The sequence below is a fragment of the Mesorhizobium sp. M6A.T.Ce.TU.002.03.1.1 genome, assembly GCF_003997275.1.
Lineage (GTDB): Bacteria > Pseudomonadota > Alphaproteobacteria > Rhizobiales > Rhizobiaceae > Mesorhizobium > Mesorhizobium mediterraneum.
Genome location: NZ_RZTI01000008.1, coordinates 1 through 54,434, shown reverse-complemented (window position 1 = coordinate 54,434; position 54,434 = coordinate 1). Strand labels below are relative to the sequence as shown.

The following is a 54,434-nucleotide window of genomic DNA, read 5'->3' as shown; positions in this document are numbered from 1 at the left end:
AACTACAGCTTCTCGGCGACTGGGCCTTCATCCGCAGCCGCATCGACATGACCGGGACCCCGCCGAATGGCGAGCCGGTCCATCGATCGGGATATGCGCTGACGCTCCTGCGCAAGGAGGCGGATGGTGCATGGCGGCTGGCCCGCGATGCGAACCTGCTGACCGTGCAAGGCTAGAGCCGGTCTCCGGCATCTCGGCCCCGGAGGCGCGCCAGGGGAAGCGATAAGATGGCAAAGATGCGATGCAGGTCGCCCTGAACAGCGTTCTCCTCCTCCACCTGATCACACCGGCAAGAGGGCGTTCGGCTTGACATCGGCGATGGAGGCGAAAGTGTGCGTTTCGCGCACGCCGGGCAGTGGCAGGATGACCCGCTGCAGGAAATCCTGGAACACCGCCATATCGGCGATCCGCGCCTTGACCAGATAATCGAAACCGCCAACCACCATATGGCACTCCAGAACCTCCGGAGCTTTCGCCACGGCTTCGGCGAAGCGGTCAAAGACATGCGGCGCCGTGTGGTCAAGCCGGACCTCGATGAACACCAGCGTTCCCCGGCCGACCTTGCGCGGATCGAGCACGGCCCTGACCGCGGTGATGAACCCGTCGCGGAACAGCCGCTTCACCCGCTGGCTGGTTCCGGTCGGCGAGAGCCCGACACGCCCGGCAAGATCAAGCGTCGTCCGGCGCCCGTCCTCCTGCAGCAGTCGGAGCAGGCTGCGGTCTATCTGGTCGAGATCGCCCATCTCACAATCCACGCTATCTCAGGGATTTATATGCTAATTTCACGCAGAGATGTCAAAATAAACGTATTTCATCACATAAAATCCCGCAATAGCCTGCGCTTCCCTCACCCACTCAAAGCGAACGTGGTGAGCCAATTCGACGAACACAGGGAGTGCAGGATGACCAAGGAAGCGTTCAGCCCAGCCGGCAAGAGTGCGGCGGAAATCAGCAAGGGAGCGACCGAGATCCTGGTGCTGAGCGAAACCGACGTGATGGAATGCATCGACCTCAGCCAGCTTCTCGACGTTCTGGAAGACGGCTTCAAGGCGCTGTCACAAGGCAAGGTCGTCAATCCACCCCGACCACAACTCGACATCCCCGGGGCCGGCTACAGCCTCGCCATGCCGGCCTGGATGGAGGGCATGAACCTGACCGTCAAGATCGTCAATGTCTTCGAAGGCAATTTGGCCAAGAACTTGCCCAGCCACCTCGCCACCATCAGCCTGTTCGATCCGCTGTCCGGCCTGCCGGTCTGCATCATGGACGGCACCTTCATAACAGCGGTGCGAACCTCCGGCTCCGCCGTGCTGTCGGTGCGCGCGCTTGCCCGCCGGGACGCCAGGATAGCGACCGTGGTCGGCGCCGGCGTGCAGGCCAACCAGCACCTGCATCTGTTGCCGCTGGTGCGCGACTTTGCCGAAATCCGTGTCGCTTCAAAGAGCTTCGACGATGCGGCAGCGCTTGCCCGGCTGCATCCGTCGGTGGTGGCGGTCGCCGACCTCGAGGCGGCGGTGCGCGGTTCCGATGTGGTCTGCCTGGCGACCCATTCCTACGAGCCGGTGATCGACGCAAGCTGGGTTCGGCCGGGCACGCACGTCTCGTCGGTCGGGGTGGCACCACCCGGCGGTGAAATGCCGATCGAGCTCATCGGCAAATCCAGTCTTTTTGTCGAAACCCAGGATGCATTCAAGCCGACCCCGGTCGGCTCTTGCGAGCTTGCCGGCTTCGATCCGGATTTCGGCACCGAGCTTGGCGCCATGCTGATCGACCGCGCGCCGGGCCGCGTTTCGGATCAACAGATCACCACCTACAAGGCGATGGGCATTGCGATGGAAGACATGGTCGCCGCCGACCTCGCCTATCGTTGCGCCAGGCGTCTGCGCAAGGGAAAGCTCATCGTGCTGTAGGCGCGTGCCGCGAGCCAGGCGGGATCGACGTTGCTGACAATGGCGCTCAGGCCGGCTCGCGCTTCAGCGCCTGCGCCATGCAGTGGATGCCGCCGCCGGTCTTCGAGATCTCGCTCATGTTGATGGCCGCCACCTCGAAGCCGCGCGCCTTGAGCTGACCGATCAGCGTCTGGCTGGAGGTCGGCGCGATCACCCTGTCCTTGCCCAGCGACATGAAGTTGCAGCCGAGCGCCATCGTGTCCTGAAACGGCACGTCGATGATCTCGTGGCCCTTGCCCTTCAGCCAGTCGACGATGCCCGGCTCCGTGCAGGCGAGGCAGACGGCGGTCAGTTTTTCGGCGATCGGCACCACCATCAGGTCGATATGGACATAATATTCGTCGATGAAGGCGATGCGGGTTTCCCAGCCCTCCTTGTCGAACCAGGCCTGGACCTGGCGCGCGCCCTCTTCCTGCGTGCGGGCGCCGCCGCAGCCGATCAGCACCACGCCGTCCTCGATGACGTTGAAGTCGCCGCCCTCGAAGGTGCCCGCGGTGACCATGTCGTAGATCGGAATGCCGAGCTTCTCATAGGTACGGATCGCCGCATAGTTCTCGCCGCGCCGCCACCAGTTGGCCATCGCGGTGATGATGACGCCGTACGGGGTCATGACGCTGGAATCGCGCGAATAAACCTGCATCGGCAGTTCCGGCGTCGGCTCGTGCCAGTGGATGTTGACGCCGAAATGTTCGTAGGCGGCGACCAGGTCCTTGTGCTGCGCCTGCGCGATCTGGACGTTGCACGGCGCCTCGCGCAGATGCTTGCGCGACAGCGAGCTGGTCGACAGATGGCGCAGGAAATTCGGCGAGCCGAGCAGCACGTCGGTCAGCACATCGGTCTCGTTGGCGAAGCCCCAGCCGGTCAGCGGCTTGGTGCCGCCGGCCGGATTGCGGCGCTGCAACGAAAACGGTTCTGCTACGATGCGGTCATGAACGGTCATAGGGTTCTCCTGGCTTGGGTGATCACGCGGCTTGCGGGTTGCTTGGTATCCACCAGTCCCGTCCGCGCGGGGTGGTGACATATTCCGGCCAGCGGAAATGGATCGGCGGCTCATAGTCGCAGAGCGGCGCCAGCCATTTGCTGCCGCCGATGCCGCCACCGGTGCGGGCGACGAATTCGTCCATCGCGGCATCGCGGGCGGCCTTGTCCTCCAGCAGGCGAAGTGCTGCCAGCGCAATCGTCTTCGACGCGCAGGTGACCATCGGATCGATCGTCGCGGAAATGCCGCCCAGCGCGTTCATCGCCCAGGACGGATAGGCGCGGCCATTCTCGGAACGCAGCGCCGGGCGGGCAACGTAGAACCGCGCCGTCGGCGTGTGCCACGACATGTCGGTGTAATCGTCGGAGGTCGAATTGAGCTGCGACGGCGGCAAGTCGCGGCGCAGGATCGCTTCTGCATCCTGCGGCGCAATCAGCTGCTCCAGCTCGGCGCTGAACGGCTCGTCGGTCGCCGTGCCGCCGGCATTGACCTGGATTTCGCGGGCGATCGCCTTGGCCGCCTCGTCCCAGCGCGGTGGCCCGACGGTCGACAGCGCCTCATAGGCGATGCCTGACATTGCGTGATTGGCCAGCCCCGGCCGCGACTTCGACACCCAGTGCCGCTCATGGCGGCAGCCGCTCATCTTAGCGGCGGCTTCCGCATTGCGGTCGAGCACGGCGGTCACCTGCTCAGCCATCGCCAAGGTCGGCACGCGGATCATGTATTGGATCTCGGCCAGCCCCGCCGGCAGATTGTCGGCGGTCGCCTGTCCTGCCGTCAGGATCGCCTCGCTGATCGACCAGCCGCCCTGATGCGGCAGCATGGAATCGCGCAGCGCCTTGGACGCCATGTACATCATCATGAGCGCGTCATTGGCGCCGGGAGCCCTGATCGCCGAATGCGCCTGCGGGATCGGCGCGCCATCGCTTGCGCGAACCCAATTTTCGGGTTCGTCGCACACAAAGCGGTAGATCATCGCATAGGCCGCGCCGCAATGCGTGTCCCAGCGCGCCGTGTTGCAGAGCGGCAGCATGTAAAAGGGATGGAAGGAGATCATGCCGGCGAGGCCATCGTAGTAGCCCTTCGCGGCATGGATCGGCTTCGATCCCCGCACCTTCTCCGCCGGCTCGCCGGTAAAGCGCAGCGTGCCCGATATGCCGTGGCGCTGCATTGTTGCCTTTGTCGCCAGCAGCCCGCCAAGACTGGCAACGCCGAGGCCCGAATGCGGATCAGTGTGGCCGCCGGCCTGTTCGCCGAGGCCCGGGCGCGGACGCCTCACTGTCGTCGCATCCTGGCAATTGTCCGGCACCGCGTCGTACTCGGCATACATCCCGATGGTCGGCCCGGCGCCGTTGGTCCAGTGGGCGCAGAAGGCGGTGGGCATGCCGCCGGAGCCTTCCTCTACCGAAAAACCTTCGTGCTTCAACTGCTCGACATACCAGGCGGCCGACTGGTATTCGCGCCAGGCGGTCTCGCCGAAATCGAAGATGGTCCGCGTCCACGCCGACAGTGACGGCTGGATGTCGTCCAGACAGGCAAGCGCGGTCGCTTGGGCTGAGGTGGTCACCGGTTCCTCCATCGGTCAAAGAAAGCAGTGAAGCGCCTCGCCAAAAAGTGATATGTTTTCCCGGCTCATGCAAATTCGGTTCACCTCTTGAGAATTCCATCGACGCAGGCGCTGCGCGCGCTCGACAGTTTTGCCCGCCACGGCAGCGTCTGGCGCGCCGCTGACGAACTGCATCTGACCCGCAGCGCGGTCAGCCACCAATTGCGCCTGCTCGAACGCGATCTCGGCTTCGACCTGCTCGAGCGCATCGGCAAGGGCGTGGCGCTCACCTCGCGCGGCCAGCGCTACGCCAGCGACGTGCGCAAGGCGCTAACGGTGCTGGGCGATGCGGTGACGCGCCATGCCGGCACCGGCGTCGGCGGCTCGTTCAGCGTCAGTTGCACCCCGGGCTTCGCCTCGCTGTTCCTGTGCACTCACATTGGCGAATTCCGGCAGATGTACCCCGATGTCGCGCTGCGCATTCTGACGCCGCGGCGGCTGGACGATGTCAGCAATGCCGAGGCCGACGCCTTTATCGCCTTCGGCGTCGGCAACTGGCCGAACCGCGCGGTCGAGCTGTTGTGCGAGATCTCGTTCACGCCGCTGTGCAGCCCGACGCTGCTCAACAAGATCGGCGGCTTTTCCAAGCCCGCCGACGTGCTGCGCGCCAATCTCCTGCATCTCGGCGACACCGAGGACTGGGCGCGCTGGCTGGCGCTGTCGAAGGTCGAGAATCCCGACATCGAGGGCGGCATCTTCTTTTCCGACATGAACCTGGTTTTCTCGGCGGCGATCGCCGGCCAGGGCATCGCCATGGGCGACGAGCTGACCAGCCGCCGGGCGCTGAGCGAAGGCCGGCTGGTGCGCCCGTTCGACATCGCGATCAAATCACCGCGGTCGTATTTTCTCGTGTCAGAGCATGCGAAGGCCGGGCATCCGGTGCTGAATGTTTTTAGTGGATGGTTGCGGTCGAAGCTGTCGGAGAACCAGCGTTAATCTCCCCCCTTGAGGGGGAGACGGCCGCGAAGCGGCCAGAGGGGGTTGGTCCGACTGGGCTCGGCCCGATCTGCTTTCAAAGAAAGAGGAAGTCGCCACTCCACGCGCAGCGACCCCCTCTGTCGCCTTCGGCGACATCTCCCCCTCGAGGGGGGGAGATTAGCTGCATAGATGAATCAAATTTGCCGGTCAGGCGAAAACTATTCGGTTGCGGTAAGCCGCCGCCCTGCCTACGATTTCAATCAGCATTGAGGACAAAGGCAGGATGCAGCAACCCGGCCGGGCCGCAGAGATCAAGGCAATCGGGATCGGCAAGAGCTTCGGCTCATTCCGTGCGCTGGACGATCTGACGCTCGATATCGGCCGCGGTGAGTTCCTGACCCTGCTCGGTCCGTCAGGCTCGGGCAAGACCACCTTCCTGATGATCCTTGCCGGCTTCATTCAGCCCACCGACGGCCGCCTTTACAGCGACGGCGTCGACATCACCGAGCGACCGGCCGAGCAGCGCGCCGCCGGCATGGTGTTCCAGGGCTACGCGCTGTTCCCACATATGAGTGTCGAGGCCAACATCGCCTTCCCGCTCAAGGTGCGCAAGAAATCGTCGGCCGAGATCAAGCGACGCGTCAGTGAGATGATCGAGCGCGTCGGGCTGAAGGGCCACGAGAAGAAACTGCCGTCGCAATTGTCCGGCGGTCAGCAGCAGCGCGTGGCGCTGGCACGCGCCCTGGTATTCGAGCCGGGCGTGCTTTTGCTCGACGAGCCGTTCTCAGCGCTCGACAAGGGCCTGCGCGGCCAGATGCAGGCCGAGATGAAGCGGCTGCACCAGGAGACGGGCACCACCTTCGTCTTCGTCACCCACGACCAGAGCGAGGCGCTGGCGCTGTCGTCGCGCGTCGCCATCTTCAACCACGGCAAATTGCTGCAGGTCGGCGCGCCGGACGAGGTCTACGACCGGCCGGCCAACCGTTTCGTCGCCGAGTTCCTCGGCGAGATCAACATGCTGCCGCTGAAGGGCGTGCGCAACGCCGACAATGGCGCCACCGGCCTGTGCGAAGACCGCACCATCAACCTGCGCGGCAATGCCAACGCGGTCGGCAGCAACGCCATCCTGGCGATCCGGCCAGAATATATGTCGATCGCGCCCGAAGCGGCAGCGGGCGAGAACGGCATCGCCGCCACCGCGGTCGCCTCGACCTATCTTGGCGCTGCGACGCGGCTCGATCTGACGACACGCCAGGGCGCCAAGGTGACGGTCTCCGTGCCGAACGAGGTTGCCGCCTCGGCGCTCAGCAAGGGCAATTCCGTGTGGCTGACATGGCCGGCGGAAAAGGGTTTCCTCCTTCCGGACGGAGGACAATGACGATCGGCGTGGCGAAGCTGAAATTCGCCAAGCCTACTTTCGGGAAATATCAACGACAAAAAAAGGGGAACTGACATGACAAATGAAACCAAGAAACATTCCATCGAGACGCTGTCCGCCAGGGCGGCGCGCGGCGAAATCTCGCGTCGGCAGTTCACGCAGCTGGCTGCACTCGTGCTGGCCGGCACGCCGATGCTGCTGCGCTCGACCGGTGCCTTCGCGCAAGCCAAGCAACTGGTGCTGGTCAACTGGGGCGGCGACGCCATCACCGCCTATGACGCCGCCTATGGCCAGGCCTTCACCAAGGAGACCGGCATCACCGTCAAGATGGACGGCTCCGGCCCGACCGAGGGCGCGATCGCCGCGCAGTTCAAGAGCGGCGCTCCGACCTGGGACCTGGTCGACGTCGATCCGTTCTCGGCCATCACACTGGGCAGCCAAGGCATGCTCGAGCCGATCGACTATTCGATCGTCGACAAGAAGAAGATGCGCGAGGGGTTCGGCTGGGAGCACGCCGCCTCGACCTATTTCTTCTCCTATGTCATCGCCTATGATTCCGAGAAATTCGGCAGCCAGGCACCAACCGGCATGGCCGATTTCTTCGACGTGGCGAAATTCCCCGGCAAGCGCTCGCTCTACAAATGGGGCGTGTCGAGCTGGGAAGCCGCATTGCTTGCCGATGGCATCGCGCCGGCCTCGCTCTACCCGCTCGACCTCAAGCGCGCGCATGACAAGATCGCCGCCTTCAAGGAGAATGTCGTGGCCTATTGGGGCGGCGGCGCCGAAAGCCAGAGCGTGCTGCTCGACGGCGAGGCCTCGATGGCGATCGTCTGGTCGACGCGCGCCTCGCTGATCGAGCAGGATTCCGGCGGCAAGATCAAGTTCATATGGGACCAGGGCCTGATCTCGCCCGGCGCGCTCGCCGTGCTTAAGGGCAACCCCGGCGGCAAGGACGCGGCGATGAAGTTCATCGCCAGCGCCCAGGACCCGCAAAAGCAGCTCATTATGTTCGACAAGCTCGGTCAGGGTCCGGCCAATCCGGCCGCCGACGCGCTGATCCCCGCCGACAAGAAGCGCATCAACCCGGTCGATCCGGAAAACATGAAGAAGCAGATCGCGCTCGACATGGAGTGGTACGCCAAGAACTACGGGGCCGCGCTCGACGAGTACACGAAGATCATCTCCGCCTGATAGGCCTGGGGAAACCGGGCCGAGATGAAAGCATACTTCTCCGACAGGATGGGCGCGGCGCTATTGATGGCGCCGCTGCTCCTATTCCTTGGCGCCGCCTATGCCTGGCCATTCTTCGGCGTCGTGAACTGGAGCTTCACGCTGCCCGAGCCGGGGCTCGGCCAGTATGGCACGCTGCTTAGCGACCCGCTGGTGCAGTCGGTATTTGTCCGCACGCTGCGCATCGCGGCGATCGTCACGATTGTTTCGGTTGCCGCCGCCTACGCCATCACCGTGGTGTGGGTGCGCGGCACGCCGGCGCAGCGCGTGGTCGCCGAGTTCTGCATACTGGTGCCGTTCTGGATCTCGGTGCTGACGCGCGCCTTCGGCTGGGTGGCGCTGCTTTCCAATCGCGGCCTGTTCAACACGTGGCTGCAGGCGATCGGCTTCATCTCAGAACCGCTGACGCTGGTGCGCAACGAGTTCGGCGTCATCGTCGGCATGACGCATTTCCTCATTCCCTTCGCTGTGTTTCCGCTGGCGTCTTCCATGCGCGGCCTCGACGACCGCGTGCTGCTGGCGGCGCGCGGGCTCGGCTCCAGCCGCATGCGCACCTTCTGGTCGGTTTTCGTGCCGATGACCCGCTCCGGCATCATCGGCTCGGCGCTGATCGTCTTCGTCTTTTCACTCGGCTTCTTCGTGACGCCGGCGATCCTCGGCGGCGGCCGCAGCGTGATGATCGCCGAGCTGATCTATCTCCGCATCTTCCAGAGCCCGGACTGGGGCCTGGGTGCTGCGATCAGCGTCGTGCTGGTGCTGTTCGTCGGCGCGCTGATGGCGCTGCTGTTCCGCTATGTCAGACCGAAGCAGCTGATCTGATGCCCACTTACCGCCCCGGCCCCGTCTCGCTGATCCTCGCCGGCCTGGTTGCGCTGTTCCTGCTGTTGCCGCTGCTTGCCGTCATACCGGTGTCGCTGACGCCGACCCGCATGCTGGCGATGCCGTCGGGCGAATTGTCGCTGCGCCACTACCGGGCGCTGATCGAGGATCCGCGCTGGATCAACTCGATCCTGCTCTCGATCAGGATCGGCGTCGTCAGCAGCGCTTTCTCCACCGTGCTGGCGCTCTGCTTCAGCCTTGGTGTGTGGATGTTCCAGCCGCGCTTCACCGCCGCACTCGTCGGCTTCGTGCTGCTGCCGATGGTGGTGCCGCCGGTGGTCTCGGCAATAACGCTCTACTTTCTTTTGACCTCGATTTCCGGCGTCAGCTCGTTCTTCGGCTATGACACCTGGCTCGGTGTCGCCATGGCGCATGCGGTGATGACGGTGCCCTTCGCCACGGTGCTGATCCTGGTGTCGCTAAGCCAGCTCGACCGGCGTATCGACCTTGCCGCACGCGGCCTCGGCGCCACGGTGTGGGAGCGCGCCACCCGCATCATCATGCCCAATATCAAGTTCGGCATCATCACCGCAGCCCTGCTGTCCTTCGTGCTCTCATGGGAAGAGATCGGCGTCACCCTGTTCATCACCTCGGTCAACGCCATCACGCTGCCAAGGCTGATGTGGATGGGCCTGCGCGACAACATCGACCCGGCGATCGCAGCACTCTCGGTGATCCTGATCATCATCACGGTGCTGGTGCTTGTGGTGCGCAGTGTTGTGGTCAGGCTGCGCGGGGCGCCTTAGACAAAACTCACCGAGACGCGGCCAAACCTGCCTAAATCGCCGGTGACTTTGTCACCGGCCTCGACGCTTATCGGCGTCACACAGGTGCCGGTTATCACCATCTGTCCCGGCTGGAGTGCTATGCCCAGGCCCGACAGTTCATTGACGATCCATGTGAGCGCAATCCGAGGATCGCCCAATACAGCTGCCCCCGTTCCGTTATGCTGCGATTTTCCAGAAACGAAAGCGACCACCGGGTGCTTCGCGAGATCCACGTCGCGCCAATCGTCTTCTGCAGCTTGGCCGATGACGAACAGGTTGGCACAGGCGTTGTCCGCTATGAGCTGCGGCGCCCCGACTGCGCAGAAATCGTCGTATCGTGAGTCCGGTATTTCGATCGCGGGGTGCAAGGCCGCTACGGCATCCATCACCTCAGCGATTTCATAGGGTGCTGGACGAGGCGGCAGTTGGCGGCCGAAACGGAAAGCGAATTCGATCTCGGCCACGCGCATCTTGCTCGTCGCCAGGGAAATGGCCCCACCGACCTCAATCTCTTTTTCAGCCAGGAGACGCCCGGCCATCGGGCCGTCGACGTTGATGTGCCTTTGTCCGGCCAGACTGGTTGCGGCAATCTTCCAACCGAAAAGCGGAGCCGCCGAACGATCCATCACATGCGACTGGATAGCGTAACCTTCGATCCGCGTTTGTGGCCGTAACTCCTGGGGTATGGCGTCGAGACGGGTGCCCTTCTCCCAATGGCTCACCAACAACTGGGACGCGGCCCTGGCCTTTTCTGGATCGAGCATCGTCAGCTCCGGAAATCAAAGAAGACGCCTCACTACCCGTCGCTTCGTGGATCAGGAGCCGGCAAGGAACATTCTGCTAGTGGACCCGTCCACACATGGGGCAAGGATAGATGACCAGGAATCGCGAGTCCACATTCACGCTCCGCATACCAGGCATCATAGCCGGCCTGCCCCTGTCAGATCGCAGTGCCGTCGCCGATTGTCTTTCCGAGATGGAACAGCGGGCGACGTCTCCATCACCGGGTTCACGCCGTGGTGATTGGTGACAAGGAAACCTTGTGCCATCGGATGCGTTTTAGGGTGTTCGACAGCAGGGGCTTCACCATGAATCAAGGATGGTTTTCCAGGCCGGTGTCAGTTTCGGTCGGCATTGCCGGCGCGACCCGACACATCTTGAACGCACAGCAGGCAGTAGAACTACTGGCGGGCCATTGGCGGGATGCGGGCAGTCTGCAACACAGCTCAGCGCTGCGCGCATGCCGCCGGGCCATGAGCGGCGATGTTTCAGCCGAAATCGCCAGGGATGCGTTTGTCGGAGCCGCGCGGGAGGCGCATGTTCTGGTCGAGTGAGCCGCCGAACAGAGCCGGATAGTTGGCGGCTATATCAAGGCAAGCTATCCCATGGCGTGGCGGATAGTCTTGGACAGACGGCTGAGGAATGCCGGCCTGGACGATGCGTCAAGCTTCCACGATAGGACCGCCGTCGCCATTTTCCGCGGCAACACCCCGACCGACAGGAACCACGCGGCAAGCACGGCGCGCCGGCGCAGGGACGCTGTCATTTCGAGGCTGGCGACGGCGCCGGCCGCCCCAAGCGCCAGCCGGGAATCGTCGGCCACGGGGTGCTGGCGCCTGTCTGCGCACAGCGACGCCAGCCGCTCTTCCAGGTGGACCGGATCGTGGCGGACAGCCTCCGACGGCACGATGGTCAGGCCGATCTCGGAGGCCTGGTCCGACAACGCCTGCATGCGGCGGAAATCGTGGATTACCCTCCAGCGCGCCCGCTCGGCGAGCTTTTCACCGAAGACCGAATGGTTGGCGCCGTGGATCCGGTATGCGCCGACGCATTCCTCGATGGACTGGACGTGCCCATACATGGGCGCCAGCGTTGCAAGATAGCCGTCGGCGCCCTGACGGAACTCCGGCTCCGGAATCGGCATGATCGATTCCAGGGTTGCGCGGTCAAAGGCCAGCCCGCTGGTCACGGTTGTTTGATAGCGGCCCTTGTGCAGCAGTTTCGGCATGACGTCGCCGCTGTCGAAGGGCAATTCGGGCGGCGGAAAGACGTCCTTGATGCGTTGCCGCTCGTCGACGATATGCAGCCTGGACTGCACCTGGGCCGTTGCCGCATCCCAGGTGTCGACGATCGTGGAAACGGCGGTCGGATAGAGGTAGTCGTCGGCGTCGAGGAAGAGGACGATCTTGCCGGAGCTTGCCGCAAAGCCGGTGTTGAATGCCGCCGCATGCCCGCCATTTTGCGCTCGCGGACACGCGACGATCTCGTCGCGGTATGATTCTATGATTGTCGTGGAATTGTCCTGCGATGCATCGTCGACGACGATGACTTCGACGTCCGCGTAGTCCTGCTCCAGGGCGCTGTCGATGCTGCGTTTGAGGAAACGCGCGTAATTGTAGTTCGGGATGATGATGGATACCGGAGTCCTCGGTGCAGACTGCATCGCGTTTGACCTCGCATCTTGCTTTGGTTTCGGCAAAGCCCGCTCACGGGCCGCCCCCCTCTTCAAGCGCGACGAGTTCCTGAGAGGAAAGCCTGCGCCTTCCGTCAGGAGACGGGTCACGTCTCTTGCGACTTCGTATTGAGGCCGCCATTGCCTTCGAGGCTGCCGCCTTGGTCAAGGTTGCGGTTGGCGGCAGCAAAAGCTCCGACGGTTTCGGCCGGTCGCAACCGAGCCCGACGGAAATGTCTCGCCTTCGGTCGCGATCAGGTCGGGATCGAAGTGGACGAGCGCCTTGAAGGCATGGCGGATACTGGCCTTCAAATGCGGCTGGGACAAGCCCCGCGCCAAGAACAAGGCTCACAAGCCTGTTACATTGAGGCAGGCGCGCAGCGGCGTGGCCTATGGATAATCGCAGATGTTGGAGATGGGCAGCGGCTAGCCCGAAGCCGGCGGCGAGCCGGCTCCGGGCCTTGCGTGCTGATAGCCTGAACGATCAGGCGGGCTGCAGCCCGGGCAGCGACAGGTCGGCTTCCTCGGGCAAGTCGCCGGCCATTGCGGCAGCGAACTTGGTCTGGTCGAGTTCCCCTTCCCAGCGCGCCACGACCACGGTCGCCACCGCGTTGCCGACGAAGTTGGTCAGCGCCCGGCACTCCGACATGAAGCGGTCGACGCCGAGGATCAGCGCCATGCCGGCAACCGGCACGGTGGGAACCACCGAAAGCGTCGCGGCCAGCGTGATGAAGCCGGCGCCGGTGATGCCGGCGGCACCCTTGGAGCTCAGCATGGCGACGGCGAGCAGCAGGATCTGGTCGCCGAAGGTGAGCGGCGTGTCGGTCGCCTGAGCGATGAACAGCGCGGCCAGCGTCATGTAGATGTTGGTGCCGTCGAGGTTGAAGGAATAGCCGGTCGGGATGACCAGCCCGACCACCGAGCGGTTGCAGCCGGCACGCTCCATCTTGGCCATCAGGCCCGGTAGTGCCGCTTCCGAGGACGAGGTGCCGAGAACCAGCAGCAGCTCCTCCTTGATGTAGCGGATCAGCGCCAGGACCGAGAAGCCGTTGTAGCGGGCAACTGCGCCAAGCACCACCAGCACGAACAGCAGCGCGGTGAGGTAGAATGTGCCGATCAGCATGGCGAGGTTGGCGATCGAGCCGATGCCGTATTTGCCGATGGTGAAGGCCATGGCGCCGAAGGCGCCGATCGGCGCGGCCTTCATCAGGATGGCGACGAGGCGGAAGATCGGCGTGGTCAGCGCCTGCAGGAAATCGACGACCGGACGGCCGCGATCGCCGACCATGGCCAAGGCAACGCCGAACAGCACCGAGAAGAACAGCACCTGCAGGATGTCGCCCTTTGCGAAAGCGCCGGTGATCGTATCGGGAATGATGTTCATCAGGAAGCCGACGATGGTGGTGTCATGCGCCTTCTCGGCGTAGCCCGTCACCTTCGTGGCGTCGAGCGTGGCCGGATTGATGTGCATGCCGGCGCCGGGCTGGACGACATTGGAGACGACGAGACCGACGACAAGCGCCAGCGTCGAGAACACCAGGAAATAGATCATCGCCTTGCCGGCGACGCGGCCGACCTTCTGCAGGTCGGAAACGCCGGCGATGCCGGTCGCCACCGTCAGGAAGATCACCGGCGCGATCACCATCTTCACCAGCTTGATGAAGGCGTCACCGAACGGTTTCATCGCCTCACCGGTTTCGGGATAGAAGTGGCCGAGAAGCACGCCGGCGGCGATCGCCGCCAGCACCTGCACATAGAGATGCCGGTAGAAGGGAAGTTTGCCGCGCGGCTCGGCGGCAGCGAATGCTGTCTGCATGACGTCCTCCATTGTGCTCCGATCGAAAGCTCGACCTCCCGGAGCAATTGCATTGACCACCCCCAGCAGCCTCACGACCGCTGAATTCGTGTTTGCAACTGCCGTGCCAAGTGCGCGGAAAAGAGCCTACCGTTTGATTTTATTGAATATTCTCGGACCCAAGGTTTCGTCTCGCGCACAGAAAGTGCGGATATTCGCGTAGCCGAATTGTGCTTTGTGCGAAATCATGCACAAATGTGTGATGCTGCAACGCCCCGCCGCCGCCTTGCCGTCGACGCCCGAGCAACTCGGCAGGCGGGCGCGCCGTGCTTGGCTGCTGTTTGCGGCCATCGCCCTTGCGATCGCCACGGCCGCACTTCACGGCGCCGGCCTTTATGGCCGCGCCACTGAGCTCGGGGCACTGGCGGCGCAGGGCCGCACCGATGCCAATCTGAAGATCGCGCTGCTGCGCGCCGTGCTGGAAAGCCCGCGCGCCCTGCCCCTGCTTTTGTCGGAAGACCAGCAGGTGCGCGATGCGCTGGCGCAGAAAAGCATTGCGGCGGTCGATGTGCTGAACCGCAAGCTCGACGGGCTGGTCTCCGGCACCAAGGCTTCGGTGCTCTATGTCATCGGCACCGACGGGCTGGCGATCGCCTCCAGCAACTGGCGAGAGCCGATCAGCTTCGTCGGCAACGACTACCGGTTCCGCGATTATTTCTCCGGCGCGATGCAGGCCGGAACTGCCGAATATTTCGCGCTCGGCAATGTCAGCAAACGCCCCGGCCTCTACATCTCGCGCCGCGTCGGCGACGCTGCCGCCCCGCTCGGCGTCGTCGTTGTCAAGGCGGAATTCGATCAGCTCGAGGCCGACTGGCACGAGGCAAACCGCCCGGCCTATGTCAGCGACGAGGAGGGCGTCGTCCTGATCACCAGCGTGCCGTCCTGGCGCTTCATGACGGCGACGCCGCTGGCCGGGCCTGATCTTGCCGCCATTCAGAACAGCCAGCAGTTCGGCGACGCACCGCTGATGCCGCTGCCGATCACGCGCGCCCAGGCACTCAGCCCGGACGTCTCGATCGTCCACGCGGTGACGCCCGGCGGCAGCGACGCGGAATATCTCAGGCTTTCCACACCGGTCCCTTCGACCCCCTGGCGGCTCGATTATCTCGTTCCGGCTGAAGCGCCGATCGCCGCCGCGGTCCGTGAAATGCGGCTCCTTGCACTCGGCGTCGTTGTCCCGTTGCTCGGCCTTGCTGCGTATCTGTTGTGGCGTCGGCAGTCGGGACAAATGCGGATCGCCGCCGAACAGGCGGCGCGCACCGAGCTCGAACGCCGCGTCGTCGAACGGACCGAGGATCTGAGCCGCGCCCGCGACCGGCTGCAGGCCGAGATATCAGGTCACCGCAGCACCGAAGCCAAGCTGCAGGTGGTGCAGCAGGATCTCGTCCAGGCGAACCGCCTCGCCATCCTCGGCCAGGTTGCCGCGGGCGTCGCGCATGAGATCAACCAGCCGGTTGCCACCATACGCGCCTATGCCGACAACGCCCGCACCTTCCTCGACCGCAAGCAGACAGCGCCGGCCGAGGAAAACCTCGGCGCCATAGCCGCGCTGACCGAACGCATCGGCACCATCACCGAAGAATTGAAGGCCTTTGCCCGCAAGGGCCGCACCGCCGCCGAACCTGTCGAATTGCGCGACGTCATCGAAGGCGCCGTCGTGCTCTTGAAAAGCCGCTTTGCCGGCCGGCTCGACGCACTGGCCATCGACCTGCCGCCGCCTGCCCTCAAGGTCATGGGCAACCGGGTCAGGCTCGAACAGGTGCTGATCAACCTCTTCCAGAACGCGCTGGAGGCGCTGGAGGGCCGCGACGACGCAAAGGTGCGGGTTTCGGTCGAGGAGACGGCGGACGGCGTGACGGTCGGCGTGTCCGACAACGGACCGGGCATTCCGCCCGCAATCCTTAGATCGCTGTTCACGCCATTCAACACATCCAAGGAAAAAGGCCTCGGCCTTGGCCTCGTCATCTCGAAGGATATCGTCGCCGATTATGGCGGACGCATCGAGGTTTCGAGCGACGACAGCGGCACCCGCTTCACCATCCATCTCTTGAAAGCAGCGTAATGGCCAAGGCGGCATGACCAACGACAACGCAGCGCCGGTCATCCTGATCGATGACGACAGCGATCTCTTGAGGGCCACCGCGCAGACGCTGGAGCTTGCCGGCTTTTCGGTATCGGCTTTTTCGGTGGCGGCCGAGGCGCTGGCCAGGCTCGACGCCGGTTTTGCCGGCGTGGTGGTGTCGGATATTAGGATGCCGGAGATCGACGGCTTGCTGCTTTTCGACCGCGTCCTGCGGCTGGACGCGGACATTCCGGTCATCCTGGTCACCGGGCATGGCGACATCGCCATGGCGGTCAAGGCGATCAAGGACGGCGCCTACGACTTCATCACAAAACCCTTCGCCGCCGACCGGCTGGTGCAGAGCGTGCGCCGCGCGGCGGAAAAGCGCCGCCTGGTGATGGAAAACCGCGCCTTGCGCGAGGCGGCCGGAGAAGCGCAGGACGGCTTGCCGCTGATCGGCCAGACGCCGGCGATGGAAAGGCTGCGCCGCACGCTGCGCCAGATCGCCGACACCGATGTCGACGTGCTGGTGACCGGCGAGACCGGCTCCGGCAAGGAGGTGGTGGCGAGCCTTCTGCATCGCTGGAGCCGCCGCGCCAGGGGCAATTTTGTTGCGCTGAATTGCGGCACGCTGCCCGAGACGGTCATCGAGAGCGAATTGTTCGGCCACGAGGCCGGCGCCTTCACCGGCGCGCAGAAGAAGCGGATCGGCCGCATCGAGCACGCCAGCGGCGGCACGCTGTTCCTCGACGAGATCGAAAGCATGCCGGTCTCGACACAGGTGCAGATGCTGCGCGTGCTGGAAATGCGCGAGGTCACCCCGCTCGGCACCAATGAGTTGCGGCCAGTGGATTTGCGCGTGGTTGCGGCCGCCAAGGTCGATCTCGGCGATCCGCGCCAGCGCGGAACGTTCCGCGAGGACCTCTACTACCGGCTCAACGTTGTGACGATCTCCATTCCGCCGCTGCGCGAGCGCCGCGACGACGTCGCCCTGCTGTTCTTCTATTTCGCCGAGCGCGCCGCCGCCCGCTTCCGGCGCCCGGTGCCGACTGTCCCGGCCGCGGTGCACCGCCATCTCAGGGAGCATGACTGGCCGGGCAATGTGCGCGAGCTCGCGCATTTCGCCGAGCGGCTTGTGCTTGGATTGGAGGAAGACGCTGCGACGCCATCCCCTGCCCCAGCTGAGCCGGATGCCGCCATGAAGCTGCCGGAGCGGTTGGAGCGCTACGAGGCCGACATCATTCGCGAGACGCTTGGCCGCAACGAGGGCGACGTCAGGCGCACGATCGAAGCGCTGGGGATTCCGCGCAAGACCTTCTACGACAAGCTCCAGCGCCACGGCATCGTGCGCAGCGAGTTTTCCAGATAAAGGTCGCCCAGCGCGGCGGCTTCGATTGCCTCAGGCCTTCTTGCGGTAAGCTTCGAGTTCCGGATCGAGGTCGACGCTCACCGCATTGGTGAACACGGTCGTCGCCACCATGATGCCGGCGAAAGCGACCAGGTTGACGAGCAGCGGCTCATCGTAGCGGGCTTTCAGTTCGGCCCAGATCTCATCGGGAATGGCATTGGCGTCGGTCGCGATGGCCTTGCCGAAGGCAATTAGCAGCGCTTCATCGGCTGTCGGCTCGATGCTGTCGGGATCGAGCCCCATATCGATCAGCGCGCGGCGAAAAAAGGTCACCGGCACCTCGGCCCGGCACGCCGCGGAAATCGTCAGCGAAAACAGCCAGATGGCGCGATCGTCGAGATCCGGTCGCAGCAGGTCGCGCAAGGTGAACCACTCGGCATAGATGCGATGGGCGGCCGGCGAATGCAGCAGGGTGCGCTTCATATTCGTCATCCTGCCGCGCAAGCGCAGTTCCTCGTCGTGCGCCGCACGGAATTCAGGCGAGGCGGCGTCATAGTCGATCGGGGAAATGCGTGCCATGGGCGGCCTCGGAGGATGCGTGAAATTGGGCAATCAGGATGCGATCAGCCGGCGAGCATGGTGACAAGCTCGGGCGTCTCACGCAGCGTGTTGCTGACCGTGCAGATCGTTTCGGCGTCCTCGACGATCCGCCTTTTCGTGGCCTCGTCGAGATCGCCCGATATATCGAGCGTGATGGTGAAGCGGCCGATGCGGGAAACATCGCCCTCCGCCTTTTCGCCGCTCACATCGGCGCGGACCTCGCCGAGGCTGGCAGCGACACCCATGCGCGTGGCAGCGATCCGGGCGCTCAGCACCATGCAGGCGGCCACGGAGGCATAGAGAAGGTCGAGCGGATTGAAGCCCGGCGCGCTGGCACCGGTCACGACGTCGACCATGCCGCCGGTCGGCGTGGTGACGACGGGCAAGCTGCCCGGCGACAGCACGGCAACCGCGCCGGTCGGTCGGGTCCTGACCTTGAGCTCACTCATTCGCAAATATCCTTTCGGCCGGCCGGGCATGGGGCCGGATACCGCAGCATTCGCCAACGATCGTCAAGCTAGCCGGTCCCAGCAGTGCTGCTTGAGTTCCCAATATGCGTCAAATACCCATATCTCGCCTGCCAACAAGATCGTGACTGAACAAGGATGATAGAGGCACATCCTGCCGGATTGCTTTGGGTCAGGCCGCATCCGTCTGTCAGGAGGCGCGCCGAACCCGATTCCAGATTTCGGGGGCGTGCGCTAGACTGGTTGCATCCGCAACCAGGCCGCCGCCTCCATGATTGTCCAGACCTGCATCAATGGCGCACGCAACGCCGACTTCCACCCTCAACTGCCGCTTGACGCGGACGCCATGGCGCGAGACGGCGCGACCTGCGTGGCCGCCGGTGCGGCCGAGCTGCATGTCCATGCGCGCGGGCTCGATGGCCGCGAAAGCCTCGCGCCTGAGGCTATGGACCCGACCATGCTGGCGCTGCGCCGCGCCTGCCCAGGAACGCTGATCGGCGTATCGACCGGCGCCTGGATCGAGAACGACGATGAGCGCACGCTGGCGGCGATCGCCGGCTGGACCGAGTTGCCCGACTATGCCTCCGTCAATCTGAGCGAGAAGGCCGCGCCCGAGGTCATGCAGAGACTGCGCCAGCGCGGCATCGGCATCGAGGCCGGGCTCGCCTCCGTCGCTGACGCCGAGCGCCTGGTCCGCCTCGACCATGGCAGCCAGGTGCTGCGCATCCTGATCGAGATATCGGAGCAGGAACTGGACGTGGCACAGGAGGTCAGCGACGGTATCGCGGCGGTGCTCGACCGCGCCGGGCTGCGTCGCGCCATCTTGCTGCACGGCGCCGACGCCACGGTGTGGCCGTTCGTGCGCAGGGCGGCGGAGCGGAACTGGTCGACGCGTGTCGGGCTGGAAGACGGCAAGGCGCTTCCGGACGGCACTACGGCATCAGGCAACGCCGCACTGACGGCCGCGGCGGTGGCGATCTTCCGGGCCGGTCGCTGATTCATCCCATAGGTTTCGGGCGCCTTGCCCGATTTTTTCGGGACCTTGCGTCAGGCCACGTCCCGCAAAGTCGAACGCGGCGTCGCCGACTTGGCGGTGGCGCCGGCACGGTCCTCGTGAAGCGCGAAACCTGCGGCGCCCGGGTCGCCCAGTTCGGAGCGGAGCTGCATGCTCGGGATGTGATAGTCCCCGCCATTCTGCTGCCGATAGGGAATCGGCCGGGTTGTCTCGAGCGTCCGCATCCTTTCGCGCAGGCGCTCCGCGACAGGCTCGAAATCGGCCTCCCCGAAACGATCCACTCTGTAGACCACGAACGGCGGAAGCACGTCGTAGCCCGGATAATAGAGAATCCCGTGATTGATCGGGAACAGCAGGTCGTCGATCGGGCCGTTGACGCCGCGGGCGGAGTAATGCTCTTCCCAGCCGCCAGTGGTCACGATCAGCATCGCGCGCTTGCCGGCGAGCGTTCCCTCACCAAAGCGGTCACCCCACCGCTTGTCGCTATGCTCGCCGACGCCATAGGCGAAGCCGTAGGCGTACACCCGATCGACCCAGCCCTTGAGGATCGCCGGCATGGCGTACCACCACAGCGGGAACTGGAGGATCAGCGTGTCGGCCCACAGCAGCTTGTCGATCTCCGCCTTAACGTCATCGGTCAGAGTGTTGGTCGCAAAAGCTTTTTTGGAGGCCCCAGCCGGCAGGAAGCGTGCTTCGGGCGGCCACGACGGAAAATCGGCACGGTCCACCTCGGATTTCCAGCCATCGGCATATAGGTCCGATATGCGCACCTCGTGGCCCTTGGCCTCGAGTTCCCTGATGGCGACGTCACGCAGTGCGCCGTTGAGCGAACGCGGTTCAGGATGAGCAAAAACAAGCAGGACTTTCATGGGTCAACTCCGAAGAAGGACAATGAACGCGAAAGGTAGCCAGCCCCGGGCTAATCCGCTATGTCTAGATAATGCATAAGATTATGCCGAATAATGGATAGATCCGATGTGACCCTCGAGCGCATGCGCACCTTCGTTCGCGTCGCCGAGCGCGGCAGCCTCTCGGCGGTGGCGCGCGAGCTCGGAGTTGGGCAGTCGACGGTCACACGGCATCTGCGCGAGCTCGAGGAGGCCATCGGCGTGCCCTTGCTCAGCAGGACCACCCGGCGTGTCACGATGACCGATGAAGGCAGCCGTTACTATGCCGACAGCATCCAGATCCTGCGCCTCGTTGAGCAAGCCGGCGATGAAGCGCGGGGCACGCGTGGCGCGTCGGCCGGCACGATCCGGATATCCTGCACGGCGGCACTCGGGGTCTTGCACATCAGCCGGCTGATCTTCGCCTTTCAGGACCGCTATCCCGACATCGGCATCGATCTCAGCCTCACCGACGAACGCATCGACCTTGTGCGGGAGGGCGTCGACATCGCGCTTCGCCTCGGTCCGCTCACCGACAGCTCGATGAAACTACGGGCGCTCGGGCAGTCCCGGCGTCTGCTGGTGGCCGCGCCAGCCTATCTGGCGGCGCGGGGCAGACCGGCTGGCCCGCAGGATCTGCCTGGTCATGAAGGCATCCGGATGTCGAACATCGCGGGAAGCGACACGCTCGCCCTGCAGGGGCCGGAGGGCGAACGCCATGCGGTGCCTTTTGGCGGCCGATTTCGGGTCGACCATGGACTTGCCGCGCGCGAGGCCCTCATCGCCGGACGCGGTATCGCGCCCGCCCATCACTGGCTTGTCGACGATCTTCTGGGGGCCGGCCGGCTGGAAGTGGTCTTGCCGGACTACGCCCCGCCTCCCGTACCGCTGAGCATGCTGATCGTCCCGGAGCGCGCGGGCATTGCCCGGGTCCGGCTGCTGGTCGACTTTCTCGCCGAGCGGATCGGCGGCATTCCCGGTATCCAGAAGCCGCGTTAATGCCCTCGGTCGGCTGCGGCACTGGCAGAACCCCCGACTTCCGGGATACCGGCCTCGTCAAGGCCGCCACCAAAACGGCGCTCAACGTTGCGCCGCGACAATCAGCATCATCGGCCGCTCCAACTCGTCGGCAAGATCAGGAGCCTGCGCGACCTGATCGGCCGTTGGGCGCCATTCCTCGACCCGGCGTATGGTGAAACCCGCTTCGATCAGCGCGTTCAGCGTCGTTGCGAGCATGCGATGCTGCTTGAGCACGCCCTTGGCGAGCCAGTCGGTGGTACGCGGACCTTCCACGCTATAGCGATTGACCGGCCACGTCTTGCGGCCGTCGACATCGACCGACCAGCCTGGGTGAGACGGTGCCATGTAGATCGGGTGCTCGATGGTGAAGACGAAGTGCGCGCCTGGAAGGAGCGCATCATGCACTGTCTTCACCAGCCGGTCGAAATCCTCGATGTAGTGGAAGGCAAGCGAGCTGTAGGCGAAGTCGAACGATGCCTGGGGCAGTTCGAGGCGGTCGAGGTCGGCGATGACATAGTCGACATCCGGGTCGCTGGTGTCGGCTCTGGCCCGTTCTATCATGTTGCGGGAAAGGTCCAGCCCAAGGACATGCCTTGCGCCATGCGCCTTTGCCCAGCGGGCAAACCAGCCAAACCCACAACCGAGATCGACAATGCGCTTACCGTCGAGATCGGGAAGCAGTGCGCGTATTGCCGGCCATTCGGGTGCGCCGTCCAAGCCGTGAACCGAGCGTGCCATCTGCCTGTAGCCGGCGAAGAATTCAGGCCTGTCATAGATATTCTGTGCCATTGAGCTTCCGTTTCGGGGCTTGGAGGACCTTTGGTTCAGGTTGAGGCTTAGTGCCGATGGGCGAGACACAGCAAGGGGAAGCCCGTGCCTCGGTAATGTCCACCTGGGCTGCCCGGCTTTGCAAGTTTCCTGCCATCCTGCCTTGTTGACAAGCGGTTGAACGCACTTGCAGTTTCGAAAAATAGTCCCTAGGCTATTTTCATATCAGAAAGAAAACTTCTTCGATAATTCCATTTTATGAAAGCCTAGGCGTTTGCGGGAACATCTCGATCAGACCGACCGGCGACTGGTCAAGCTGCTGTCGCAGGATGCGCAGCTTGGCGTCAATCGCCTCGCCGAGAAGATGGCCGTCTCCGTCCCGACCGTGCGCATGCGGCTGCGCAACCTCTTGGACCGCAACCTGCTCAAGATCGTCGGGCTGCTCAACCTGACGGAGCGCCCCGAGCTGATCTCGGCCATCGTCGGCATCAATGCGCAGGGCCGCGGCCGGGCGCGGGAACTGGCGCAGCGTATCTGCGAGCTGCCTTTCGTGAATTCGGCCTCGGTGGTCACCGGACGCTTCGACATCATCGTCGACGTGACGGTGGCCGGCGATGTCGCCGATCTCTACCGCGTCACCAGCGAGCTGATCCCCGGCGCAGGCGAGCCGGGCGAAGTCGTGCGCAGCGAGACCTTCGTCGTCATGGCCTCCTGCAACAAATGGGTCAGCCTGCCGGAAGGCTGCTGGTCGGACGAGAACAAGCGCGACGAAACTGGCCGAAAGGAAATGCCATGAAGATCGCGGTTCTCGGCGGCCTCGGCCTGCAAGGCCGGGCGGCGATCGCCGATCTCGTCGCCAGCGCTGGTGTCGAAGAAGTCGTCTGCATTGATACCGCGCCGGATGGGGCAGCCCGACTTGGCGGCCTGACCAACCTTGACCGCGTGCGCTTCGTCGTGCCCGAAGGCGCGATCGGTCCAGTATTGGCGGAGGTGCTGGTGGGTGTCGACGCCGCCATCGACCTGTTGCCGCAGCCGCTGATGCGCGAGGCGGTGCAGGCGGCGATCGCGACGCGCACGCCGCTGGTCACCACCAATTACGGCAAGACGATCGCCGACCTTGCCCCGGCGGCACAAAAGGCCGGCGTCTCGATCATGACCGAATGCGGGCTCGACCCCGGCATCGACCTCGTGCTCTACGCGCGCACCGCAAAGCAGTTCGACGCCATCACCGCGATCGATTCCTATTGCGGTGGCATCCCCGAGCCGAAGGCGATGGCCAAGCCGCTATGCTACAAGGTGAGCTGGAACTTCGACATGGTTCTGATGAGCCAGAACCGCGACAGCGTGGTGGTCGAGGACGGCCAACGGGTCGAGGTGCCGGCCGGCCGCCAGCACGACAATCCTTTCATCCATCAGATCGAGGTCGAAGGACTGGGCAGCCTAGAAGCCTTCCCCAATGGCGACGCGCCGCATTATGCCGGCATGCTTGCCGCCGCCAAGGGGTTGCAGCGCTCCGGCCGCTATTCGCTGCGCTGGCCGGGCTGGTCGGCGTTCTGGGCGCCGCTGAAGGAGCTTGGCTTCCTCTCCGAAGACAAGGTGCCCGGCGTCGGCGCCAGCCCACGCGAATTTCTTGGCCGGCTGCTCGGGCCGCAACTGCAATATGGCGCCGACGAAAAGGACCTTTGCGTGATGCGCAACGTCTTTACCGGCAGTGAAGGCGGCCGCCGCAAGACGGTGACATCGGACCTGATCATCGAACGCGATCTCGTCTCCGGCCTGTTCGGCATGAGCCTCGGCGTCGGCTATCCCGCAAGCATCGTGGCGCAGATGCTGGCGCGGGGCGAGATCACCGAGCCCGGCCTGCTCAACCCGCTGCTGCATGTGCCTGACGGCCGCTTCCTCGACGAATTGGCTCGGCGCGGTATACGGGTATCCGAAACGATCGACTGGGACTGAAGGATTTTCGAACGGTGGCCGCCGCCGGCAACGGCGCTGCCGCTCAAAAAGCACCCCAAGGGGTGGAACAACAAAGTGGAACAACAACGACAACAAGGAGGAATGCCCAATGAAGATTGCCAAGCTTTTCATAGCAGGCCTTGCGCTCGCCGGCCTCACTGCCGCAGCCAGCGCCGGAACGCTCGACGAGATCACCAAGCGCGGCGAGTTGCGCGTCGCCGTGCAGACGCAGGGACCGCCCTTCTCGCTCGTCGGTGCTGCCGGCGAACGCACCGGCAGTTCGGTCGAGCTCGCCGAGCTGATGGCCAAGGAGATGGGCGTCAAGATCACCTTCCTTGACTTCGACTGGGATGGGCTGATCCCGGCACTTTTGTCGGGCAAGGCCGATCTTCTGGTCGCCGACATGACGCCGACGCTGGCGCGTGGCATGAAGGTCGCCTTCACCAAACCTTACATGTATACGGGCAGCACCGTCTTCACCAAGGCTGACAGCAAGTTCAAGACCACCGAGGACTGCAAGGCCAAGGGCACCAAGATCGCCGTGCTGCTCGGCGCCACCGGCGAGAAGGAAGCCAAGAACGCCTTCCCTGATGCCGACATCAAGAGCTACAAGGGCGGCGGTCCGCTGCTGCTCGACGCCGTCAACAACGGCCAAGCCGATTGCGGCGTCAATGACGTCTCGGCGGTGAAAGGCCAGTCGACCGCCTATCCGGCCGGCAGCTTCACCATCATGCCGGACCTGCTGTCGAAGGAACCGCTTGCCTTCGCCACCCGCTATGACGAGCCGGACCTGCTGGTCTGGATGAACCTGTTCCTCGACCAGGTCAGCGTCGACGGCCGCCTGCAGAAGAACCTCGACTACTGGGTCAATTCCGAAGATTGGAAGAAAGACCACTAAGCAGCGATAGATCCGAGCGGTTTCGCGCGCGCCCCGGCGCCGCGAAGCCGCCCGGAATCCGTTTCGCCCGGGGGAAATCCGTCCAGCGATGCTCGAAAACTTCAGCTTCCGCACCATCGTCGAATATCTGCCCTTGTTCGGGCAGGGCCTCGTCACGACCGTGTGGCTGTCTGTCCTCTCCTTTGCCGGGGCACTCGCCGTCGGCATTGGGCTCGCCGCCATGAACCTGCAGCGCGGGCGGCTGTTCCGAATCCCGGCCAAAGCCTATATCGACGCGGTGCGCGCCACCCCCTTGCTGGCGCAGCTCTACTTCCTCTATTTCGGCCTGCCGCGGCTCGGCATCATCCTGCCTGAGCTCGTCGTCGGCATCCTCGCTCTGTCGCTGAACAGCGGCGCCTATGTCGCCGAGATCATCCGCGCCGGCATCCTGTCGATCCCGCGCGGTCAGGTCGAGGCCGGCGTCGCTTCGGGGATGACCTATGTCCAGCGCATGCGCCTGGTCATCCTGCCGCAGGCGTTCAAGGTGACGATCCCGCCGCTGCTCGGACAGGCGATCGTTCTGGTCAAGGATTCCGCACTGCTGTCGCTGATCGCGGTCGCCGAGCTGACGCGCGCCGGACAATTGCTCGCCTCCGACCGCTTCATGCCGGCGGAGGGCTTTATCACCATCGCCGCCTTCTACCTCCTGCTCTATTACGGGCTGAAGGGACTGGCGGCGCTGTCCGGGCGCTGGCTCGGCCTAGCGGGGGCACGGACATGATCTGGCAGCAGCTGCAAAGCATCGCCGGCAGCTATCCCCTCGCCCTGCGCGGCCTCGGCATGACCGTGATGCTGTCGCTGATCAGCCTGGTGCTGGGCACGCTGATCGGCTTTGGCCTCGGCATCCTGCGGACCGGCGGCAACCGGCTGATCAGCGGGGCGATCGGCGCCTGGGTCGACCTGATCCGCGGCACGCCGTTCCTGGTGCAGATCTTCCTGATCTTCTTCATCCTGCCGGAACTCGGCATCGAGCTCGACGCCTTCACCGCCGGCATCATCGCGCTGACCAATCTGGCCGCCTGCTTCATCTGCGAGATCGTCGTCGCCGGCATCCGCTCGGTGCCGACCGGCCAGGTCGAGGCGGCGCTGGCGTCCGGCCTGTCGCGCTGGCAGCGCATGCGCCAGGTGGTGCTGCCGCAGGCGATGCGCATCGTGCTGCCGCCGCTGGTCGGGCAGTATGTGCTGCTGATCAAGGATTCTTCGGTCGTTTCAGCCATCGGGCTCACCGACCTCACCCGCGTCGGCTGGCTGGTGGTGCAGCGTGTGCCGAATGGCCTCCTGGTCTTCTTCCTCGTCGGCCTCGGCTATTTCATCGTTTGCTATCCGCTGATCATGCTGGCCCGCCGGCTGGAGCAGCGCATGGGTGCGGCCCATGGCGAGGTGCAGTTATGACGTCGAACCGCAGCAAAAATGGTACCGGCATGATCGAGTTTCGCGGCGTCAACAAATGGTTCGGCACGCTCAATGTGCTGAGGGATATCACGCTCAGCGTCGAGCCGCGCGAAGTGGTCGTCGTCTGCGGCCCGAGCGGCTCGGGCAAGAGCACGCTGATCCGTTGCATCAACGGGCTGGAGACGATCCGCGACGGCGACCTGGTGGTCGACGGACAGCGTCTCGGCGACCCCGCCACCAACATGACGCGGCTGCGCACCGAGATCGGCTTCGTCTTCCAGTCGTTCAACCTTTATCCCCACAAGACGGCGCTTGAGAATGTGACGCTGGCGCCGATCCATGTGCGCAAGATTCCGCGCGCTGAAGCCGAGAAGGCCGGGCGCGAGCTGCTTGCCAAGGTCGGCCTTGCCGACAAGGTCAACGCCTATCCGGCGCAACTCTCCGGCGGTCAGCAGCAGCGTGTGGCGATCGCCCGCTGCCTCGGCATGCGCCCCAAGATCATGCTGTTTGACGAGCCGACCTCGGCGCTCGACCCCGAGATGATCTCGGAAGTGCTCGACGTCATGGTCGCGGTCGCCGAGGAAGGCATGACGATGATGGTGGTGACCCACGAGATGGGCTTTGCCCGCAAGGTCGCCCAGCGCGTGGTGTTCATGGATGCCGGCGCCATCGTCGAGAGCGGCACGCCCGACGAGTTCTTCTCGCACCCCAAGACCGACCGCAGCCGCGCCTTCCTGAGCAAGATCCTGCGGCATTAGGATTGCCGGAAACGAAGATCGTCGCCTGAAGCCTTGCAAAGCTATTTCACCTTGATGACAACCTTGCCCTTGGCGCGGCCCTGCTCGATGTAGGCCAAGGCCTGATTGGTCTGCTCAAACGGGAAGACCCGATCTATGACCGGGCGGATGATGCCCGACTCGACGAGAGACGTGATTTTGGTCAACTGCTCGCCATTGGCCGCCATGAACAGGAACGAATATCGGACATCTGCGCGTTTGGCCCGCCGCCTGATGCCGGCGCTCAAAACGCGCATGACCAAGTTCAGCACCACGTTCAGACCCTTCTCCCTGGCAAACGCAGCGTCGGGCGGACCGGAGATCGAAACGGCGAGACCACCCGGCTTCAACACACGCAGCGACTTTTCGAGGGTCTTGTTGTCCTGGCTGTTCAGGACGACGTCGTAGCCCGAAAGGACTTTCTCGAAGTCATCCTTCTTGTAGTCGATGATGACATCGGCGCCCAGATTCCTGACCATATCCGTGTTGGACGCGCTGGTTGTCGTGGCGACCGTCGCGCCGAGGTGCTTTGCCAATTGAATGGCGAATGTTCCCACTCCGCCGGAACCAGCCTGAATGAAGACCTTCTGTCCTTTCTTCAGCTTCGCCCTTTCAACCAGCGCCTGCCAAGCGGTTAGCCCCACCAGGGGAATGGACGCAGCCTCTTCCATGCTGAGGTTCTTCGGCTTCAGGGCCACGTCCGCATCATTAATGGCGATGTGCTCGGCGAAAGTCCCGACCCGACCGTCGCGTGGTCGCGCATAGACCTCGTCGCCCGGTTTGAACTGTCGGACTTTCGAGCCGACGCGAATGACCGTTCCGGCCACGTCATGGCCTGCAACGAAGGGCCGGCGATATGGCAGAATGAGTTTGAATTCTCCGTCCCTGATCTTGGAGTCCAGCAGATTGAGGCTGGCGGCATGGATCTGCACCAGCACGTCATTCTCCCCTACTTCCGGCTCCGGAACCTCTCCAAGCCGCAGGGGAGCGTTCTTTGCGTATCGATCGACGATGAAGGCCTTCATTGTTGCTTTCCCAAATTGAGGAGACCCGGAGCGACGTGTCCCTATTGCATTACGATCATTTAGTGATAATATGACCGTAATGCAATAGCTGATCGAAGGAGAAAAAACATGCGTTACGAGAAGGGCAGGAAAGACGCATCGCGGCAGCGGATTATGGATGTTGCGACCGAACGGTTTCGTTCCGACGGCATCGCTGCATCAGGTATCGCCGGCATCATGGGCGAAGCGGGGCTGACCAATGGAGCTTTCTATCCCCATTTTCCGTCCAAGGCGGCGCTTGTGCGCGAGAGTGTGGCGGCGGCCCTGGAGGTTCAGGCGACCCAGATTCAAGAGCTGTTGGCCGCCGGCGGCTTGTCAATGGCCATTGACACGTATCTGTCGGCGGAACACCGGGACAATCCCGGCAAAGGTTGCGCTTCAGCCGCGCTGTTACCCGAAATTGCGCGTGAGCCGGCCGATACGCGCCAAGTCTACGCCGAACACCTGCTGAAGCTCGTACGCCAGGTGGCGGCCGAACTCACGCCCGACGCCCGCGATCCCGAAGATGTCGCGTTCGGCGTCTTTGCGACCCTGATCGGCACGCTTGAGCTGTCGCGCGCGGTGAACGGGACCGAACTGTCCGATCGCATTCTTGAGGCTGGCTCGGTGGCGGCGAAGGCGCTGCTCCAGCCCCGCGAGAACGACAAGCCACAAGAAAGGAAACCATCATGAACGTGCATCAGCTATCGCGACCTGCCGCGATCATCAAACACAGGGACGTGCCGACGAAAACGGTCGACGTCGGCGGTACGAAATTCGCCTACCGGGAACTCGGGCCCACAACCGGGGTACCGGTGATCTTTCTTACCCATCTGAGTGCGGTTCTCGACAATTGGGATCCCCGGGTGGTCGATGGCATTGCCGCAAAACGGCGAGTTATTACCTTCGATAACCGTGGTGTTGGCGCATCAGGCGGCTCCACTCCCAACACGGTGGAGGCGATGGCCCGCGACGCGATCGCCTTCATCCGGGCCCTCGGTTTCGAGCAGGTCGATCTTCTCGGCCTATCTCTTGGCGGCTTCATCGCCCAGGCGATTGTTCAGCTGGAACCTGGTCTGGTTCGCAAGATCATCCTCGCCGGAACCGGCCCAGCCGGGGGTGCCGGCATCGACAGGGTGACGTTCGTCACCATCTTCGACATGATCCGCGCCGCGCTGACCATCAAGGATCCAAAGAACTACCTCTTCTTCACCCAAAGCCCCAACGGCAAGAGGGCGGCGCGCGCGTTTCTGCAGCGATTGAAGGAACGGACCAATGACCGCGACAAACCCATCGCGCTCGGCGCCTTCAACCAGCAGCTCAAGGCAGTCCGTGCCTTTGGCCAGGAGCGCCCTGCCGACCTATCGCGTATCCGGCACCCGGTCCTCGTGGTGAATGGCGATCACGACAGAATGGTGCCCACCAGCAATTCCGTCGACCTGGCACGGCGCTTTCCCAATGCCGAGTTGGTCCTGTACGAGGACGGCGGGCATACGGCCATTTTCCAGTATCACGGCGCCTTCGTGGAAAAGGCCCTGGACTTCCTCGAGGCCTAGCGCATCGGCCCGAAAATCGGAATCGATTTTCGGAAAGCACGATGCGCAGATTCAAAAGTGCTAGAGCGTACTTTGTGCGTCCAAGTGGACGCACGTCGCTCTAGCGGCGGCCCACTTGGTCCGATCAATCGGGGGACGACCAGCTGCAAATGCAAATGCAAGGTTGAACGACGCTTAGCCTGCCGTGGCCGGCGTCTTCAGCCGAACGTCGCCAGAGGCTCAGTGCGAACCTCGACCCACTGGCAGCGCCGGCTGTCGTGATAGAAGGACAGGAAGGGCGGCGGGAACGATGGGTCGGCGAAAGCACCCACCGGGATGGCAATCAGACCGGACTGGACATCGATCCGGTAATGGACGGTGGTGCCGCAATCCGGGCAGAAGCTGTAGATGACACGGCCGCCCTCCTCGCCAACACGCGTGAACTCCGCCGATCGCCCCTCGATCGATACTTTGTCCTCGGGAAACCGCGCATTGAAGCTGAACGCGCTGCCCGTGCGCCGCTTGCAGGCCAGGCAATGGCATACGGAGACGCGTACCGGCTCGCCCGAGCAGGTGGCTGACAGCTGACCGCAGGAACATTGGGCGCGGCGCGTGACCATGGCTGGACCCTTTCAGCGTACGACATCAATGGGTTTCGGCACGGGCCCTGAGCTCAGCCCTCTTCTCGTCGGAGACGACGGCAAGGTCGAGCACCTTCTGCAATTCGGCGGCATGGCGGAACGACGGCTCGGCCTGAACGCCAGTGCGCACTGCGTCGACAAAGCGCTGGTAGTTGGTCGGCACCGTTCCGGCATCGAGAACCTGCCATTTGGCGTCCTCGACATTCTCGCCCATGCACGCCTTCAGCTCCGAGCCGTTCAGATTGTGAACGACTTCGATGCCGCCCTTGTCGCCATAGATGCGCAGCCGCAGTTCGTTCAGATGACCGGTTGCCCAGCGGCTGGCATGGACGACGCCGAAGGCGCCGTTGCTGAAATCCAGCGCCATGGTGAAGCTATCATGGGCGTCGAGCTCGTACTCGCCGATCCGGTTGCCGGGCGCCTTGTCAAAGGACCTGAGGCGGCAGAACACATGGTCGACGTCGAGTGCGGCGCCATAGCTGGCGAAATCGAGGATGTGGATGCCGACGTCCCCCAGCACGCCATTGGAGCCGTGGCCGCGTGACAGCCGCCACAGCCATTTCGGATCGGTGCGCCAGTCGCCCCAGAATTTGGAGACCAGCCAGCTCTGCAGATAGGACGCTTCGACGTGCCTGACCTGACCGATCTCGCCGGCAAGCACCATGGCGCGCGCCTTCTGCAGTGCTGCAACGTTGCGGTAGGTCAGGTTGACCATGTTGATGATGCCGGCTTGCTCGGCGGCATCGGCCATTTCGTTAGCCCTCTGGTAATTTTCGGCCAGCGGTTTTTCGCACAGCACCGGCTTGCCCGCCGCGATCAGCATCATGGTGGTCGGATGGTGGATGCGATCCGGCGTCACGTTCGCCACCGCGTCGAACTTGTCCCATGTGAGCGCATCTTCCAGCGAGGTGAAGCGATTGGGGATGCCGTTGGTGTCCGAAAATTCATCGAGGCGCTTGCGGTCGACATCGACAGCGCCGACCAGTTCGACGCCCTCGATCTTACCGAACTGCCTGGCGTGCTCCTCCGCCATCCAGCCGGTGCCGAGTATCAACAGACGCATAATTCTTATCCTTAGGAATGGGCTTTATCTTGTTGTTCGACCGTGGATTTTCCAAGCCAAAGGCTCGGGATTCCTAGCGATAGCCGGCTTCATCGGCGGCGTGGAGTTTTCCGCCGCGCTCGACGATCGGCTCAAGCGCCTTTTCCACCGGCACGTTCGGCGCGTCGAGGATGGCTGGGTTTGACCCCTGCGGGTAGTGCGCCCATTTCACTGCATTGCGCAGCACCTTCTGCACGGTAGCGTCGTGATAGGTCGGATAGGTCTCGTGACCTGGCCTGAAATAGAAAATGTTGCCGGCGCCCCGGCGATAGGTCAGCCCCGACCGGAACACTTCGCCGCCCTGGAACCAGGAGATGAAAACCGTTTCCAGCGGCTCCGGCACGGCGAACTGCTCGCCATACATCTCCTCATTCTCGAGCTCGAAATACTCGCCGATACCGGCAGCGATCGGGTGGTTGGGGCTCGTCACCCAAAGCCGCTCGCGCTCGCCGGCCTCGCGCCATTTCAGCGTGCAGGGCGTGCCCATCAGCGTCTTGAATATCTTCGAGAAATGGCCGGAGTGGAGGACGATCAGCCCCATCCCTTCCCAGACGCGGCGCGCCACACGCTCGACGACCTCGTCGGCGACAGCGCCATGGTCCTTGTGTCCCCACCACAGCAGGACGTCGGTTTGCGCCAGACGATCGGCCGGCAAGCCATGGTCCGGCTGCTCCAGCGTCGCCCATGACACGGAAATTTCGCGATCGAGCTTCAGCGCGTTGGCGATCGTTGCGTGCATGCCCTCGGGGTAAATCCCCGCGACCACCTCATTGGTCCGCTCGTGGATATTCTCGCCCCAAACGACAGCGCGTATAGTCATGGCATCCTCTTTGATCGGTTGAAGCCGCCGCCCCGGCACCTCCAGTCATAGTATCCCTGGACGGGATTGAAAACCTTCGAGATTGGCCGAAATCTCCCCACAGCTTCGTCATCCCGCGGCGAAGCGGGAGCGAAGCGACGTCGCGAAGACCCTGGGATGAAGAAGCCATGAGACGGCCGCCGCGACGACCTACGCGCCGCGCCTTCCGGCACGATCTGCATCAGCGGCTTGGTTAGCCGCGCACGACGAGACGCTTGACCTTGCCCTTCTTGAAGGCGGCGAGGAAGCGGGCATAGTCCTTGAAAACGACGCAGCCGCTCGATTCTCCGCGGCGGCCGCGCAGCAGGTAGGTGTGCGCAAGAAAGCCGTCCCGACCAAATTTGTTCTTGCCGTCGATAGGAGTGAGACGCAGCGCCTCGACGCCATGGAAGCGCGATTCACGCAGCCTCAGATCGTAGGTGTGGGGCGGCGTCGGGCCGGCATTCTTCCGGTTGGCGTAGCGCGGCTGGTCGGCCATCGCGCCCAGTCCCGAATGCGCCTCGAGCCGCGAACCGTCCGGCATATAGACGGTTTTCGCCGAGATGTCGTAGACGGCGACGCCGCTGCCGATGCCGGGCTTGGTGAACAGGTTGCGGAAGGCCCCGCCGCCCGCCGGGCTGTCGGGTTTGGCATAGGCCAGCATGTCTGCGGCCTTCGACCGCTTGGCCGGCTTGACCGGGCTGCCCTGCATGCCCGGGCTGCCTTGCATGCCCTGCTTGGCTTGCATACTTGGCATCGCCGCCGGTGACGAACTCCTCGGCGACAAGGCTGGCGCCCGGGGCATCTCGTCCTGCGGAGCGTCGGCGGTCTGCGCTTTGTTGGATTTGGGCGGCTGAGACGGGGCCTTGGCGGCCTTCGATGCCTGAGCCTTGGGCGTTTTGGCCTTGGGGGCCTCGACCTTGGGCGCCTCGACATGGGGCGCCTCGTCTGACTGGTCGACTTCCGCCCGCGGGCGGAAGGTCGGCAACGGGACGCTGTCGGGCATCTCGTTCTGCGGCGGCAGCGAGGCCATCTGCACCTCGCCCTCCGGCGGCGCAGCAGGGTCGGCCGTCGCCACGTCGGGCAGCACCTCGATCATCTGTTCCGGCAGTGCATTCGCTAGCGCCAGCGCCAGGCGGGAGGATCGGTCGATCTCCGTTAGCTCGGGCCCAAAGCGCACGGACGCCGGACCATGCTCATCGGCCAGGCGCACCGGTTTCTCGACGCGCCCGGCCGCCGACAGGCTGGCAAGCATGGGAGGTGCTGCGTCGGTAAAGGCAGCAGCAAGCTTTTGCGGCGACAGCGCCGCCTTCGCCACCACGGCGTCGAAGCGCGTTTGCGGCGAGATTTCTGCGACAAGCGGCACGGTAGCCGGCTGCGCCAGCGGTTTGAGACGCGCCAACTTGCCTTCATGCACGAAACTCGCGGCGGCCCGCGCGCAACCGGCATCGCAGCGGCCGAGCAGTGACGCCTGACGCTGCCGGCTTGCCGGTAACGGCGCCCACGAATTGGTCCATGAATTGGCAAGCGTGCGATCGGCGAGCGCGATGGTGCGCGGCGCGCGCAGGCTTTGCGGAAGACTGTTGGAGGCAGCGGTGAGCGAGGTTCCCACCGAATAGAGGCCGGCCATGGTCGCCACCGACCACAGAGCGACCGCAACGCCAACAACGGGAACCGCGACCCAGCGCAGCCCGGGCCTCATCGAAGTCAATCCAGAGTCAGGATTGTCACCCCGGTTTTTCAAACGCACAAACGCCATACACCAACCTCAATCGGCCTTGCGGCATGCGGGGCTCGCAGCCGTCACAATCACAGTCGCCTGGTGCCCCCTGCACGCTTCGCGTCTGTTGCCGATTGATTCAAAAGATGGACAAACTTGGTTAACCAATCCCTCTACCGATCGCCGATTGGGCGAAGGTCGATAACAAAAAAGCCCCCTCCACGACTAAGAAAATGGCGGGAATGCCCTCCGTATCAGGCTTTGCTGCCCGTTTTTGCCGACCGAGTCAAGAAACCGAAAGGACTAGACCTTGCCTGGGCGGGCGACAGCTGAAGCTTTCTCGGATCAAAAGCGTCGCGTCACCCATAATCGTCTGCGCGCAGGCAGCGTTGCCGGCCCGGCTTTGCATACAGGTAAATTCGATTGTGCTAATATACCTTGGTCATGCACATTTGTGCGCGACCAACAAACGGGAGGATGCGATGGGAACCATGAATCGCAGGTCTGCAATTGCTCTCGGCGTCACCGCCGCCGCTGTAACACCGCTATTCGCCTTGGCGACGCCTGCAAGGGCCGCCAAGCAATACGGCCCGACGGAGGGCAAGGAGGTTGCGCCCGGCATCAGAGTGGTGGAGGTCGGCACTGGCAACTCCGACATTCCCGCTTACAAGAGCATCTCAATCGTCGATATAGTCTTCCAGCCCGGAGCAGTCTTTCCTGAAACCGTGATGGACAACGACATGGTATGCACGATTGCTGCCGGCGAATTCACGATCAAGAAGGCGGACAAGGAATTCAAACTTAAGGAAGGCGAGATGTACACTTGCGCCAAGGGCAAGACCGATGGTGCCACGAATACAAGTAGCGTGGTCGGCGTGCATCGCATTGCGATCTTGATGCCTGCCTAGACCAATTCCAGGAAAAGTGTGCAGCGGTTTCTGCCCGGAAACTGCACAAAGAAATAGCCAGAGCGGTTCGGCGAACCGCTCTGGCGCATGACCGAAATGAGGCCCGCGACCTCCGCCGGAGGTGCGGGCCTTGTCATTGCGTGCACACGCCTATGCGGCGCGCAGGTTTTCCGCCGGCCGCAAATTCTGGTTCATGCGGAACAGGTTCAGCGGGTCGTAGTGCTGCTTGATTTCCAGAAGTCGCCGGTAGTTGCCGCCATAGGCTGCTTCGACCCGGTCGACCTCGTCCTCGGGCATGAAGTTCACATAGGCCGTGCCGGCGGCATACGGCCTGATCGCCTCGTAAACACCGCGCGCCCAGTCGATGCAGGCGCGGTCCATTTGCGGTTCGCGCCAGCGGGCGTGGACATTCATGACGAAATGCGCGCTGCGTTGCGGAAACGCCGTTGCATCCGCTGTCACGCGGCCCGCGGCACCGCCGATATGGGCGAAGAATATCTCGCATTCTGGCCCCGGAAGCCGGGGTATCGCGGCCGTGACGACCTCGATCGCGCTGTCGGAAAGCTCGGTGAAGTCATGGCTCTTCCAGTAGTTTCGAGCGCCGGGCGTCAGCAACGGATCGAATGCCTGCTCCCAGCCGGCGAACGGGTTGGGGCCGACCACATCGGCAATCGGTGTGCCGATGGCGCGAAGCCTTTGCGTCGCTTTCTCGCCCTCCTGAAGATCGCCGCAATAGCACATGGCCAGGACCAGCACCTCCTTGCCATGCCATTCGGCGGGCAAGAACGGCAGCGGCGGCGCCTGCCGCATGACCACCCAGCAGGTCAGCTCATTGGGCGCTGCTTCGAGCGCCGCTCGGTATTCCCGCAACACATTTTCGGCATCGGCGAAAGGATGAACGACAAGCCCCGCCAGCACCTGCGGACCAACGTGGTGGAGCTTGAACTCGAAGGCCGTGACGACGCCGAAATTGCCGCCGCCACCGCGCAGCGCCCAGAACAGGTCCGGGTTTTCGGTCTGGCTGGCGCGCAGCAGCTTGCCGTCGGCGGTAACCACATCGGCGCAGAGAAGATTGTCGATGGTCAGGCCGAATTTCCGGGTGATCCAGCCGAAGCCGCCGCCCAGCGTCAGGCCTGAAATGCCGGTGGTCGAGTTGATCCCGATCGGCACTGCCAGTTCGAAGGCCTGTGTTTCCGCGTCCACATCGGCGAGCGTCGCTCCAGGTTCCACCCATGCCCGCCGCGTCGCCGGATCGACCCGCACGGACTTCATCGGCGACAGATCGATCATCAGGCCGCCATCGCAGACGGCGCTGCCGGCGATATTGTGGCCACCGCCGCGAACCGCGAGGAGGAGCCCATTTTCCCTGGCAAAATTCACTGAAGCGATAACGTCGGCGGCACCGGCGCAGCGCACGATCAGCCCGGGCCGCCGGTCGATCATGGCATTCCAGATGCTGCGTGCGTCGTCATAGGCGGCGTCGCCTTCCCTCAGCATGGTGCCGCGCAATTGTGCCGAAAGCGCTTCAAGGGCCGCGGCTTCGACCGTCGTCTTGCCGCGTTCAAGCGTGGTGAGGCTCATGCTGTTCATGGCTTTCCTCCCGATTTGCTTTGAGCCGTTTTCCGCTCAACCCAAAGTGTGCCCTTATATTAGATATCGCGCAAGTTATTGCCCGACGGCTGGCGTCGCCGGCTGGATGGCTGCACCGGCGGGCCAAGCCGAGGGATCGAGGTAAAACAATCTCGCCGGTTCGATCGAGGAACTACGCAGCGGTCCGCGGAGTTAGGCATATGACCGACCAATGCATAGGAGAGCTCTGATGGCACCGCGCAGAAAACCCGACGATCCGTCCGAAGGTCCGACCATCGAACAGCAGGATTGGGACGCGATCAAAGGCGGCAAAATTCTACCGGACAGCGTGCCGGGAAACGGCGACATCCGTTACGACCTCGAGAAGGAGGCAGAACTGCCCGAGGAAGACGACGACAATCCATACCAGGACAGCGATGAGGCACTGCCGGACGACGAGGAGGAACGCGCTCTCTCGCGTAACCCCTCGAAGCAAGATATCGACGAGCCATGAACGGCAGCATTCAGGCGTGCGCCAAATTCCGTGAAAATTCCTGCACCGACAGAAAAGACCCCGCGGGGAGGAAGCGCGGGGCCTTTGTCCGAATGCCGTCCGAACGGCTTTCATAGTCGCTGGAGTAGAACGACTGTGCTTCCAACCGTGGCGGGCGGATGTTGTTCCATCGAAACCGAAAAAAGATGGCGCCGTTTGCCGTTTTCGCCAGCATGGCTTGGATTGCCATCGGCCTCAACCCGTCAGACAAAGCCGGGAACCGGCTTTGTCTTGCCGCTTAGTTGCGCGCCCAATGTCAGTGTCTGTGGGAAATTCCGGACAATTGCCGCCATCAAGGTGGCGCTGCCGGGGCGAAGGGCAATTCCGGCAAGTGCTGCAGCGGCGTGGACCCGTGTCGAAAAGAGTCTTTTCCAGGCCGCCTCATAGCGTCTGCCGGCAGCCTCGCGCCCCACCCGGCCGCTTGGCGCGCATGCGAGTTCGCAAGCCAGCAGCCAGCCGGACTGAAGCGCCATCGAGATGCCCTCGGCGATAACAGGATGAGACTCTCCGGCTGCATTGCCGACGCGGAAGATGTCCCGTTCGTAGCAGGAGCGAATGCCCGGCCGGATCGGGCCTGCGGCAAGCCACGGACCGTCGCGGTGAGCTGCCCCAAGGGCATCCCTGACACCCCGGCACGATTCCATCAGATGGCGGGAGACCGCATCGGCGGCCGACACATGGCTGTGGTTTGGGCCACGGTGTTTACGCAACCGCGCCAGCATATCGCGCCGAATGCAGCACGAGATCGACAACCGGCCATGATCCGCCGAGACCATGCCGCCATAACCGCCAGGGAATGCCAGCAAAGGCATCAAATCAGGCGCCAGGGACGACCCGGTGAAATGCGCCTTGAAGCCTAGCAGGTCCGAGGGGCGGTTGCTCTTTCCGGGTTGGCTGGGCAGCGGTCCTGGTTCCCAGGAGCCGTGTGCGGCGACAATCACCGGCGCACGCAACATCGTCGTTTCGCTTCCGGCTTGAATTCGCACCATTTGCATCTCGCCATCCGGGTCGACGGCGACGGCGTGATAGGGCTGAAAGATTTCGACGCCCGCCGATCGCGCCGCCTGCAAAAGCAGACAGTCGAGAATGTCCCGGCCAAGCGCCCGGCCGAAGCCATCTTTTGCAGAGCGCCCATCTTTTGCAGGGGGCCCATCGTTTGCACGGGGCCCATCTTTTGCACGGGGCATTGGCGCCTCGATGCAGGTCTCGCCGGAAAAGAAGCCGACGCGGCGGATTTCGGGGCCGGCATTGGCACGCCAGGCATCGCCGATCTCCAGCTGGTCCAGAAGCGCGAGATTGCTTGCCGATATATATTCGCCGCAGACCTTGCGGCGCGGGAACGCGCTCTTCTCCACGATAGCCACGGCCCACCCGCGCCGGGCCAGCGTGAGCGCGACGGATGTGCCCGCCGGGCCGGCGCCTATGATGATCGCGTCATGGGTCCGCGTCATAGGTCATCACCGGTGCTGGCGCCGACGAAAATGTGGGAAAAAAGGCCGGCGCGCCGTTCCTCGACCGGTTTGCCTTTTGCCGCAAGCCAGAGACCAGAAAGCTCGCTGCCGCGAAAACCGGCGCGCACGCTTTGAGCCGCGTCGTTTCGTGTGACATCATTGGCGCCGATTGCCGGGAGAAGACGGATTGCGGCCAGCGCCAGTTTCGCCCGCAACGGCTCTGTCGCCAACATCAGCGGGGCCTTCGGCACCATCAGTGCAAACAGGCGCACGAGCTCGGCGTCGTCGAAATGATGCAGAAACAGATTGACGGTGATCGCGTCGAACCGCCTGCCCTCATTCTTTCTTGCCCAGTCGAAGACATCGGCGGTGATGCCTTCGGCCGTCCACCCCAGCCTGTCGAAATCACCACGCAATTGCGCGGTGATGAGGTCGACGCGGTCGAGCATCACCAGTTCGACCCCAGGCCATTGCCCGGCCATGCGCCGCGCTACCGCCAGCATGAAGGAGCCATCGCCGGCGCCGATCTCCAGAATCCGGCGTGGCGGCTTTGGCACAAATTTCCCGAGCAGCGACGCCATGATCTTTGCCTGAAACATCAGCGCGTTGATGTGACGAAGGTCGCGGCGCGTGGCAAGCGCTCGCGGATCGTCGGCCGCAAGTCCGTCAAGGATTTCCGGCGCAACCTTACGGTGCTCCAGGCCCCTCATGACACGGTTCGAAAAAGCATGGTTTCGGCCGTCAGCCCGGGTCCGAACGACATGCCGCAGCCGAGCAGGCCCGGCGGCGCCTTCAGCATCTCCTTCATCACGAACATGACGGTCGCTGACGACATGTTTCCGTATCGGCGCAACACCTCGCGCGATGGCTCCAGCGCGGTGGGCGCGAGTTTCAGAGCCCTTTCGACGGCGTCGAGAACCGACCGTCCACCCGGGTGCACGGCCCAAAGGTCGACCGCTTCCGCTGTCCGGCCGCTGAGGATGGCGTCCTGGTTGCTCCGCAACGCTTCATGAATCGCTGCCGGGACCTGGCCGGAAAGAACCATCTCGAAGCCGTGGTCGCGAATGCTCCAGCTCATCAGGTCACGCCGCTCACGCGCCACGATACAATGAAAGCTCTCGAGCTCGACGCCGGCCGGCTCTGCGGTGACGAGCGCGGCCGCGCAGCCGTCGCCCCAGAGGCAGAACGACAGCAGCTTTTCCAGTTCGGTCGTTTCGCGCAGATGCAGCGTGCAGAGTTCGATATTGACCAGGAGGACCTTGGCGCGAGGGTCGGAGCGGACGATGTGGCGGGCAAGCTTGAGACCGTTGATCGCCGCGTAGCATCCCATGAAACCAATCATCGTGCGTTCGACCCTGTCCGGCAGGCCGCATCGCGCAACCAGATCCAGGTCGATGCCCGGCGCCGAAAAACCGGTGCAGGTGGTAACGACGAGATGAGTGATGCGGCGAGCGTCATCGCCAAGCTCCAATCCGTCGACGCCTTTTTGCGCCAGAACAGGCGCGGCATCTCCGAACATTGCCATTCTCTCGGCCGTTCCAGGAAAGGCGCCCCGGATAAAAGTCCCAGCCAGATCTGCTGATGGTCCTTCGGGGTCGCCAGCGGGTGCAAAGCAGGAATAGCGGCGCTCGATGCCGGCGAGATCAGCCATGCGTTCGAAAATTCTTCGGCGATCGGCCACAAGCATGGAGGCCGCGAAACGCAGATAGAATTGATGAACCTCGTGCTCCGGCACCGCTGTCGCGATCCGGTTGATATAGGCTTTGGCCGGCATATTCTGTCTCCTCGGCGTATGCACGGTGTAACGTGAGGCCACCGCCGGAGGGTCTTTGCTCACCAAGGATGGAGCGTTGTTCGATAAACGTTTCCGAAAACTGATTTCATCCCGAGATTCGGCACACGCTGTTGCAAAGCGATGCTGCGGTTCGCCGGCACTAGCAATATAGGCTCCATCGCCGAGGCGTCGACGGGAGAGCCCGCGCTTCTGGCAGATGCGAGCCGCGGGCCGAGGCGCCTTGCGTCCGGCACTCACCGGGCACCGTCTTTTTCCTGCATCGACGGAACATTAGCGCATACTAACAGTTGTAGGATGACAGCGGGTATCTCCCGGATATTGGCTGCTGGATCGGGGTCCGTACCCCGGTCGGCCCGCGCTCCTCCAGAGGCGCGGGCCTCCCGGTCCTGAGGGCGGCTATTGGAACAAGAATGCCGAGCAGGCGTTCCACAAATTATGTCCAGCTGCCCGGGATGCGCGGAAAAGACAAAGGAGAGCTGTCATGAACAATATCATCTGGCTGGTTGGGGCCGTCGTTATCGTAATAGCGATACTCAGCTTCCTTGGCCTTCGTTAACATTCGCCTTTAGCGAAAAGGCGACGCAGGACTAAGTAGTCACTTGGATCTACTCCGAAACCCATACCGCAGCGCTAGCTGACGCCGCTGTGTCACGCGCTTTCCTGCTGCAAGTGTTCCGATTCCAATCGCCCGATCGTTTAAGCAAAGCACGATGTTGATCTGCGCACGCCAGCACTTGCGTCGCATCGGTCCGCTGGGGGTTGCGAACTCTCGAAGCCGGTCGCCAAATTGCGTGCGCGGTATGAAGCCAAGGCTTCTTTCTCGTCTTGATGTCAGGGCATTGGGACTTGCAAAAGCCGCACTTTGAGGCCAGCCTATGCGCATGATGGCACGCCGGTCGGCAAAGCAATTGCTTGTCATGCTGCTCGCGGTCTTCCTGACCGCCGGGTTCAGCCTTGCCGGCGCTCAGGCGAGCGTCATGTCGGCGCAGATGATGACGACGACGTCGGACAAAGCCATGGTCATGCACTCCGACGCGGACACGGCCATGTCGTCCCACATGGCTGGCGACTGCAAGGCGTGCCCCAAAGGAGCCGGCGACAAAGGCGATCCTATGCATTGCCCGCCGACCTGCATCGCACCGGTGCTCGCGGTGCTGCCGCAAGGCATCGCCATGAGGATAGTTGCGCGGATGCAGGAGCCGTTGGCGCTACCGACCCCGCTTCTTCACGGGCGAAGTTCCCTGCCCGACCCATACCCTCCAAGACAAGCGATCTGATCTGACGCCGTTTCAGCCGTCCTGCGGCTGATTGTCGGCGCTCGATCGCCCACTGCGCTCATTGTGGCGTAGCGGGCGCGGACAGCAGGTCAATCGATGTCGGACGGTCGCCGTCGATCGAGATCGCAAAGGGCATAAGGGTGCATTCCGATTCCAGTTATTTGATTTCACGCCGCAGGTTTCTCGTTGCGGCGGCGGGGGTTGCCGCGTCCGCATCGATGCGTCCCAGGTGGGTATCCGCCATGGAGGAGCGCCGGATCAGGGTTGCGGCGAGCCAGGCCCGGCTCACCGGCCCCGATGGCCCGCAAACCCCGGTATGGGCCTATGACCGGACAGTTCCCGGCCCAGCGCTACGCCTGCGGCAAAGAGAGCCGGCCCGTATCGTCGTCGACAACGGGCTCGACGAGGACACTACGGTTCATTGGCATGGCATACGATTGCCAAATGCGATGGACGGCGTGCCAGGCCTGACCCAGAAGCCGATCAAGCCGGGCGAGAGCTTCGTCTATGAGTTCACGCCGCCCGATGCCGGCACCTTCTGGTATCATCCTCATGCCGACAGCCTGGTGCAGCTCGGCCGCGGCCTTGCCGGCGCACTGATCGTCGAGGAGGCCGAGCCGGTCGCCGTCGACCGCGATCTCGTGTGGCTGCTGCAGGACTGGCGGCTTGCCAAGGATGGACAGATCGCTGCCGGCTTCGGCAACATGATGGACGCGGCGATGTCCGGCCGCGTCGGCAATGTCGTCACCATCAACGGTGGGGCGCCGGCAGATCAGAAGGTGCGCGCTGGCGAGCGCGTCAGGTTGCGACTGGCCAATGCGTCGCTCGCCCGCATCATGGCCTTGCGCTTCGAAGGTCATCGCCCGGTTGTCGTCGCGATCGACGGCCAGCCCTGCGACCCGCACGAACCGGATAGCGGGCGCCTTGTGCTCGCGCCGGCCATGCGCATCGATGTGATGCTCGACATGCAGGGCGATCCGGGCAAGCGCTACGCCGTGATCGACGATTTTTATGATGGCCTCGCCTACACACTGACCACGCTCGCCTATGACGAGGCGCCGCCGCTGCGCGCGCATCCTCTCGACGCGCCTGTCGGCCTGCTGCGCAATCCGCTGCCGGCCCCGGATCTCGCCGGGGCCGAGCGCCAAGAGATCGTGCTGCAAGGCGGCATGATGGGCGGAGGCAAGCTCGCCGGCGTCGGCGGCATGATGGGGATGGGGATGCCCGGTATGAATGGCGAGGCCGCCTGGGCGATCAACGGCACGTCGATGACCGGCGACGGCCACGCCGGCATGGCGCCGCAATTCACGCTGAGACGCGGCACGACCTGTCATCTCACCATGCGCAACGAAACCGCTTGGTGGCATCCGATGCACATCCATGGCTTCAGCATGTCGGTGCTGTCGCGCAATGGTTCGTCGGTGCCGCACCGGCAATGGCAAGACACGGTGCTGCTTGCCCCAAAAGATACGATCGAATGCGCCTTCGTCGCCGACAATCCCGGCGACTGGATGCTGCACTGCCATGTCGCCGACCACCAGATGGCCGGCCTGATGACCGTCTTCCGCGTAACCTGAATCCATTCGTTCAACGAAGGAGAACTGCAATGAAACTGACCTACCGCCTCGCCGCCCTTGCCGCGCTGATCGCAACGCCGCTGCCCGCGGTCGCCGCCACGATCGAAGCGGTGATGTACAAGAACCCGCAATGCAGTTGCTGCGAGTCCTATGCCGCCTATCTCGAGCAGAACGGCTTCAAGGTCGATATCAAGCCGGTCAACAATCTGTCGCAGATCAGCAGCGATGCCGGCGTCCCCGCCGACCTCGAAGGCTGCCACACGCTGATGGTTGACGGCTATGTCATCGACGGCCTAGTGCCGATCGACATCGTCAGGAAGCTTTTGACGGAACGCCCCGCCATATCAGGCATCACCCTGGCCGGCATGCCGACCGGCGCGCCCGGCATGGGCGGCGAGAAGTCAGGGACCTGGACGATCTACGCCTTCACAAAGGACGGCAAGGCGCCGACCGTCTACGCGACGCGGTGAAAACAGTCGTGACCATGAGCAAACTGGCCATGGCCCTGGTTGGCATGCTGCTGGTGTTTTCGCGGTCGGCATCGGCTTCCGAACCGCCGCAGAATTTTGCCGTTCACGAAATCCCGGTGCCGGTGCCAGAAATCAGCTTCGAGGACGGCGATGGTCGACCCCGAAGCCTTGCCGATTTTTCCGGCAAAATCGTGCTGCTCAACGTCTGGGCGACATGGTGCGCCCCCTGCCGGAAGGAGATGCCGACGCTCGACCGGCTGCAGGCCGAGCTCGGCGGGCCGGATTTCGAGGTCGTCGCGCTGTCGATGGACCGCGCCGGCCCGGACATCGTGAAAAAGTTCTTCGCCGAGATCGGCATCGAGCACCTCGCCCTCAATATCGATACCTCAGGCAAGGCCATGTTCGCCATTGGCACCGTCGGCCTTCCAGCGACTTTGCTGATCGATCGCAACGGCAAGGAAGTCGGCCGGCTGATCGGCCCGGCGGAATGGGACGCGCCCGGCATGGTCGACTTCATCCGCAGCCGCATCGCTGCCAGGTGAGAAAGGAACAGATATGTCCGAGCCAAAGGCTCGCTGCGTCGCGCCGGCTTTGAACGAATGGAGGCGTTTGCTGCTACGCGTAATTGCCATCGCGGCGCTGATCGCAGGCTTTGCGTATCCGGCGCAAGCTCACTCGCTCGGCGAAGTCGATGCCATGCTTCAGAGCGACGAGAAATATTTCCAGACGCTCGACAGACCGGCGCCCGATTTCACACTGCGTACCGCCGACGGGCGTGTCGTGCGGCTGGTCGATTTGCGCGGCAAGGTCGTCATCCTCCACTTCATCTACACATCGTGCCCCGATGTGTGCCCCCTGCATGCCGAGAAGATCGCCGAGATCCAGAAAATGGTGAACGGCACGCCGATGAAAGGCCAGGTGACCTTTGTGACCATCACCACCGACCCTGTGAGGGACACGCCGGACGTGCTGCGCAATTACGGACCGGCGCACGGGCTCGACCCGGTCAATTGGCTGTTCCTGACCACGACCGCGGGTCAGCCTGAGGATGCGACCCGGAAGCTCGCGGAAGCCTTCGGCCACAAGTTCGCCTTGACCGATGGCGGTTACCAGATGCACGGCACCGTCACGCATGTGATCGACAAACAAGGCCATTGGCGCGCGAATTTCCACGGCCTGAGTTTCGCGGCGGTCAATCTTGTCACCTTCGTCAACGCGCTGACCAACAATGTCGAGCGCCCGCACCATGAGAAGGAAACGGGGTGGTGGGCGAAAATCAAGGGCATGTTCTGAGGCACCATTCGTCTTGACCGAAATTTACGACGAACTTATTCCCATCGGAATCGCCGATGCTCACCGGCGAGGGCGGGCTTCCACCGACCATAGAGGCGACCGCAATGATGAATGGCCCAATGGGTATGTGGATGATGGGCGGCATGGGGCTCACATGGGTCCTGGTGCTTGTCGCCCTTGTGCTCGTGATTGCAGCGCTCCTCAAATACCTGCGAAGCTGACGGGGCTGACGATCGCGACCCGAAGAGCGACAGGACCGCGATGGAGAAAGGATCGCGGACAGGTGAAATTCCCAGTCCGCAAGCACGGTTTTACCGACGAGCAGATCGTGGACGCGCCGAACCTGTGGGACGGCTGCGGCGGGGCATCCAAATTGCCATACCGGGTTGACCTTCTAGCTACAGGAAGGTTTACTTTCCCACTGACCAAGGAGATTTTCATCATGAACATTGGTATCGCATCCGAAAAATCCGGCCTGCCGTCCAAGACGATACGCTACTATGAGGACATCGGGCTTTTGCGCCCGGCCCGGACGGAGAATGGCTATCGTGACTATTCGGCAGACGACATCCACCGCTTGCGATTTCTGCAGCGCTCGCGCAGCCTGGGTTTTTCGGTCGACGAGTGCCGCCAGTTGCTGTCGCTCTATCAAGACAGGGACCGCGACAGCGCCGACGGGAAGGCCATTGCCAAAGCCAAGCTCGTGGAGATCGACAGGAAGATCGCCGAACTGGTGGGATTGCGCGGCCTGCTGCATCATCTGGTTGAGCATTGCCATGGCGACGAGCGGCCGGACTGCCCGATCATCGACGAACTGGCGGGAGAAGGCCTGGTTCAGTGAAATGGACCGCCGCCACCGTGATGCTGTCGCTTGCCTGCGCCTCCGCGGTGGTGGCCGCGGCTGGACCTGACCCAATCATTGCGACGCGCCAGTCCTCGATGAAGGAGATGGCCGCCGCCGCGAAAACGATCGCCGCGATGTTCGACGGCAAGCTGGCCTATGACGCCGCGGCGTTCAAGGCGGCGGCCGAGACCATCCGCGCCCGCACCGGCCCTACGCTTATCACGGAATTTCCGAGCGCGACATTGGGCGCGCCTTCGGGCGCCAAGTTGGAAATCGATCAAGCCCGTTCGGAATTCGAGGCTCTGGCCCGTCACATCGGGAGGCTGGCCACCACGCTTGCCGCCAAGGCCGAGCGGGCGCCCGCCAGCATCACCGACGACATGAGGATGGGTACCGGCCCGGCGATGGGCGGCGGCAGCCTGCTTGGCAAGCGGCCGGCAGCGGCGCAAGCCGATCCTGCCAAAACTCCTGCCGAGCACCTGTTGCATCTTATCCTGCAGGATTGCTCAAGCTGTCATTCGAAGTTCCGGCAGAAGGTCCTGTGAGGGCCCGACCGAGCACGTGTTGATCAGTCGACGTTCCAGCTAATGTCCCGGCCCGGCGCTTAATTCGCTGCGGCGCCAGGCGGCCGGCGAGATTCCCACCGAGCGCTTGAACTCGCGCCCGAAATGATAGACGTCGCAGAAGCCGCAGGCTTCGGCGATCTCGGCCAGCTTCTGGTCGCTCTGCACCAGCAGCGATTGCGCCTGCATCAGCCGCTCGCGCATCAGCCACTGATGCGGGCTTGTCCGCAGATGTTTTTGGAACAGCCGCCGGATCTGCGAGGGACCGAGCCCGGTAACGGCGAACAGGTCGGGTGCCGTCCAGGCGAAGCCGGGTTCACCGCGCATGGCGTCCAGGGCAGCGGCTAGCGGCTTCGGCAAATCATCAGGACCGGAGCCGGCGAGCGCCCGGTCGACCAAAAGCACGAATTCGGCGACCAGTTGGTTGAGCCTGAAATCAAGGCTGGCGTCGCGCCGCCGCAACGCGGCAAACAGCCGCTCGAACCACGCGACTGGACTCATGGCTTCCGGGAACACGGCCCGCAAGGTCCCCTCTCCGAACAGCTTGCGCCGCAGGATCCCCGGGTCCGGGCCGTCGAGCCTGAACCAGAGCAGGCTCCACGGATCGTGCTCGTCGGCGGCATGCACATGCGGCGCCTCGTTGGCCATCCACACCAGTTGGCCCGGCCGCACCTCCAGCTGCTGTCCCAACGTCTCCACGATACCGTGGCCCGACAGGCAATAGAGGATGTCCTGGCCGGGATAGGTCGCGCGTTCTATCCGGTAATCCGGCGCCGCGGCGACCTTGCCGGCGCGCAGCACGCTAAACGCCGTGCGCGTCCATCCGGCCGCCGGCACATAGTGGAAACTCTCGAGAACCGACGTTCTTCCTCGCATGCGCGTTTTATACAAAAACTGCGCGGTGCTGTCCATTTTGTTCCCTGCCAAGCACCGCTAAGGTTGCTTTCAAGAGGCAGGCGAGGTCGGCATTCAGTTGCATGGACCCGCTCTTCCCAAGGCCCTCGAGGCGCATCGCGCCACTGAGGGCCCGTTCGCGAAGACCAGGGAGGCAAGACGATGCTCGCGATGACCAAGGAAGAAACGGAACACTACATCAGCGACGGGTACATTATCCGCAAGGGGCTGCTGAGCGTGGCCGAGGTGGACGATTTTCGTGACCACGCACGCAGGCAGCTCGAGGCGGAGACCAGGAGCGGAGCCGTCATGGCCAAGGGCGACAAGGAAGGCAAGACCACCCTCCTGAAGATGTGGACCAAGGCGGAGGACGACAAATACGGTCTTCTGGCGCGCGACGAGCGCATGGTCGATCTCGCCCAGGATGCCGTCGGCAAACCCATCTATCTCTACAGCCACAAGATGACGATGAAGCAACCCAATGAGGGCGGCGCCTGGGAATGGCATCAGGATTTCGGCTATTGGTACAATTACGGCTGCCTCGCGCCGGAGATGATGAGCATCTATGTCGCGCTCGACAAGGCGACCCGCGAAAATGGCTGCCTGCAGGTGCTCAAGGGTTCGCACAAGCTCGGCCGCCTCAACCACATCCGCGAGAACGACCAGACCAATGTCGAGCAGGAGCATCTGGAAGCGGCGCTGAAGCGCTACGAGCATATCTATGTCGAGATGGAAGCCGGCGACGCGCTGATCTTCGACGGCAATCTGCTGCACCGCTCCGACGCCAATCGTTCGGACACCTATCGCTGGGGCTATATCTGCTCCTACAACGCCATCGAGAACGCGCCGTTCAAGAAGGTGCGCGAATACGGAAATTACGACGAATTGCATAAGGTGCCTGCCGGTTCGTTCCGCAAGGCGTCCTGACGTCGACAGCAAGGCACGGGCGATCGCGCCCGCACCAACCATGATTGGAAAGATCGTGGAAAGGCAGGGAGATAGAGCCGCATCCTGATTCTGTTTGGGAATAGGCTCTCATGCATCGACCCGCACACGAGCTCGGTTCGGGTCGAGGATGGAACCGGAAGAGGAGTGGCGGTGCCGGTCGTGACCGGCGGTTCGCCACACACAGGGAGGATGCTGTATGGCCGATGCGGTCAGGACCGGCGCGCGCGCGCCAGCCGCGGACCGATTGACGCTGGCGCGGCTGTTGCGGGCGCGCGAAGCTGGCGTGTTCATCGCGCTGCTCGTGCTATGCCTGTTTTTGTCCTTCGCCACCGACGGGTTCCTGACGTCGCTGAACCTGCTCAATGTCGGTCGCCAGATCTCACTGCTCGGGATCATGGCGGTCGGCATGACATTCGTGCTGATCGCCGGCGAGGTCGACCTGTCGGTCGGCTCGACCTACGCATTCTCCGGCCTCGCCACCGGCATGCTGATCATCGCCGGCTGGGCGCTTCTACCGGCGATCGGCGTCGGCCTGCTCACCGGCGTCGCCATCGGGCTCGTCAACGGCGTGCTTTCCACCTATGGCCGGCTGCCGTCGCTGATTGCGACGCTCGGCATGCTGTCGATCGTGCGCGGTGCTGCCCTCATCCTGACCAACGGCCAGCCGGTGACGGTGAACGCCCGCAACGGCGCCCTGCCCGAGGTCCTGCAGACGTTCGGCTTCATGGGCCAGGGCTATCTATTCAGCATCATCCCGATGCAGCTGGTGTTTTTCGTCATCATCGCAGCACTTGCCTGGGTGGTGCTGTCATTCTCCAATTTCGGATTCCGGGTCTACGCCGTCGGCGGCAGCGCCAAGGCCGCGCGTGTTTCAGGCATTTCCGTCAACTCGGTCAAGATCTGCGCTTTCGTGCTGATGGGCGTGCTAGCGGCCTTCGCCGGCATTTTGAGCCTGGCCTTCCTGCCAAGCGGTCAGGCCGGACGCACCGGTCTCGGCCTGGAACTCGACGTCATCGCCGCGACGATCGTCGGCGGCGCCTCGCTTTCGGGCGGCGAAGGCACGATCCTCGGCACCATTCTCGGCGTCCTGATCATCGGCGTGATGCGCAACGGACTGGTGCTGATGGGCGTATCGCCTTTCGTCCAGGAACTGATGATCGGTCTGGTCATCATCATAGCGGTCGGCATCGACAAATGGAGCACGCGCCGGCCGAGCTGAAGCAGGAAAACCAAAGCAACAGGCCAGTCAAAAGGCCAACAACAGGGAGGACTATCCATGAAACTCAGACATGTCATTCTCGCAGCCGCGCTCAGCCTGTTGCCGCTGTCGGCCCATGCCGGCGCCAAGCTGGCCGATTTCGCATTGGCCGACCGCATCAAGGCCAAGATCGCCGCCGGCGAGCCGCTCGACATCTACGTCTCCTACCACGACGTCTCCAACGAATTCGCGCCGTTCATGAAGGCCGGGGTCGAGCGCGCCGCCAAGGAGGACAAGGTCGGCGCTCAATTCATCGGCCCCGTCGGCGCCGACGCCGACGGCCAGATCAGCGAGATCGAGACGCTGATGGGCAAGATGGACGGACTTGCTATCTCGTCGGTCTCGACCGATGCGCTGGCGCCACTGATCGACCGGGTCATCGCCGCCGGCATCCCGGTCGTGACCTTCAACACCGACAATCCCGAAAGCAAGCGCCTCGCCTTCGCCGGCCAGGACCTCGTCCAGTCCGGCCGCGAGGCCGGCAAGCTAATGGCCAAGGTGCTGGGCGGCAAGGGCAAGGTGATGATCACCACGATCGACGCCGCCGCCCAGTGGTCGCTCGACCGCGAGAAGGGCGCGCGCGAGGCGCTCACCGCCGAGCCCGGCATCGAGGTGGTCTCAACGCTCAACACCGGCACCGATCCGCAGAAGATCTATGCGGCAATCGAGAACGCCATGCTGGCCAACCCAGCGATATCGGGCGTGCTGTCGCTCGAATGCTGCTCGACGCCGGCCGCCGGCACCTGGGTCGAGCGCAACAACGCGGCCGACAAGGTCAAGGTGGTCGGCTTCGACCTGCTCGACCAGACGGTGCAACTCGTCCAGGACGGCAATGTCGAGGCGACGATCGACCAGGCGCCGGAGAAGCAGGGCTTTGCCGCGGTCGACCTGATCGTCCAGTTCCTCAAGGGTCAGCCGATCGAGAATCTCGACACCGGCGTCGGCGTCTACACCAAGGAAAACATCGCCGAGGTCGCCAAGAAGTAACAAGCCAGCGTGACGGGAGTTGCCGGCCTTGGGTCGGCAGCTCTTCGTCCAGCCAGCCAATGACAGAGCAACAGAGCCCTGCCCCCATCGTCGAGATCTCCGGCCTGACCAAGCGGTTTCCCGGGGTGCTGGCGCTCGACCGCATTTCCGTCGATTTCCGCCCCTGCGAGGTGCATGCCGTCATCGGCGAGAACGGCGCCGGCAAATCGACCTTGATGAACATCCTTGCCGGCGATCTGCAGCCGGACGGCGGTGAAATCCGCATCGACGGCGAGGAGGCCACCATCGCCTCGCCGCTGGCCAGCCGGGCCGCCGGCATCACCGTGGTCTATCAGGAACTGGCGCTCTGCCCGACGCTGACCATCGCCGACAACATCATGATGTCGGACATGGCGGCACGCTCGGCCGTGTCGTTGGTGCCGCGCGAGGAGATGCGGCGCGAGGCGCGGGCCGCCTTGACCCGCCTCGGCATGGGCAAGCTCGACCCCGACACCAAGGTTAGCCGGCTTTCCGTGGCCGAAATGCAGCTGGTCGAGATTGCCGGCGCCATCCGCCAGCGTGCCCGCCTGCTTGTCCTCGACGAGCCCAATTCGGCGCTTTCCAAGCGCGAGAGCGAGCGGCTGTTCGATGTCGTCAGGCAATTGCGCAGCGAGGGCGTCACCGTCATCTACGTCTCACATCATCTGAAGGAAGTGCTCGACCTTGCCGACCGCATCACCGTGATGCGCGACGGGCGCACCATCGAGACGCTGGACAATGACGGCCTGTCGGAAGACCGGCTGATCCGCGCCATGGTCGGCCGCGAGCTCGACACCGCGACCCAGTGGTCGTTGCAACCCGAGGCGCGGTCGGATGCCGCGCCGATCGTGCTCTCCGTCGAGAAGCTGACCGCACCGGGGCTGGATGAGCTGAGTTTTAGCGCCCGCGCGGGCGAAATCCTCGGCATTGGCGGCCTGCCCGATTCCGGCAAGGACACGCTCGGCGAGGCCCTGTTCGGACTATGCGGCCGCAGCGGTCGCATCACCATCGACGGCAAGGAGTTGCGCGCAGCCGACCCGCACGCCTCGATCCGCAACGGCATGGCGCTGGTACCGGCGGACCGGCGCGGCGCGGGCGCGCTTTTGTCGATGAGCGTCGCCAACAATGTCGTCTCGGCCTCGCTGCCGCGCTTTTCGCTCGCCGGCTTCATGCGGCGCGGCGCGGTCGGCCGCGAAGCCCGCGCGCAGGTCGCCCGGCTCGACGCGCGCATTTCACATCTCGGGCAGAAACTGGCGACTTTGTCGGGCGGCAACCAGCAGAAGATCATCCTCGGGCGTAGCCTCGTCACCAATCCACGCGTGCTGGTCCTGCACGAGCCGACGCGCGGCGTCGATGTTGGCGCCAAGGCCGAGATCTATGCCATCCTGCGCGGCATCGCCGGCGAAGGCGTGGCGGTGGTGATGATCTCGTCGGAGATTCCGGAATTGATCATGAACGCCGAACGCGTTCTGGTGCTGCGCAACGGCCGGATCTCGGGTGAACTGACCGGCGCCGGCATCAACGAGGAAGCGATCCTGGCCCGCGCCATGGCGTCCTGAACGAGGGCATTGATGACACCACCCAAAATCACAATCGTCGGCAGTTTCGCGGTCGGTCTGACCATGCGGGCGCCCAAGCTGCCGATTTTCGGCGAGACGATGCTCGGCACCGATTTCGACATGGGGCCGGGCGGCAAGGGTTCGAACCAGGCCGTCGCCACCGCAAGGCTGGGCGCCGCCTCGTCGCTGCTCGCCATCATCGGCACCGACAAGCTGGCCGGGATCGCCACCGATCTCTACGCCGCCGAAGGCGTCGACTCGAGCCTGGTCACGACGCGTGCGGAGCGCGCCACCGGCGTCGGCTTTATCATCCTCAACGACAGGGGCGAGAACTTCATCATCCTCGACATGGGCGCCAACGAGCTGATGGATGCCGAGACCGTCGACTTGGGCGAACGGCGCATCGCCGAGAGCGACGTCGTCATGACGGTGCTCGAAGTGCCGATCGCCGCCGCTGCCCGCGCCATGGAGCTCGGCCGCAAGCATGGCGCCCGCACGATCCTCAATCCCGCACCGGCGCGCCAGCTTCCTGACGCGATCTTCGCCTCCGTCGACTATCTGACGCCGAACGAGAGCGAGCTGCGCATTCTGCTCAGCCTGCCGGCCGACGATCCACGCTCATCGCGCGAGCTCGCTGGCGAGTTGCGCCGCCGCGGCGTCGGCAACGTGGTGGTGACCTTGGGCCGGAGTGGCGCGCTGATCCTGACCGACGAGCTCGATGTGATGGTGCCGGCAGTGCCGGTCACCGTCGTCGACACGACCGGCGCCGGCGATGCATTCAATTCGGGCTTTGCGGTGGCGCTCGCCGAAGGCCGCGACATCGTCGACGCTGTCCGCTTCGGCGTCGTCTGTGGCGCGATCGCCTGCACCGAGCTCGGCGTCATTCCCGGCCTGCCTCAGCGGGCCAAAGCCGACGCGCTCTACGCCCAGGCCCTGAAGACAACATGGAAGGAAGCGACATGAACCGAAACCGGCTGCTCAATGCCGAACTGGCGCACGCCATCGCCTCGATGGGTCATGGCGACCTGATGATCGTCTGCGATGCAGGCTTTCCGATCCCCTCGACCGCCTGGCGCATCGACCTCGCCATCTCGCCTGACGTGCCGGATCTCGAAACCGTGCTGGCGCCGATCGCAGCCAATTTCATCGCCGAGCGCGTCGGCTATGCCGATACGCTGCCGGTGCACAACGCGCCGCTGCTGGCCAAGCTGACGCGGCTGTTCCCCGACGCCGATTTCGAGACCACCAAGCACGAGACCATCCTCGGCGAGATGGCGGCAAAGGCGAAGGTTATCGTGCGCACCGGCGCCTTCGATCCGTGGGGCAACATCCTGCTTTATTCCGGCGTCGACGTGCCGGCCTGGTTCTCCAAGCCGGGTGTCGTCGCGCCGGACTATTACGCCAAGAAGCTGAAAGGCTGAGATGCCGCGCATCTTCGATTTCGGCGGCCGCGAGGTCGAGCGCAGCGCAACCGTCGCGGACCTGCGCGCGCTCAAGGGAACCGGGCGCCATGTCGCCCAGGTGACGGCGGAAACGGCGGACGAGGCGGCAGCTGCCGAGGCCGCCGGCGTCGAGATGGTCGTCTGCCGCGCCGCCAACGTTTTGCGCGTGCGCGAAGGGTCGCGCCGCGTCTTCGTCACCGCAGCCCTCGGCTTCGCCGAAGCCGTCACCGGCGACGAGATCCTGCGCACGGCCTTTCGCGCCATCACCTCCGGCGCCGATGCAGTGATCACCGGGCGCGGCTATGACAGCGTCCGGCTGCTCGCCGATGAACAGATTCCGGTCATGGGGCATCTCGGCTTCGTGCCGCGCAAATCCACCTGGGTCGGCGGCATCAGGGCGGTCGGCAAGACCGCCGTAGAGGCGCTGGAATTGTGGGACCGTTTCCGGCGGCTCGAGGATGCCGGCGCCTTCGCCGTCGAGTGCGAAGTCATCCCGGCTCAGGTGATGGCGGAAATCAACCGCCGCACCTCGCTGGTCACCGTGTCGCTCGGCTCGGGCACCGAGGCGGATGTCATCTTCCTGTTCACCTCCGACATTTGCGGCGAGAGCGCCCGCCTGCCACGCCACGCGCGTGCCTGGGGCAATCTGGCTGCCCTGCAGAAAGCCGTTAGGGATGCGCGGGTCGAGGCGCTGTCGGGGTTCCGCAAGGAAGTTGCCGGCGGTGGCTATCCCAGCGACGCTGAAGTCGCCGGCATTACCGAAGCGGAGTTCGAGGAATTTCGCGCGCGTCTCGAAGCAACGCGAAATTAGAGTCCAAAAGCTCGCCATCGGCGAAGCAGCCGATCTCCCCCTTGCGAGCAGGGCAATCGCATTTGGATTCTTGCGAAGATGGACCCCGCCCTAACCC

The 54,434-nt window shown here is 63.8% G+C and carries 57 protein-coding genes (1 of these 57 running past the window's edge); 36 read left to right on the top strand and 21 right to left on the bottom strand.

Annotation, left to right across the window (positions count from 1 at the left end):
• A protein-coding gene (locus EOC93_RS04410) for an SgcJ/EcaC family oxidoreductase (RefSeq protein WP_127203959.1) crosses the window boundary here: on the top strand, window positions 1-176 show its end. 208 nt of this gene lie to the left of the window's left edge; only the last 176 of its 384 coding nucleotides appear in the window; the start codon falls outside the window, past its left edge; the stop codon is at window positions 174-176.
• Between the two features lie 105 nt (window positions 177-281).
• Here the strand turns inward: EOC93_RS04410 and EOC93_RS04405 are convergent, their stop codons facing one another.
• Window positions 282-743, bottom strand: a complete 462-nt coding sequence (locus tag EOC93_RS04405; protein ID WP_095489198.1) for an Lrp/AsnC ligand binding domain-containing protein — start codon at window positions 741-743, stop codon at window positions 282-284.
• A 159-nt stretch (window positions 744-902) separates the two neighbouring features.
• Between EOC93_RS04405 and EOC93_RS04400 the strand changes: the two genes are divergently transcribed.
• Entirely contained in the window at window positions 903-1,910 is a 1,008-nt protein-coding gene (locus EOC93_RS04400; RefSeq protein ID WP_127203958.1) for an ornithine cyclodeaminase family protein, read from the top strand.
• A 46-nt stretch (window positions 1,911-1,956) separates the two neighbouring features.
• Here the strand turns inward: EOC93_RS04400 and EOC93_RS04395 are convergent, their stop codons facing one another.
• Window positions 1,957-2,889, bottom strand: coding sequence for a dimethylarginine dimethylaminohydrolase family protein (locus EOC93_RS04395; RefSeq protein ID WP_127203957.1), 933 nt, complete (start codon window positions 2,887-2,889; stop codon window positions 1,957-1,959).
• A 22-nt stretch (window positions 2,890-2,911) separates the two neighbouring features.
• A complete protein-coding gene (locus EOC93_RS04390; protein WP_164759037.1) occupies window positions 2,912-4,507 on the bottom strand; it encodes an amidohydrolase in 1,596 nt (531 codons plus the stop codon).
• Window positions 4,508-4,582: 75 nt separating this feature from the next.
• Between EOC93_RS04390 and EOC93_RS04385 the strand changes: the two genes are divergently transcribed.
• The 5 genes from EOC93_RS04385 to EOC93_RS04365 all read left to right on the top strand — a co-directional run bounded on the left by EOC93_RS04385 (window position 4,583) and on the right by EOC93_RS04365 (window position 9,685).
• On the top strand, window positions 4,583-5,470 hold the full coding sequence (locus EOC93_RS04385) for a LysR substrate-binding domain-containing protein (RefSeq protein WP_127203955.1): 888 nt from the start codon (window positions 4,583-4,585) through the stop codon (window positions 5,468-5,470).
• 265 nt (window positions 5,471-5,735) lie between these two features.
• The gene (locus tag EOC93_RS04380) at window positions 5,736-6,830 is read left to right on the top strand and encodes an ABC transporter ATP-binding protein (RefSeq protein ID WP_126105583.1); all 1,095 of its coding nucleotides are present in this window, start codon (window positions 5,736-5,738) and stop codon (window positions 6,828-6,830) included.
• A 75-nt stretch (window positions 6,831-6,905) separates the two neighbouring features.
• Window positions 6,906-8,021, top strand: coding sequence for an ABC transporter substrate-binding protein (locus EOC93_RS04375; RefSeq protein WP_127203954.1), 1,116 nt, complete (start codon window positions 6,906-6,908; stop codon window positions 8,019-8,021).
• Window positions 8,022-8,045: 24 nt separating this feature from the next.
• On the top strand, window positions 8,046-8,879 hold the full coding sequence (locus EOC93_RS04370) for an ABC transporter permease (RefSeq protein ID WP_095489193.1): 834 nt from the start codon (window positions 8,046-8,048) through the stop codon (window positions 8,877-8,879).
• The gene (locus EOC93_RS04365; protein ID WP_126105581.1) at window positions 8,879-9,685 is read left to right on the top strand and encodes an ABC transporter permease; all 807 of its coding nucleotides are present in this window, start codon (window positions 8,879-8,881) and stop codon (window positions 9,683-9,685) included. Before EOC93_RS04370 ends, EOC93_RS04365 begins: the two co-directional genes overlap by 1 nt.
• On the opposite strand, the gene EOC93_RS04360 is transcribed toward EOC93_RS04365, so the two are convergent.
• Entirely contained in the window at window positions 9,682-10,470 is a 789-nt protein-coding gene (locus EOC93_RS04360) for a fumarylacetoacetate hydrolase family protein (RefSeq protein ID WP_127203953.1), read from the bottom strand. The genes EOC93_RS04365 and EOC93_RS04360 overlap by 4 nt on opposite strands.
• A 324-nt stretch (window positions 10,471-10,794) precedes the next feature.
• On the opposite strand from EOC93_RS04360, the gene EOC93_RS04355 reads away from it, so the two are divergent.
• Window positions 10,795-11,040, top strand: coding sequence for a DUF982 domain-containing protein (locus tag EOC93_RS04355; protein WP_127203987.1), 246 nt, complete (start codon window positions 10,795-10,797; stop codon window positions 11,038-11,040).
• A gap of 44 nt (window positions 11,041-11,084) precedes the next feature.
• On the opposite strand, the gene EOC93_RS04350 is transcribed toward EOC93_RS04355, so the two are convergent.
• A complete protein-coding gene (locus tag EOC93_RS04350; protein WP_126105579.1) occupies window positions 11,085-12,149 on the bottom strand; it encodes a glycosyltransferase family 2 protein in 1,065 nt (354 codons plus the stop codon).
• A gap of 493 nt (window positions 12,150-12,642) precedes the next feature.
• On the bottom strand, window positions 12,643-13,986 hold the full coding sequence (locus tag EOC93_RS04340) for a dicarboxylate/amino acid:cation symporter (protein WP_126105577.1): 1,344 nt from the start codon (window positions 13,984-13,986) through the stop codon (window positions 12,643-12,645).
• Between the two features lie 229 nt (window positions 13,987-14,215).
• Between EOC93_RS04340 and EOC93_RS04335 the strand changes: the two genes are divergently transcribed.
• Both EOC93_RS04335 and EOC93_RS04330 read left to right on the top strand, forming a co-directional pair.
• Window positions 14,216-16,075 (top strand): ATP-binding protein, encoded by a 1,860-nt coding sequence (locus EOC93_RS04335; protein ID WP_206532211.1) that lies wholly within the window; start codon window positions 14,216-14,218, stop codon window positions 16,073-16,075.
• 13 nt (window positions 16,076-16,088) lie between these two features.
• Window positions 16,089-17,444, top strand: a complete 1,356-nt coding sequence (locus EOC93_RS04330; RefSeq protein WP_127203951.1) for a sigma-54 dependent transcriptional regulator — start codon at window positions 16,089-16,091, stop codon at window positions 17,442-17,444.
• A 30-nt stretch (window positions 17,445-17,474) separates the two neighbouring features.
• Here EOC93_RS04330 and EOC93_RS04325 read toward each other — a convergent pair whose 3' ends face one another.
• Both EOC93_RS04325 and EOC93_RS04320 read right to left on the bottom strand, forming a co-directional pair.
• The gene (locus EOC93_RS04325; RefSeq protein WP_127203950.1) at window positions 17,475-18,002 is read right to left on the bottom strand and encodes a hypothetical protein; all 528 of its coding nucleotides are present in this window, start codon (window positions 18,000-18,002) and stop codon (window positions 17,475-17,477) included.
• Between the two features lie 44 nt (window positions 18,003-18,046).
• On the bottom strand, window positions 18,047-18,472 hold the full coding sequence (locus EOC93_RS04320; RefSeq protein WP_126105573.1) for an OsmC family protein: 426 nt from the start codon (window positions 18,470-18,472) through the stop codon (window positions 18,047-18,049).
• A 289-nt stretch (window positions 18,473-18,761) separates the two neighbouring features.
• On the opposite strand from EOC93_RS04320, the gene EOC93_RS04315 reads away from it, so the two are divergent.
• The gene (locus EOC93_RS04315) at window positions 18,762-19,487 is read left to right on the top strand and encodes a 3-keto-5-aminohexanoate cleavage protein (protein ID WP_127203949.1); all 726 of its coding nucleotides are present in this window, start codon (window positions 18,762-18,764) and stop codon (window positions 19,485-19,487) included.
• Window positions 19,488-19,537: 50 nt separating this feature from the next.
• On the opposite strand, the gene EOC93_RS04310 is transcribed toward EOC93_RS04315, so the two are convergent.
• Window positions 19,538-20,374 (bottom strand): NAD(P)H-dependent oxidoreductase, encoded by an 837-nt coding sequence (locus tag EOC93_RS04310; protein WP_127203948.1) that lies wholly within the window; start codon window positions 20,372-20,374, stop codon window positions 19,538-19,540.
• Window positions 20,375-20,467: 93 nt separating this feature from the next.
• Between EOC93_RS04310 and EOC93_RS04305 the strand changes: the two genes are divergently transcribed.
• Complete coding sequence (locus EOC93_RS04305; RefSeq protein WP_127203947.1) at window positions 20,468-21,391, top strand: LysR family transcriptional regulator; 924 nt, start codon at window positions 20,468-20,470, stop codon at window positions 21,389-21,391.
• A gap of 81 nt (window positions 21,392-21,472) precedes the next feature.
• Here EOC93_RS04305 and EOC93_RS04300 read toward each other — a convergent pair whose 3' ends face one another.
• Window positions 21,473-22,384 carry a class I SAM-dependent methyltransferase gene (locus EOC93_RS04300; protein ID WP_127203946.1) on the bottom strand — a complete coding sequence of 304 codons (912 nt, stop codon included), beginning with the start codon at window positions 22,382-22,384 and terminating at the stop codon, window positions 21,473-21,475.
• 70 nt (window positions 22,385-22,454) lie between these two features.
• Between EOC93_RS04300 and EOC93_RS04295 the strand changes: the two genes are divergently transcribed.
• The 6 genes from EOC93_RS04295 (at window position 22,455) to EOC93_RS04270 (ending at window position 27,223) form a co-directional block, all read left to right on the top strand.
• Window positions 22,455-22,976, top strand: a complete 522-nt coding sequence (locus EOC93_RS04295) for an Lrp/AsnC family transcriptional regulator (protein ID WP_095489182.1) — start codon at window positions 22,455-22,457, stop codon at window positions 22,974-22,976.
• On the top strand, window positions 22,973-24,136 hold the full coding sequence (locus EOC93_RS04290) for a saccharopine dehydrogenase family protein (protein ID WP_127203945.1): 1,164 nt from the start codon (window positions 22,973-22,975) through the stop codon (window positions 24,134-24,136). The genes EOC93_RS04295 and EOC93_RS04290 overlap by 4 nt, the downstream gene beginning before the upstream one ends.
• Before the next feature lie 109 nt (window positions 24,137-24,245).
• The gene (locus EOC93_RS04285; protein ID WP_127203944.1) at window positions 24,246-25,034 is read left to right on the top strand and encodes an ABC transporter substrate-binding protein; all 789 of its coding nucleotides are present in this window, start codon (window positions 24,246-24,248) and stop codon (window positions 25,032-25,034) included.
• Between the two features lie 88 nt (window positions 25,035-25,122).
• A complete protein-coding gene (locus EOC93_RS04280; RefSeq protein ID WP_095489179.1) occupies window positions 25,123-25,794 on the top strand; it encodes an amino acid ABC transporter permease in 672 nt (223 codons plus the stop codon).
• Window positions 25,791-26,465, top strand: coding sequence for an amino acid ABC transporter permease (locus tag EOC93_RS04275; RefSeq protein ID WP_095489178.1), 675 nt, complete (start codon window positions 25,791-25,793; stop codon window positions 26,463-26,465). The genes EOC93_RS04280 and EOC93_RS04275 overlap by 4 nt, the downstream gene beginning before the upstream one ends.
• Before the next feature lie 29 nt (window positions 26,466-26,494).
• Window positions 26,495-27,223 (top strand): amino acid ABC transporter ATP-binding protein, encoded by a 729-nt coding sequence (locus EOC93_RS04270; RefSeq protein WP_095489269.1) that lies wholly within the window; start codon window positions 26,495-26,497, stop codon window positions 27,221-27,223.
• 41 nt (window positions 27,224-27,264) lie between these two features.
• On the opposite strand, the gene EOC93_RS04265 is transcribed toward EOC93_RS04270, so the two are convergent.
• Window positions 27,265-28,266 (bottom strand): NADP-dependent oxidoreductase, encoded by a 1,002-nt coding sequence (locus tag EOC93_RS04265; RefSeq protein ID WP_095489177.1) that lies wholly within the window; start codon window positions 28,264-28,266, stop codon window positions 27,265-27,267.
• A 108-nt stretch (window positions 28,267-28,374) separates the two neighbouring features.
• Here EOC93_RS04265 and EOC93_RS04260 point away from each other — a divergent pair, with 108 nt between their 5' ends.
• Together EOC93_RS04260 and EOC93_RS04255 are read left to right on the top strand one after the other, a co-directional pair.
• Entirely contained in the window at window positions 28,375-28,977 is a 603-nt protein-coding gene (locus EOC93_RS04260; RefSeq protein ID WP_095489176.1) for a TetR/AcrR family transcriptional regulator, read from the top strand.
• Window positions 28,974-29,840, top strand: a complete 867-nt coding sequence (locus tag EOC93_RS04255; protein ID WP_095489175.1) for an alpha/beta hydrolase — start codon at window positions 28,974-28,976, stop codon at window positions 29,838-29,840. Before EOC93_RS04260 ends, EOC93_RS04255 begins: the two co-directional genes overlap by 4 nt.
• A 197-nt stretch (window positions 29,841-30,037) precedes the next feature.
• Here EOC93_RS04255 and EOC93_RS04250 read toward each other — a convergent pair whose 3' ends face one another.
• From EOC93_RS04250 to EOC93_RS04235, 4 genes are all read right to left on the bottom strand, one after another.
• A complete protein-coding gene (locus EOC93_RS04250) occupies window positions 30,038-30,439 on the bottom strand; it encodes a GFA family protein (RefSeq protein ID WP_095489174.1) in 402 nt (133 codons plus the stop codon).
• A 25-nt stretch (window positions 30,440-30,464) separates the two neighbouring features.
• Window positions 30,465-31,523, bottom strand: a complete 1,059-nt coding sequence (locus tag EOC93_RS04245) for a Gfo/Idh/MocA family oxidoreductase (RefSeq protein WP_127203943.1) — start codon at window positions 31,521-31,523, stop codon at window positions 30,465-30,467.
• A 73-nt stretch (window positions 31,524-31,596) separates the two neighbouring features.
• Window positions 31,597-32,382, bottom strand: a complete 786-nt coding sequence (locus tag EOC93_RS04240) for a ThuA domain-containing protein (protein WP_127203942.1) — start codon at window positions 32,380-32,382, stop codon at window positions 31,597-31,599.
• 232 nt (window positions 32,383-32,614) lie between these two features.
• Window positions 32,615-34,102: a tlde1 domain-containing protein gene (locus EOC93_RS04235; protein WP_127203941.1), complete on the bottom strand. Its 1,488-nt coding sequence runs from the start codon at window positions 34,100-34,102 to the stop codon at window positions 32,615-32,617.
• A gap of 500 nt (window positions 34,103-34,602) precedes the next feature.
• Here EOC93_RS04235 and EOC93_RS04230 point away from each other — a divergent pair, with 500 nt between their 5' ends.
• Complete coding sequence (locus EOC93_RS04230) at window positions 34,603-35,028, top strand: hypothetical protein (protein ID WP_095489267.1); 426 nt, start codon at window positions 34,603-34,605, stop codon at window positions 35,026-35,028.
• 150 nt (window positions 35,029-35,178) lie between these two features.
• Here the strand turns inward: EOC93_RS04230 and EOC93_RS04225 are convergent, their stop codons facing one another.
• Window positions 35,179-36,618, bottom strand: coding sequence for an FAD-binding oxidoreductase (locus EOC93_RS04225; RefSeq protein WP_127203940.1), 1,440 nt, complete (start codon window positions 36,616-36,618; stop codon window positions 35,179-35,181).
• A gap of 229 nt (window positions 36,619-36,847) precedes the next feature.
• Here EOC93_RS04225 and EOC93_RS04220 point away from each other — a divergent pair, with 229 nt between their 5' ends.
• Window positions 36,848-37,111 carry a hypothetical protein gene (locus EOC93_RS04220; RefSeq protein ID WP_127203939.1) on the top strand — a complete coding sequence of 88 codons (264 nt, stop codon included), beginning with the start codon at window positions 36,848-36,850 and terminating at the stop codon, window positions 37,109-37,111.
• A 10-nt stretch (window positions 37,112-37,121) separates the two neighbouring features.
• Here the strand turns inward: EOC93_RS04220 and EOC93_RS04215 are convergent, their stop codons facing one another.
• From EOC93_RS04215 to EOC93_RS04200, 4 genes are read right to left on the bottom strand one after another with little or no spacing between them, the layout of a single operon-like run.
• On the bottom strand, window positions 37,122-37,340 hold the full coding sequence (locus tag EOC93_RS04215; RefSeq protein WP_127203938.1) for a hypothetical protein: 219 nt from the start codon (window positions 37,338-37,340) through the stop codon (window positions 37,122-37,124).
• Window positions 37,341-37,353: 13 nt separating this feature from the next.
• Window positions 37,354-38,601, bottom strand: coding sequence for an NAD(P)/FAD-dependent oxidoreductase (locus tag EOC93_RS04210; RefSeq protein ID WP_127203937.1), 1,248 nt, complete (start codon window positions 38,599-38,601; stop codon window positions 37,354-37,356).
• Window positions 38,598-39,311 (bottom strand): methyltransferase domain-containing protein, encoded by a 714-nt coding sequence (locus tag EOC93_RS04205; RefSeq protein WP_127203936.1) that lies wholly within the window; start codon window positions 39,309-39,311, stop codon window positions 38,598-38,600. Before EOC93_RS04205 ends, EOC93_RS04210 begins: the two co-directional genes overlap by 4 nt.
• The gene (locus EOC93_RS04200) at window positions 39,308-40,375 is read right to left on the bottom strand and encodes a type III polyketide synthase (protein WP_095489166.1); all 1,068 of its coding nucleotides are present in this window, start codon (window positions 40,373-40,375) and stop codon (window positions 39,308-39,310) included. The genes EOC93_RS04205 and EOC93_RS04200 overlap by 4 nt, the downstream gene beginning before the upstream one ends.
• Window positions 40,376-41,277: 902 nt before the next feature.
• Between EOC93_RS04200 and EOC93_RS04195 the strand changes: the two genes are divergently transcribed.
• The 7 genes from EOC93_RS04195 to EOC93_RS04165 all read left to right on the top strand — a co-directional run bounded on the left by EOC93_RS04195 (window position 41,278) and on the right by EOC93_RS04165 (window position 46,402).
• Window positions 41,278-41,673, top strand: a complete 396-nt coding sequence (locus EOC93_RS04195) for a hypothetical protein (RefSeq protein ID WP_245461353.1) — start codon at window positions 41,278-41,280, stop codon at window positions 41,671-41,673.
• Window positions 41,674-41,891: 218 nt separating this feature from the next.
• Entirely contained in the window at window positions 41,892-43,250 is a 1,359-nt protein-coding gene (locus tag EOC93_RS04190; RefSeq protein ID WP_127203935.1) for a multicopper oxidase family protein, read from the top strand.
• Between the two features lie 29 nt (window positions 43,251-43,279).
• On the top strand, window positions 43,280-43,720 hold the full coding sequence (locus EOC93_RS04185) for a DUF411 domain-containing protein (protein WP_095489164.1): 441 nt from the start codon (window positions 43,280-43,282) through the stop codon (window positions 43,718-43,720).
• Between the two features lie 14 nt (window positions 43,721-43,734).
• On the top strand, window positions 43,735-44,262 hold the full coding sequence (locus EOC93_RS04180) for a TlpA disulfide reductase family protein (protein ID WP_127203985.1): 528 nt from the start codon (window positions 43,735-43,737) through the stop codon (window positions 44,260-44,262).
• A gap of 13 nt (window positions 44,263-44,275) precedes the next feature.
• Window positions 44,276-45,013, top strand: a complete 738-nt coding sequence (locus EOC93_RS04175) for an SCO family protein (protein ID WP_127203934.1) — start codon at window positions 44,276-44,278, stop codon at window positions 45,011-45,013.
• Window positions 45,014-45,455: 442 nt separating this feature from the next.
• Window positions 45,456-45,854 (top strand): Cu(I)-responsive transcriptional regulator, encoded by a 399-nt coding sequence (gene cueR, locus EOC93_RS04170; protein WP_127203933.1) that lies wholly within the window; start codon window positions 45,456-45,458, stop codon window positions 45,852-45,854.
• Window positions 45,851-46,402 (top strand): cytochrome c, encoded by a 552-nt coding sequence (locus EOC93_RS04165; protein WP_245461352.1) that lies wholly within the window; start codon window positions 45,851-45,853, stop codon window positions 46,400-46,402. Before cueR ends, EOC93_RS04165 begins: the two co-directional genes overlap by 4 nt.
• A gap of 39 nt (window positions 46,403-46,441) precedes the next feature.
• Here EOC93_RS04165 and EOC93_RS04160 read toward each other — a convergent pair whose 3' ends face one another.
• Window positions 46,442-47,296: a helix-turn-helix domain-containing protein gene (locus EOC93_RS04160; protein WP_245461351.1), complete on the bottom strand. Its 855-nt coding sequence runs from the start codon at window positions 47,294-47,296 to the stop codon at window positions 46,442-46,444.
• A gap of 180 nt (window positions 47,297-47,476) precedes the next feature.
• Here EOC93_RS04160 and EOC93_RS04155 point away from each other — a divergent pair, with 180 nt between their 5' ends.
• The 7 genes from EOC93_RS04155 (at window position 47,477) to EOC93_RS04125 (ending at window position 54,337) form a co-directional block, all read left to right on the top strand.
• Window positions 47,477-48,241 (top strand): phytanoyl-CoA dioxygenase family protein, encoded by a 765-nt coding sequence (locus tag EOC93_RS04155; RefSeq protein ID WP_095489160.1) that lies wholly within the window; start codon window positions 47,477-47,479, stop codon window positions 48,239-48,241.
• Between the two features lie 217 nt (window positions 48,242-48,458).
• Entirely contained in the window at window positions 48,459-49,481 is a 1,023-nt protein-coding gene (locus EOC93_RS04150; protein ID WP_095489159.1) for an ABC transporter permease, read from the top strand.
• A 57-nt stretch (window positions 49,482-49,538) separates the two neighbouring features.
• The gene (locus tag EOC93_RS04145) at window positions 49,539-50,507 is read left to right on the top strand and encodes a sugar ABC transporter substrate-binding protein (RefSeq protein ID WP_095489158.1); all 969 of its coding nucleotides are present in this window, start codon (window positions 49,539-49,541) and stop codon (window positions 50,505-50,507) included.
• Between the two features lie 59 nt (window positions 50,508-50,566).
• Window positions 50,567-52,084 (top strand): sugar ABC transporter ATP-binding protein, encoded by a 1,518-nt coding sequence (locus EOC93_RS04140; protein ID WP_127203931.1) that lies wholly within the window; start codon window positions 50,567-50,569, stop codon window positions 52,082-52,084.
• A 12-nt stretch (window positions 52,085-52,096) separates the two neighbouring features.
• On the top strand, window positions 52,097-53,047 hold the full coding sequence (locus EOC93_RS04135; protein WP_095489156.1) for a ribokinase: 951 nt from the start codon (window positions 52,097-52,099) through the stop codon (window positions 53,045-53,047).
• Window positions 53,044-53,505 (top strand): D-ribose pyranase, encoded by a 462-nt coding sequence (gene rbsD / locus EOC93_RS04130; RefSeq protein WP_127203930.1) that lies wholly within the window; start codon window positions 53,044-53,046, stop codon window positions 53,503-53,505. Before EOC93_RS04135 ends, rbsD begins: the two co-directional genes overlap by 4 nt.
• 1 nt (window position 53,506) lies before the next feature.
• Entirely contained in the window at window positions 53,507-54,337 is an 831-nt protein-coding gene (locus EOC93_RS04125; protein WP_127203929.1) for a 3-methyl-2-oxobutanoate hydroxymethyltransferase, read from the top strand.
• Window positions 54,338-54,434: the final 97 nt, after the last annotated feature.

Excerpts from the sequence above, each read along its gene's own strand:
- EOC93_RS04125 (WP_127203929.1), top strand. The coding sequence starts at position 53,507 with ATGCCGCGCATCTTCGATTTCGGCGGCCGCGAGGTCGAGCGCAGCGCA.
- EOC93_RS04280 (WP_095489179.1), top strand. The coding sequence starts at position 25,123 with ATGCTCGAAAACTTCAGCTTCCGCACCATCGTCGAATATCTGCCCTTG.
- EOC93_RS04360 (WP_127203953.1), bottom strand. The coding sequence starts at position 10,470 with ATGCTCGATCCAGAAAAGGCCAGGGCCGCGTCCCAGTTGTTGGTGAGC.
- EOC93_RS04365 (WP_126105581.1), top strand. The coding sequence starts at position 8,879 with ATGCCCACTTACCGCCCCGGCCCCGTCTCGCTGATCCTCGCCGGCCTG.
- EOC93_RS04175 (WP_127203934.1), top strand. The coding sequence starts at position 44,276 with ATGTCCGAGCCAAAGGCTCGCTGCGTCGCGCCGGCTTTGAACGAATGG.
- EOC93_RS04315 (WP_127203949.1), top strand. The coding sequence starts at position 18,762 with ATGATTGTCCAGACCTGCATCAATGGCGCACGCAACGCCGACTTCCAC.
- EOC93_RS04185 (WP_095489164.1), top strand. The coding sequence starts at position 43,280 with ATGAAACTGACCTACCGCCTCGCCGCCCTTGCCGCGCTGATCGCAACG.
- EOC93_RS04375 (WP_127203954.1), top strand. The coding sequence starts at position 6,906 with ATGACAAATGAAACCAAGAAACATTCCATCGAGACGCTGTCCGCCAGG.
- EOC93_RS04285 (WP_127203944.1), top strand. The coding sequence starts at position 24,246 with ATGAAGATTGCCAAGCTTTTCATAGCAGGCCTTGCGCTCGCCGGCCTC.
- EOC93_RS04290 (WP_127203945.1), top strand. The coding sequence starts at position 22,973 with ATGAAGATCGCGGTTCTCGGCGGCCTCGGCCTGCAAGGCCGGGCGGCG.
- EOC93_RS04320 (WP_126105573.1), bottom strand. The coding sequence starts at position 18,472 with ATGAGTGAGCTCAAGGTCAGGACCCGACCGACCGGCGCGGTTGCCGTG.
- EOC93_RS04390 (WP_164759037.1), bottom strand. The coding sequence starts at position 4,507 with ATGGAGGAACCGGTGACCACCTCAGCCCAAGCGACCGCGCTTGCCTGT.
- EOC93_RS04135 (WP_095489156.1), top strand. The coding sequence starts at position 52,097 with ATGACACCACCCAAAATCACAATCGTCGGCAGTTTCGCGGTCGGTCTG.
- EOC93_RS04405 (WP_095489198.1), bottom strand. The coding sequence starts at position 743 with ATGGGCGATCTCGACCAGATAGACCGCAGCCTGCTCCGACTGCTGCAG.
- EOC93_RS04270 (WP_095489269.1), top strand. The coding sequence starts at position 26,495 with ATGATCGAGTTTCGCGGCGTCAACAAATGGTTCGGCACGCTCAATGTG.
- EOC93_RS04150 (WP_095489159.1), top strand. The coding sequence starts at position 48,459 with ATGGCCGATGCGGTCAGGACCGGCGCGCGCGCGCCAGCCGCGGACCGA.
- EOC93_RS04240 (WP_127203942.1), bottom strand. The coding sequence starts at position 32,382 with ATGACTATACGCGCTGTCGTTTGGGGCGAGAATATCCACGAGCGGACC.
- EOC93_RS04370 (WP_095489193.1), top strand. The coding sequence starts at position 8,046 with ATGAAAGCATACTTCTCCGACAGGATGGGCGCGGCGCTATTGATGGCG.
- EOC93_RS04350 (WP_126105579.1), bottom strand. The coding sequence starts at position 12,149 with ATGCAGTCTGCACCGAGGACTCCGGTATCCATCATCATCCCGAACTAC.
- EOC93_RS04195 (WP_245461353.1), top strand. The coding sequence starts at position 41,278 with ATGATGGCACGCCGGTCGGCAAAGCAATTGCTTGTCATGCTGCTCGCG.
- EOC93_RS04225 (WP_127203940.1), bottom strand. The coding sequence starts at position 36,618 with ATGAACAGCATGAGCCTCACCACGCTTGAACGCGGCAAGACGACGGTC.
- EOC93_RS04140 (WP_127203931.1), top strand. The coding sequence starts at position 50,567 with ATGACAGAGCAACAGAGCCCTGCCCCCATCGTCGAGATCTCCGGCCTG.
- EOC93_RS04155 (WP_095489160.1), top strand. The coding sequence starts at position 47,477 with ATGCTCGCGATGACCAAGGAAGAAACGGAACACTACATCAGCGACGGG.
- EOC93_RS04265 (WP_095489177.1), bottom strand. The coding sequence starts at position 28,266 with ATGAAGGCCTTCATCGTCGATCGATACGCAAAGAACGCTCCCCTGCGG.
- EOC93_RS04325 (WP_127203950.1), bottom strand. The coding sequence starts at position 18,002 with ATGGCACGCATTTCCCCGATCGACTATGACGCCGCCTCGCCTGAATTC.
- EOC93_RS04310 (WP_127203948.1), bottom strand. The coding sequence starts at position 20,374 with ATGAAAGTCCTGCTTGTTTTTGCTCATCCTGAACCGCGTTCGCTCAAC.
- EOC93_RS04400 (WP_127203958.1), top strand. The coding sequence starts at position 903 with ATGACCAAGGAAGCGTTCAGCCCAGCCGGCAAGAGTGCGGCGGAAATC.
- EOC93_RS04340 (WP_126105577.1), bottom strand. The coding sequence starts at position 13,986 with ATGGAGGACGTCATGCAGACAGCATTCGCTGCCGCCGAGCCGCGCGGC.
- EOC93_RS04160 (WP_245461351.1), bottom strand. The coding sequence starts at position 47,296 with ATGCGAGGAAGAACGTCGGTTCTCGAGAGTTTCCACTATGTGCCGGCG.
- EOC93_RS04220 (WP_127203939.1), top strand. The coding sequence starts at position 36,848 with ATGGCACCGCGCAGAAAACCCGACGATCCGTCCGAAGGTCCGACCATC.
- EOC93_RS04205 (WP_127203936.1), bottom strand. The coding sequence starts at position 39,311 with ATGAGGGGCCTGGAGCACCGTAAGGTTGCGCCGGAAATCCTTGACGGA.
- EOC93_RS04190 (WP_127203935.1), top strand. The coding sequence starts at position 41,892 with ATGCGTCCCAGGTGGGTATCCGCCATGGAGGAGCGCCGGATCAGGGTT.
- EOC93_RS04180 (WP_127203985.1), top strand. The coding sequence starts at position 43,735 with ATGAGCAAACTGGCCATGGCCCTGGTTGGCATGCTGCTGGTGTTTTCG.
- EOC93_RS04230 (WP_095489267.1), top strand. The coding sequence starts at position 34,603 with ATGGGAACCATGAATCGCAGGTCTGCAATTGCTCTCGGCGTCACCGCC.
- rbsD (WP_127203930.1), top strand. The coding sequence starts at position 53,044 with ATGAACCGAAACCGGCTGCTCAATGCCGAACTGGCGCACGCCATCGCC.
- EOC93_RS04210 (WP_127203937.1), bottom strand. The coding sequence starts at position 38,601 with ATGACGCGGACCCATGACGCGATCATCATAGGCGCCGGCCCGGCGGGC.
- EOC93_RS04250 (WP_095489174.1), bottom strand. The coding sequence starts at position 30,439 with ATGGTCACGCGCCGCGCCCAATGTTCCTGCGGTCAGCTGTCAGCCACC.
- EOC93_RS04275 (WP_095489178.1), top strand. The coding sequence starts at position 25,791 with ATGATCTGGCAGCAGCTGCAAAGCATCGCCGGCAGCTATCCCCTCGCC.
- EOC93_RS04255 (WP_095489175.1), top strand. The coding sequence starts at position 28,974 with ATGAACGTGCATCAGCTATCGCGACCTGCCGCGATCATCAAACACAGG.
- EOC93_RS04215 (WP_127203938.1), bottom strand. The coding sequence starts at position 37,340 with ATGGCAATCCAAGCCATGCTGGCGAAAACGGCAAACGGCGCCATCTTT.
- EOC93_RS04330 (WP_127203951.1), top strand. The coding sequence starts at position 16,089 with ATGACCAACGACAACGCAGCGCCGGTCATCCTGATCGATGACGACAGC.
- EOC93_RS04200 (WP_095489166.1), bottom strand. The coding sequence starts at position 40,375 with ATGCCGGCCAAAGCCTATATCAACCGGATCGCGACAGCGGTGCCGGAG.
- EOC93_RS04395 (WP_127203957.1), bottom strand. The coding sequence starts at position 2,889 with ATGACCGTTCATGACCGCATCGTAGCAGAACCGTTTTCGTTGCAGCGC.
- EOC93_RS04245 (WP_127203943.1), bottom strand. The coding sequence starts at position 31,523 with ATGCGTCTGTTGATACTCGGCACCGGCTGGATGGCGGAGGAGCACGCC.
- EOC93_RS04335 (WP_206532211.1), top strand. The coding sequence starts at position 14,216 with ATGCTGCAACGCCCCGCCGCCGCCTTGCCGTCGACGCCCGAGCAACTC.
- EOC93_RS04145 (WP_095489158.1), top strand. The coding sequence starts at position 49,539 with ATGAAACTCAGACATGTCATTCTCGCAGCCGCGCTCAGCCTGTTGCCG.
- EOC93_RS04235 (WP_127203941.1), bottom strand. The coding sequence starts at position 34,102 with ATGAGGCCCGGGCTGCGCTGGGTCGCGGTTCCCGTTGTTGGCGTTGCG.
- cueR (WP_127203933.1), top strand. The coding sequence starts at position 45,456 with ATGAACATTGGTATCGCATCCGAAAAATCCGGCCTGCCGTCCAAGACG.
- EOC93_RS04305 (WP_127203947.1), top strand. The coding sequence starts at position 20,468 with ATGGATAGATCCGATGTGACCCTCGAGCGCATGCGCACCTTCGTTCGC.
- EOC93_RS04355 (WP_127203987.1), top strand. The coding sequence starts at position 10,795 with ATGAATCAAGGATGGTTTTCCAGGCCGGTGTCAGTTTCGGTCGGCATT.
- EOC93_RS04260 (WP_095489176.1), top strand. The coding sequence starts at position 28,375 with ATGCGTTACGAGAAGGGCAGGAAAGACGCATCGCGGCAGCGGATTATG.
- EOC93_RS04380 (WP_126105583.1), top strand. The coding sequence starts at position 5,736 with ATGCAGCAACCCGGCCGGGCCGCAGAGATCAAGGCAATCGGGATCGGC.